This window comes from Rhizobium sp. L43 (assembly GCF_002531725.1).
Lineage (GTDB): Bacteria > Pseudomonadota > Alphaproteobacteria > Rhizobiales > Rhizobiaceae > Rhizobium.
The window spans coordinates 1-57,003 of the sequence record NZ_NWSQ01000020.1 but is presented as its reverse complement, the minus strand read 5'-3'; the positions used below and the strand labels follow the sequence as shown (position 1 = coordinate 57,003).

Below are 57,003 nucleotides of genomic sequence, written 5' to 3'. Positions count from 1 at the left end.
TCGCCTGTCATTTCCCGATGCGCGACAATTATTTCGCCTGGCAGGCCTTCGGCCGCCGCTACGGCACCGAAGAGGAAGGCCCGCTGCCGACCTATCTGAAGTCGGAGCACTATGAAGTGATCCGCGCCAATGTCGACCGCGTCAACGTCCATCACGCAAGCTTCACCGAGTTGCTCGCCCGCGAGCCGGCTGCCTCGCGCGACCGCTACATCCTGCTCGACGCGCAGGACTGGATGACGGACGAGCAGCTGAACGATGTCTGGCGGGAAATCACCCGCACGGCGCGCGAAGGCGCCCGCGTGATCTTCCGCACCGCCGCCGAAAAGAGCATCATCGAAGGCCGCCTGTCTCCTTCGATCCGCGACCAGTGGGATTACTTCGAGGAGAAGTCATGTGAACTGACGGCGCTCGATCGCTCGGCGATCTACGGCGGCTTCCACATTTACGGGAAGAAGGCGTGAGCAAGGTCGGCGCCGAGACGGCAGGAAAGAGCGACGAACATGCCAGCCTGATGGATGGCATGTACCGCTACCAACGTCACATCTACGACCTGACCCGCAAATATTACCTTCTAGGCCGCGACAGCACGATCCGCAATCTCGACGTGCCCGAAGGCGGCACCCTGCTCGAAGTCGGCTGCGGCACCGGCCGCAACATGGCTTTCGCCCACCGGCATTTCCCGGCCGCCAAGCTGTTCGGTCTCGACATTTCGCAGGAGATGCTGATTTCGGCGCGCAAGACCTTCGCCACCAAGGCGACGATCCCGGACTTCCGCGTCGCCGACGCCACGGCGTTCACGCCGCGCGAATTCGGCGTCAGCGGCTTCGACCGCATCCTGATTTCCTACGCCCTGTCGATGATCCCGGACTGGGAGCGGGCCGTCGATGCATCGATCGCCGCACTCAATCCCGGCGGCCAGCTGCACATCGTCGATTTCGGCCAGCAGGAAGGACTGCCTGGCTGGTTCCGGCGCATGCTGCAGTCCTGGCTTGCGAAATTCCACGTCACCCCGCGCCCCGATCTGCGCGAGGTTCTGGAGGCGCAAGCCCATGAAAACAACGCGAGATTGTTGTTCGATACCGTCGGCGGCGGTTATGCCTGGCGGGCGGCCATTATCAGCAAGCGCTCATAATTCGCTTGAAACTAACCGATTTTTTACATTGATATGGTGAAAAGAGGGTTATCCTCTGCTGACTCGTCATTTCCGAAGGTCAAGCTGTGGGGCAAAAAGATCATTCGAGTTACGACGGGACGCCCATGCGCCGGCTTTTGTTTTGCGTTTTGCCCCTGGCCATCATGCTGGCCGGCTGCACCTCCTCCGGTCATGACTATCTCGAAACGGCATCGATCAAGCCGAAAACACGCTTCAAGGACACCGATCCGCAGGATTTCGGCCCCAAGCATCCGCAGCAGAACCAGGTCCACGGCATCGACATCTCCAAGTGGCAGGGCGATATCGACTGGGCCGCGGTCAAGAATTCCGGTGTCGCCTTCGCCTTCATCAAGGCGACCGAGGGCAAGGACCGGGTCGATCCGCGCTTCGACGAATACTGGCGCGAAGCCCGCGCCGCCGGCATCCCGCACGCCCCCTATCACTTTTATTATTTCTGCTCTTCGGCCGATCAGCAGGCGGACTGGTTCATCAGCAACGTGCCGAAGGAGGCCATGCGCCTGCCGCCGGTGCTCGACGTCGAATGGAACGCCGAATCGAAGACCTGCCGCTATCGTCCCGATCCGGCAACGGTGCGCGCCGAAATGCAGCGTTTCATGGACCGGCTGGAGGCCTATTACGGCAAGCGCCCGATCATCTACACGTCGGTCGACTTCCATCGCGACAATCTCGCCGGCTACTTCCAGGATTATCATTTCTGGGTCCGTTCGGTAGCAAAACACCCCGAAGTGACCTATTCCGACCGCCGCTGGGCCTTCTGGCAATATACCTCGACCGGCGTCATTCCCGGCATCAGCGGTCCCACGGATATCAATGTCTTTGCCGGCAGCGCAAAGAACTGGAACAACTGGGTCGCCGCCGTTTCCAAGGATAGAAATTCTTAGTAACGTCTTTCAATGTTTCTTGCTTCCGTCACATTCCTCTGTGAAAGCGACGGTTATCTGTTTGATATAAGGACCGCATCCATGCACCGCTCGCTCGCAAGCCGCTCTGCACTCGCCCTTCTGTTTGCCCTCGCGCTGGCCGGCGGCGCAGCCGCCCAGCAGGCGCCGGACACAGCCCCGGCGGCGCCTTGCGGCGGCGATCTTTCCGCCTTCCTCGCAGGCGTCAAGAAAGATGCGATTGCAGCCGGCGCCAGTGCGGCAGCCGCCGACGAGGCCTTCGCCGGCGCCGAGATCGACCCCAAGGTGCTGAGCCGGGATCGCGCCCAGGGCGTCTTCAAGCAGACCTTCCTCGAATTCTCCCAGCGCACCGTCAGCCAGGCCCGCCTCGACATCGGCCGCCAGAAGATGAAGCAATATGCCGACGTCTTCGCCCGCGCCGAGCAGGAATTCGGCGTTCCATCAGGCGTCATCACCGCCTTCTGGGCGATGGAAACCGATTTCGGCGCCGTTCAGGGCGATTTCAACACCCGCAATGCTCTGGTCACGCTGTCGCATGACTGCCGCCGCCCGGAACTCTTCCGCCCGCAGCTGATCGCTCTCGTCGAAATGGTTCAGCACGGCGACCTCGACCCCGCCACCAACACCGGCGCCTGGGCCGGCGAAATCGGCCAGGTGCAGATGCTGCCGCGCGACATCGTCGCTTATGGCATGGACGGCGATGGCGACGGCCATGTCCGCCTGAAGCAGAGCGGCCCGGACGCCATCCTGACGGCAGCGAAATTCATCCAGCATCTCGGCTTCGAGCGCGGTCAGCCCTGGCTGCAGGAAGTGACCCTGCCCGATAACCTGCCCTGGGAGAAATCCGGCCTCGGCGGTACGATGAAGGCCGGCGAATGGTTCGCGCTCGGCGTCAAGCCGCGCGACGGCAATACCGCCTTCGGCGACCTCGAAGGCGACCTGGTCCTGCCGCAAGGCCGCATGGGACCGGCCTTCATCGCTTATCCCAATTTCAAGATCTACCTCGAATGGAACAAGTCGTTCATCTACACGACATCGGCCGCCTATTTCGGGACGCGCCTTTCCGGCGCCCCCACCTATCTCAAGGGCGAGCCGGAACAAGGGCTTGTCAGCGACCAGATGAAGGCGCTGCAGACCAAGCTGCAGTCGCTTGGCCATGATGTCGGCGAGATCGACGGCATCCTCGGCTCCGGCACACGCGTCGCGATCCAGAAGGAACAACAGCGCCTCGGCATTCCGGCCGACGGCTGGGCGACGCCTGCCCTTCTCAACGCCCTCTGATCCCTGCCGACACCTCGCCGCTGCCCGCTTCGCAAGAAACGGGTGGCGCTGACTAGCCGCCTGCCCTCAACATAGGGATCAAGAGCCGACGCCGGTTTCGACAAGACGATACGGCGAGCATGCGGCTTGCGGTGGAGGGAAGGGCGTGGACAGCAGAATGAATGCCTGGACCTGGGGCCTGCTGGTCCTGCTCGGCCTGATCTGGGGCGGCTCCTTCTTCTTTGCCCGTATCGCCGTCCAGCACGTGCCGCCGCTGACCCTCGTCTTTTTCAGGCTGCTGCTCGCAGCGCTGGCGCTGCATATCTATATCGCCGGTCGTTTCGACTTCTATTCGATCCTCAGGGCCCGCTGGCGCGAATTCCTCATCCTCGGCCTCATCAACAATGCCCTGCCGCATGCGCTGATTTTCTTCGGCCAAACCCGCATCGGCGCTGGCCTTGCGGCAATCCTGAATGCGACGACGCCGATCTGGACCGTGCTCATCGCCAATTATTTCACCTCCGACGAGAAGCTGTCCTCAGCAAAGATCGGCGGCTGCCTTGTTGGTCTGGCCGGAACGATCGTGCTGATCGGACCTGGGATCTCGGCCGGTGGCGAGGCGCCGCTCTGGGCGCTGCTTCTGCCGGTGCTTGCCGCCATTTCTTATGGTTTCGTTGCCACTTACGGCAAACGTTTCAAAAATGTTCCCGCCCCGGTCACTGCTGCCGGCCAGCTGACCGCTTCCTCGCTGATTGCGCTGCCGCTGTCGCTGCTGTCAGATCGCCCCTGGACGCTTCCCGCACCGCCGCTCGATGTCGTGCTTGCCATTCTGGCGCTGGCACTGCTGTCGACCGCCTTCGGCTACATCCTCTATTTCCGCATCATGGCGGCCGCCGGCGCCACCAACGCCTCGCTCGTCACCCTGCTGGTGCCGCCGAGCGCCATCCTTCTCGGCGCGCTTTTCCTCGGCGAAAGGCTCGCACTCGGCGAATTGATCGGTATGGCGCTGATCGGTTTCGGCCTGGTCATTCTTGACGGCCGTATCTATCGTCTGTTGATCCGCACCGCCTGAAGGCCAGTTGCGGATTCCCTATAATTTCAACCGGTTGCGGGCTCGCCATGTTTGGGCGCATAGGTAAATGCGCAGTCGCCGGATTTAACGGCATGTTAAAATCTGTGAACAAAAATTTGCGGAATATAATCGTTTTATTTCAAAAGCTTGCCGAAACCCCGTTAGGCTTATCCACCGCACTCTTCTGCAGCGCAGCATCGAATCTTCTTCCCAACCGACATATTTCAGACATATTATTGGCCGGTTAACGCGAGGAGACAGACATGGGACTCACGCAATCCTTGAATGTTCTGTTGGTCAGTGCAGCGTTTGCTTTCGTCTTGTCCATGCTCTTCATCTGAGCCGGGCGACACGAAGACGGAATGACTGGTAGTACCTGAACTCCCCTGATCAATCCGCCAATGAAAAAGCGCATGTCCCGCCCGACATGCGCTTTTCACTTTTCAACTCTGCAAGGATCAGGCAGCGGCGCCCGCACTTTTTGCCGCCCGGCGGGAGAGGCCGAGATTGTCGAGGACGGCGGAAACCAGCGGCGCGCGGTTCATCGTATAAAGATGGAACTCGTTAAGGCCGCGCCGGACGAGATCCTCGATCTGCTCGGCGGCAACGTCGGCCGCGACCTTCGCCCGCTCCTCGGGCTTGTCGTCGAAGCCGGCGAAGCGCTCATCCAGGAAGGCCGGGATGATGGTGCCGCAGGCGCCTGCGAAACGCTTCAGTTGCGTCAGATTCTGGATCGGCATGATGCCGGGCACAATCGGGATCGAGATGCCGGCAGAGCGCACCCGCTCCAGGTAACGCTCGAAATTGTCGTTGTCGAAGAAGAACTGCGTCAACGCCCGGTCGGCGCCATTGTCGGCCTTGCGCTTCAGCATCTCGATATCGGCAGCCGTATCACGGCTTTCCGGGTGTTTTTCCGGATAGGCGGAAACCGAGATCTCAAAATTTCCGATCTCCTTGAGGCCGGCCACCAGCTCCGCCGCATTGGCGTAGCCGCCAGGGTGCGGCTGATAGGGGGCGCCGGCGCCGCCGGGCGCATCGCCGCGCAGCGCCACGAAATGCGTCACGCCGACCTTGCGGAAGGTCTCGATCATCTGATGCGTCTCGTCCTTCGTCGCGCCGACGCAGGTCAGGTGCGAGGCGGTGGCAAGCGGCGTCTGCGACAGGAAACGTGTAACGGCGGTGAGCGTCGGCGCCTTGGTGGTGCCACCGGCGCCATAGGTCACCGACACGAAATCCGGATCCCAGTCCTGCAGCTTGCTGACGGTATCCCAGAGCTGCCCTTCCATCTCCTCCGATTTCGGCGGGAAGAATTCGAAGGAAATCCCGATGTTGCGGCCGCGTACCTCGTTATTCAAAGCCATGTCATACTCTCCCGGCAAATGTAGGTTCGGCGCCTTCGCTTGTCTGCGAAGCCATGAGGCGCCTCGGATCGCGTGCGAGCCAGACGGTGACCGTCAACCCCTGCCCGCTTGGCTGACCCGGATGAAGATCAACGACCTGCTCGACGTCGAGCCCGGCCCTGTGCAGCCAGTCGGATATCGCCTGGTGCGAAAAACCGAGACGGACATGCGCATGCTCGTCGCGGAGATATTCGAGCGTGTGCGGCGCAAGGTCGATGACCACGAGCCGGCCGCCCGGCCGCAGCATGCGCGCCGCTTCCGCGATCGCAATCTCCGGCTGGTCGAAGAAATGCAGCACCTGATGGATCGTCACCAGGTCGAAATCCTGGCCCTCGAACGGTAGGTTCAGGATATCGGCGTGGCGCACGGTGGCCTTGGTGATGCGGGATTTGTCGAGATTGGCGCGCGCCACGCTCAGCATGTCGCGGCTGGCATCGACACCGATCGCCCGCCGATAGAGCCCGGACAGCAGCTCGAGGATACGGCCGGTGCCGGTGCCGAGATCGAGCAGCGAATCGATAGGCTGGCTGCCGAGCAGCCGGATGACCGCGGCGTCGACTTCCTCATCGGCCGCGTGCAGGCGGCGAAGCTCGTCCCATTCGGCCGCGTTGCGGCTGAAATAGGCCTGCGCCCGCTCGGCCCGCTGGCGCTTGACCGCCGACAGCCGCTCGCCGTCGCGAAGAATGGTCGGATCGTTCTCGGAGACATGCTTCAGCAATGCCCGCACCAGCATGGCCGCCTTGCCGTCCTGCTTGAGGCGGAAATAGGCCCAGGCCCCCTCCTGATAGCGTTCGATCAACTCGGCCTCGCCAAGCAGCTTCAGGTGGCGGGAGATGCGGGGCTGGGATTGGCCGAGAATTTCGGTAAGATCGGTCACCGTCAGGTCGCCGCCGTCGAGAAGAGCCAGAAGACGCAGGCGCGTGGGCTCGCCGGCCGCCTTCAAGACGTCCACCAGCGCATCCAGTCCAAGCTTCAAGGGTTCGCTCATCTTCGATCCAATCAAGATATAAAGATATCTTTATGTGATTTGGATTGCGGTGACAAGCGGCAATTCGCACTTCCGCGAAATTGCCTGCTCAAATTGCGACAGCGCAGACGTGAAAAAGCCCCGGCCGAACCGGGGCTTTTTCAACGCGACAGTAGATGCGATCAGCGTGTCAGGCGTTTGTGCGCCTGGCTGCCCGGGTTGAGGGCATCAGGGCCAAGGCGGCGGACCTTGTCCTGTTCATAATCCTCGAAGTTGCCTTCGAACCATTCCACATGGCCCTCGCCTTCGAAAGCGAGAATGTGCGTCGCCAGACGGTCGAGGAACATGCGATCGTGGCTGATGATGATGGCGCAGCCGGCAAACGCTTCCAGCGCGCTTTCCAGCGCACCCAGCGTTTCCGTATCGAGGTCGTTGGTCGGTTCGTCGAGCAGCAGAACGTTGCCGCCGGCCTTCAGCATCTTGGCAAGGTGAACGCGGTTGCGCTGGCCGCCCGAGAGATTGCCGACCTTCTGCTGCTGATCGCCGCCCTTGAAGTTGAAGGCACCGCAATAGGCCCTGGAGTTCATATCGAACTTGCCGAGCTTGATGACCTCAGCGCCGCCTGAGATTTCCTCCCAGACGGTCTTGCTGCCGTCAAGAGCGTCGCGGCTCTGGTCGACATAACCGAGATGGACCGTCTCACCGATGCGGACGGATCCCGCGTCCGGCTTTTCCTGGCCGGTGATCATGCGGAACAGCGTCGTCTTGCCGGCGCCGTTCGGGCCGATGATGCCGACGATGCCGCCCGGCGGCAGCTTGATCGACAGGTCGTTGATCAGCGTGCGGCCCTCGAAGCCCTTGGTGATGCCTTCCATCTCGATGACCACCTGCCCCAGGCGCTCGCTGACCGGGATGATGATCTGCGCGTCGCCGGGACGCTGCTTCTCGGCGGCCTCCACCAGCTGCTCGTAGGACTTGATACGCGCCTTGGATTTTGCCTGGCGGGCCTTTGGGCTGGAAGCGATCCATTCCTGTTCGCGGCTGATCGCCTTCTGGCGACCTGCCTCTTCCCGGTTTTCCTGCTGCATGCGCTTGGCCTTGGCGAGCAAGTAAGCCGAGTAGTTGCCTTCGTAAGGAATGCCACGGCCGCGGTCGAGTTCGAGGATCCATCCGGTGACGTTGTCGAGGAAATAGCGATCGTGGGTGATCATCATCACGGCGCCCGGATAGTCGCGCAGATGCTTTTCGAGCCAGGCAATCGTCTCGGCGTCCAGATGGTTGGTCGGTTCATCGAGCAGCAGCAGGTCCGGCTGCGACAGCAGCAAGCGGCAGAGCGCGATCCGGCGGCGCTCACCGCCGGACAGGCTGGTGACATCGGCGTCGCGCGGCGGGCAGCGCAAGGCTTCCATCGCCATCTCGACCTGGCTTTCCAGATCCCAGAGGTTCTGGCTGTCGATGATGTCCTGGAGCTTCGCTCCCTCTTCCGCCGTCTCGTCGGAATAGTTCATCATCAATTCATTGTAGCGCTCGAGCACGGCCGTCTTCGAGGCAACGCCTTCCATGACGTTCTCGAACACCGTCTTGTTGGGATCGAGGTGCGGCTCCTGCTCGAGGTAGCCGACCGTCGCTCCTTCGGCGAGCCAGGCTTCGCCGGTATATTCCTTGTCTTGTCCGGCAATGATGCGCAGCACGGTGGATTTACCGGCGCCATTCGGTCCGAGGATACCGATCTTGGCATCGGGGTAGAAGGAGAGGTGGATATTCTCCAGGATCTTCTTGTTGCCATAGGCCTTGTTGAGGCCGGACATATGATAGATGAACTGACGTGCCATGCTGCGCTGCTCCGGGCGGGAAACTTCGATCGTGCCGCTATGTAGGCGAAACAGCGCCAGCGGGCAACGCCGAAACCCGGTTTACTCAGGATTTCCGGTCAAAAGCCCGCAGCGTCGACGACGCCCTCGTCGCAGCCGAAGGAGGTTTTTCCCGCCCCCTGGATCAGATCGGCAAGGCCGGCACTTTTCGCCGACGCCGCCCCGGCGGCCTCCGAAAGCCCGATTGTCAACCCGCTGACCATCTTGACATTACCGGCCCGCCGGCAGCTCATCTTGACGCGGTCGCCGGCACCCGGCCCGAAGCTCTTGTCGAAAGCCGCCTTGATCGCCTCGGCTTTAACAGGCTTGCCGATATTGGCAGCAAAGAGATCGCGCACGGCCGAGGTGTTGAGGGCGCCCAGAAGATGCACGCCGACGCCGAAATAGTCTTCGGCGCTCATTTTCGTGCAGGTGCCGTGCTTTGTCCATTCATGCCGTTCCAGGCCGGATTGCGTGCCGGGCATGGCTTTTGCGAGCGCCGCCTTCGTCTCGGCCGAAAGCGTGACCTCCGGCAATGTGTTCCAGTTGCCGTCCTTGTCGGCGGCCTTCTGCTCGGCGCTCACGCCGCAATAATCCTGCCGCATCGGCCAGAGCCCGTGCAGCGAAAAATTCGTCGCATCGGGGCGCTCGCCGGTCTGGCTGGCGCATTCGGCCTTCTTCTGGTTCGTCTGGCAAAAGGCCGGCTGCCAGCTTGCCGCAAGAATAAAACGGGTGCGCCCGCCGGCCTCCTGCGCCACGGCGGCGCCGGCAAGAACCATCGATACGGCGAACGTCAAGGTACGCAACTGCATGCTGCTCATTTCAACCCCCAAAAAAAGAACAATACAGGAACAAATAAGCACGAAGATCGAAAGCCCGCAACCCTGAATCGCAACAGCAATGCAATTTGTTATCGGATAACCCCGGAACCAATATTTGCTTTTAGGCGGTGATCTGGTCTGTTGCGGCAAGGAGGACCCACATGTTTTCTGAAACGCAGAGGCTCGCCGTGCCCGGGGCGTCGCTCGCCTATCACCATGCCGAGGCCACAGGCGCGGCACGAGGCATCCTGTTGATATCGCACGGTCTTGCCGAACATTCGAAACGCTATCGCGCCTTTGCCGAGACGATGGCGGGGCGCGGCTATCACGTCTATGCCCATGATCACCGCGGGCACGGCGAGACCAGGGCAGCCGACGCGCCGATCGGCCGTTTCGCCCGGCGCGATGGCGTCGAAAAAGTGATCGGTGACGTCCTTGCCATGCGCGGCCATGCCGCCGCCCGCCATCCCGGCCTGCCGGTGATCCTCTTCGGCCATTCGATGGGCGGCCTGATCGCCCTCAATGCATCCGTCACGGCGCCGGCCGATTTCGATGCCGTCGCCGTCTGGAATTCGAATTTCGCCGTCGGCCTTGCCGGCCGCGCCGCCCAGGCAATCCTGCTTGCCGAGCGCATGCTGAAGGGCTCCGACGTGCCGAGCGGTCTGTTGCCGAAGCTGACCTTCGGTGCCTGGGGAAAATCGATCCCGGGCCGCCGCACCGAGTTCGACTGGCTGTCGCGCCTTCCCGGTGAAGTCGACAAATATGTCGCCGATCCGCTCTGCGGCTTCGATGCTTCGGTGTCGCTCTGGCTCGATCTCTTCGAACTGACGTTTCGCGCGCCGCAGAAATCCCATCTCGACCGGCTACCGCGTAATATGCCGATCCACCTGGTCGGCGGCGCAGAAGATCCGGCCACAGAGCGTGGAAAAGCCATCCTCTGGCTGTCAAACCATTTGAAAGCCCAAGGCTTCTCTTGTATCAGCACGCAGATATATCAGGACATGCGGCACGAAACGCTGAACGAGATCGGCGCCGACGCGGCGATCGCAGCCTTCGCGGACTGGTGCGACCAGGCTGCCGCAAGATCCTGAGCCAGAGAGATCCCATCATGAGCAGCACCTCCGCCCGCCCCGCTTCGTCCACCTCCGAGGTGACGACGGGGCTTGCGCTGATGTTTCTTTCGGTGATGTTCTCGCCGCTCATCGATATTTTCGCCAAGCTTGCCGTCGTCACCGTCCCTTCCGCCGAGGTTGCCGCCGGCCGCTTCATCGTGCAGGCGCTCTGCATGCTGCCGATCGTGATATGGCGGCGCAGCTTTACCGATTTCTCCTGGCGCCAGAGCCTGTTCCATGCGATCCGCGGCGCCATCATCACCATCTCGATGATCGCTTTCGTCACCACGCTGAAATACATGGCGGTTGCCGACGCGATTGCGATCTTCTTCATCGAGCCGATCATGGTGACGATCCTCGGCGGCATTTTCCTCAAGGAGACCATCGGCTGGCGGCGTTATACCGCCTGCGGCGTTGGCTTCTTCGGGGCGATGCTGATCATCCAGCCGAGTTTCGAGGAGGTCGGCTACATCGCGCTCCTGCCCGTCGTCAGCGCGCTCTGCATTGCGATCTTCGTGCTGATGACCCGCGTTCTCTCGCATAGGGAAGACCCCTGGTCGATGCAGTTCCAGATGGGCATCTGGGGTCTGCTCTTCTGTGCCATCCTGCTTTTTATCGGCGACGGCAGCGGCTCCGATCTCTTCGACCCCGTCATGCCCGTGGGGAGCGCCTGGTTCTACGTCGCCGGCGTCGGCGCCATGGCCGCGATCGCGGGCATCTTCGGCGTCTATGCCTTTCGCGCCGCACCCGCCTCGACGCTGGCGCCGCTGCAATATTTCGAGATCGTCTCGGCGACGATCTTCGCCTGGCTTGTTTTCGGCGACTTTCCGGATGCGCTCAAATGGCTCGGCATCACGATCATCGTGGCGTCGGGTTTCTACATCCTCTGGCGCGAGCGCCGCTTTGCTTCAAAGCCTGTATCCGATACATCTGAGGTGACGCTGGCGCCGTAGACATTGCCGGGAGGAACATGACAGAGACCGCGACGAAAAAGCCGCCGCTTGCCGGTATCCGGGTGATCGAGCTTGCCCGCGTGCTCGCCGGTCCCTGGGCGGGACAGATGCTCGCCGATCTCGGCGCCGACGTCATCAAGGTCGAAAATCCCGACGGCGGCGACGATACCCGCCAATGGGGGCCGCCCTTCGTCGAAGGTGCCGATGGCGAAAATCTCTCGGCCGCCTATTATCACGCCGCCAATCGCGGCAAACGCTCCATTACCGCCGACCTGAAGAGCCCCGAAGGCCAGGATCTCGTCCGCCGCCTTGTTGCGTCAGCCGATGTGGTGATCGAGAACTTCAAGCTCGGCGGCCTCGTCAAATACGGGCTCGATTACGACAGCCTGCGCAAGCTGAACCCGAAGCTCGTCTATTGCTCGATCACCGGCTTCGGCCAGACCGGCCCCTATGCCGGCCTCGCCGGCTATGATTACATCGTCCAGGGCATGTCCGGCTTCATGTCGATCACCGGCGAGCCGGACGGCCAGCCGATGAAGGCAGGCGTCGCGATCGCCGATATCTTCACCGGCATCTATGCCGTCTCGGCGATCGAAGCCGCGCTGATCCACGCGCTCAAGTCAGGCGAAGGCCAGCTCGTCGACATGGCGCTGCTCGACGTGCAATCGGCCGTGCTCGCCAATCAGAACATGAATTACCTCGTCTCCGGCGCCGCACCGACCCGTCTCGGCAACGCCCACCCGAATATATCTCCCTATGAGGTCGTGCCGGTGGCGGACGGTTATCTCATTCTTGCGGTCGGAAACGACGGCCAGTTCCGCCGCCTCTGCATCATCCTCGGTCTGGAGACGGTCGCAGGCGATGAGCGTTTCGCCACCAACAAGGCCCGCGTCGCCAATCGCGGCGAAGTCCGCCGCCTCATCTCCACCGAAACGCTGAAGTGGCAGAAGGCGGATCTCTTGAAGGCCTGCGAAGAAAACGCGGTTCCATCAGGGCCGATCAATACGATCGAGGAGATGTTCGCCGATCCGCAGATTGAGGCCCGCGGCCTGCAGATCGACCTTGCGGATGCCGCCGGCACCGTCATCCCCGGAGTCAGGACGCCGGTGGTGCTCTCGGAGACGCCGCTGCGTTACAGCAGGCCGAGCCCGCGTCTCGGCGAGCACAGGCAAGAAATTCTGGCGGAACTCGCCGAGCGCGAGAGGAAGGCGTCGTCATGAAGAAGGCATTGTCATGAAGAAAACCGGCGGAGAACTGATCGTCGAGGCGTTGAAGGCGAATGGCGTCAAGCGTCTTTCCTGCGTGCCCGGCGAGAGTTTCCTCGCCGTTCTCGACGCGTTGCGCGACAGCGATATCGACGTCCTCGTCTGCCGCCAGGAGGGCGGGGCGGCGATGATGGCGGATTGCTGGGGCAGACTGACCGGCGAACCCGGCATCTGCATGGTCACCCGCGGCCCCGGCGCCACCAATGCTTCCGCCGGCCTGCATATATCAAAGCAGGATTCGATCCCGATGATCCTGTTCATCGGCCAAGTGCAGCGCGAAGCACGCGAGCGCGAGGCGTTCCAGGAGGTCGAATTCCGCCGCGCCTTTACCGAATTCGCCAAATGGGTGGGCGAGATCGACGATGCCGCCCGCATTCCCGAGTTCGTCACCCGCGCCTTTGCGATCGCAACCTCCGGCCGCCCCGGCCCCGTGGTGCTGACCCTGCCGGAAGACATGCTGCGCGACGAAGTCGAGGCGCCCCGCGCCAAGCGCTATGTCGGCGTGGAAGCCCACCCCGGCCGCAGCCAGATCGACGATTTCTATCTGCGCCTCCTCAAAGCCGAGCGGCCGATGGTGATCCTCGGCGGCACGCGCTGGGATGCCGATGCCGTCGCCGATTTTGCAGTTTTCGCCGAACGTTTCAAATTGCCGGTCGGCTGCTCGTTCCGCCGGCAGATGCTGTTCGATCATCTGCATCCCTGTTATGCCGGCGATGTCGGCATCGGCATCAATCCGGCGCTGGCAAAGGAGATCAAGGAGAGCGACCTGCTGATCCTGCTCGGCGCCCGCATGTCGGAAATGCCCTCCTCGTCCTATACGCTGATTGATATCCCCTACCCCCAGCAATCGCTGGTCCACGTCTATCCCGATGCGTCCGAACTCGGCCGTATCTACCGCCCGGATCTTGCGATCTGCGCCGCAGCCGCCGATTTCGTTGAAGCGCTCGCCGATCTGGAAGCGCCGGCCGAGCCGCATTGGGCGGAGCGCACGGAACGCATGCACCAGGCCTATCTCACCTGGTCGAAGCCGCCTTCGACAGGTCCGGGCACCGTCCATATGGGGCCGATCATGGAGTGGCTGGAGGCCAATACCGGGCAGGACGCGATCTTCACCAACGGCGCCGGCAACTATGCCACCTGGGTACACCGCTTCCATCGCTTCCGCCGCTTCAACACCCAGGCGGCCCCCACCTCCGGCTCGATGGGTTACGGGCTGCCGGCCGCCGTCGCCGCCAAGCGGCTGTTTCCCGAGCGCGAGGTCATCTGCTTTGCCGGCGACGGCTGTTTCCTGATGCACGGCCAGGAATTCGCCACCGCCATCCGCTACGGCCTGCCGATCATCGCGGTGGTCGTCAACAACGGCATCTACGGCACCATCCGCATGCACCAGGAGCGTGAATATCCCGGCCGCGTCAGCAGCACCGATCTGACCAACCCCGATTTCGCCGCCCTTGCCCGCGCCTATGGCGGCCATGGCGAAACGGTGGAAAGGACGGAAGAATTCGCCCCGGCCTTCGAGCGGGCGCGCGCCAGCGGCAAGCCCGCAATCATCGAAGTCAAACTCGATCCGGAAGCGATCACGCCGACACGCACGCTGTCCGAAATCGCGCAAACAAAAAGCCGGTGAGTTCGTGAATTGAACTCACCGGCTTCAACCAATTTAAAACGTTTTTAGTCGATCGCGGCGGTGACGATGAACTCGACCTTGTATTTCGGCGCTGCGAGCTTGGCTTCGCTGGTGGCGCGCGCCGGCGGATTGGCCGGATCGATCCAGGCTTCCCAGGCGGCGTTCATTTCGGCGAAATAGGCGATGTCGGAGAGATAGACGATCGTCTGCAGGATCTTCGACTTGTTGCTGCCAGATGCAGCCAGCAGGCGGTCGACTTCGGCAAGTGCAGACTTGCACTGATCGGTAACACTTTCGCCCTCGCCGACCTGGCCTGCGAGATAGACCGTGTTGCCGTGAATGACGGCGCCGCTCATGCGCGCGCCGACGTCGATACGCTTAATGCTCATCATAGTCTCCTGAGTGAATGGAAGGGGATGGCGCTGCGACGCAGCGCCGGAAATCGGCAGCCGGAACGGAGCCTAGCTGCGGATATGGTGGGTCTTCTGATAGATCGCCGTCGAGCGGGCGCCGGAGCGGCAATAGCCGAGCATCGGCCGCGGGAATTCGTCGAGCGCATCGACCATGCCCTGCACCGCTTCCTCGGTCACGCCCATCGGTCCGACAGGCACATGGGCGATCTCGAGGCCGATCTCCCTAGCGCGCGCCTCGATGACGGAGAACGACGTCTGATCGGGGCTTTCGTGGTCGGGACGGTGGCAGACGATCGATTTGAACCCGAGCGCCTTGATCTCGTCGAGTTCCTCCAGCGTGATCTGGCCCGAAACCGAATATTCATCGTCGATCTGGCGAATATCCATCGTCTTGTCTCCTCAAAAATCGTGGGCTGAAGGTCTACGACGGAGGTCTGCCAGCGTCAACAACACTTCGCTCACAGGAAGGTAAAGCTCAGCGCATAGCTGCGGCTCTCGCCGGGCGCCAGCAGATTGAACTCGCCGGCGGCCTGAAGCTCGTCACGCAACACCCAGCGATGCGAAACCGGCTCGATGCCGATGATATGGGCCGGCGCCTTCTGGTTCCGCCACACCTGCAGATAGGGCAGCGTGTCGGCGCGGAAGCGCACGCTGAGCGTCCTGCCGCCGATCGCGGCGATGGGCCCGAGGCGGATTTCCGCGAAGCCCTCGTCCGTTGCCGGGGCCGCCAAGCAGAAGATGCCGCCCGGTTCTTCGCCGAATGTCCAGGGGAAACCGCCATTCTCCAGCATCCGGCCTTCGAGCCGCGTGCCCTCGTCCAGCCATTTGCCGCCGGTGTTGATGTGATACATCAGGAAAGTCGGCACCGTCTGGTCGCTGGTATTGACCACCCGATCCTCGAGCCGCACCTCGCCGGTCGCCCCGTCGATGCGCCACAGCCGCTCGATGCGCTGGGGCAGTCCCTCGACGGTCACGATGTCGATATCGGCGCGGCATTCGGCATTGCCGTTTTCATATTTCGTCCACAGCACCTTGGCCGCATGGCCGGAGGCCGATCCGTGCAGCGGATAGACCTGGCCGTCGGCCCGGCCGGCGATCGGCTGGCGGTGGCGGATATGATCCGGCCCGCACGTGAAGAGGAAGCCTTCGAGCGAATGATCGATTCGCGGATCGCCGTCGTCGGGAATGGCGCGCTTCGGCGCAATATCGATGCCTTCGATGATGCATCCGCCGATATCCAGCACCGATGTTTCATCGAGCATCAGGCGCGGCCCGCTTGCGGCGGCAAATTCGATCATCGCAATCTCCTCAAGAGTTTATATCAGCCGTAGCGTTAGGTTTCGCACCGCCTTTCGTCAATTAGCGCCGCCGCCATCTGGTGTTTTTGCCGTAAGTGTGGAGTTTGCGGAACCGACACAGAGACGCAAACGTTTATGAGTAAAAGGAAATCTTAGTGATTTTCATATTTTGTTCAGCACGCTTTCATAAATTCCACACTAGCGTCAAAATTCGCAGGTGTGTGTCTGCCAGTCACTGTTCGAGGTTTTCAGACGTGAATCGCTTTTTGAAGTCGGCATTTTCGCTTGCGGCCGTGCTGGCGGCCATTGCGGCTGCAGCGCCGGAGGCAGGCGCGCAGCAGTTCCGCGACCGCCGCCAGAGCGATGTCGTGCTGGTGACGCCGAACGGCGAAATCCTCGACTATGTCCCGCGCGGCTATATCTACGCCCGCGACCGCAGCGGCAACCGCGTGCTGATCGACGACTACGGCAACGTCGTCGCCACCGAGATGCGCGCCCGCGGCTACTATCCGCCGCGGCCCGGCCCGCGCGATGTCTATGCCGACCAGAACGGCAACGATCCCTATTATGCCGACGACAACACCTATGGCGACACCCGTTACTCCGAGCGCGGTGCGGTCACCGGCGGCATTCCGCGCGATGCGGCGATCGAACGCCAGCCGCTCGGCGACCAGCCCTATCCCGAAGACAACAGCATCGGCAATCCGCAGCCGAACGACGACTACGCCTCGATCGAGCCCGACCAGCAGATCCCGCCTGCCGACGCGCCGAAGGCAGCACCCGACGAACCCGTCATCACGCTGAAGAACAAGTCGAAGCCCGAGATCGTCGCACTGCAGGTGTTCCTCGACCGCGCCGGCATCTCTCCCGGCGTCATCGACGGCCATATGGGCTCAAACGTCACCAAGGGCATCTATGCCTATGACCAGATGACCGGGTCGAAGCTCGATCCCAACGACACCGATGCCATTCTGGAAGAGCTGCGCATGAACGGCGGCCTGCCCGTCGTCAGCTACACGATCACGCCGGCCGATGCCGCCGGTCCCTTCGTCGCCCAGATCCCGGAAGATTATTCGCAGAAGGCGCTGCTGCCGTCGCTTGCCTATACCTCGACCACCGAAATGCTGGCCGAGCGCTTCCACATGGACGAGGCCTTCCTCAAGGAGATGAACGCCGGCGCCGATTTCAGCGTGCCCGGCACCGTCATCAAGGTCGTTAATCCCGGCGAGCCGAAAAGCGGTGAAGTCGCCCGCATCATCGCCGACAAGGGCCGCAAGCAGGTCTTCGCCTATGACGGCGCCGGCAACCTCCTCGCCGCCTATCCGGCATCGATCGGCTCCACCGACACTCCCTCTCCGTCGGGCCTGGTCAATGTCGAGCGTGTCGCCCTCAATCCCGGTTATACCTATAATCCGAAGATCAATTTCCAGCAGGGCGCCAACGACAAGATCCTCAACATTCCGCCCGGCCCGAACGGCCCCGTCGGCACCGTCTGGATGGCGCTTTCGAAGCCGACCTACGGCATCCACGGCACGCCCGAGCCCTCGAAGATCGGCCGCACCCAGAGCCACGGCTGCATCCGCCTGACCAATTGGGACGCAACCGAGCTTGCCAAGATGGTCAAGCCTGGCGTGACGGTCGAGTTCGTCGACTGACCGCAGAACGGGATTGACCTTGGCGCGGCCAGGCTATTGCTTCCGCTTTTTGACACAACAATCTAGCCGCGGCCGCGACGGCAGTTCAAATTTGCTCTCCCGTTTCAAAGTTTGGAACCTGAAAGCGCGCCAAAAGCTATAAAATCTGTAGATTTCATCTACTGACATTTAGGAGGTCGTATGAAATCGTTTGTTCGCTTGGCTTTGAGCGTGTTCGCGGGTTTGGTCGCAGTCGGCACGGCACAGGCTGCCGATGTCTCGGAAATTCGCGTGGACTGGGCAACCTACAACCCGGTCAGCCTCATTCTGAAGGATGAAAGCATCCTGGAAAAGGAATTCGAAAAGGACGGGATCAAGATAACCTGGGTCCAGTCCGCGGGCTCCAACAAAGCCCTGGAATTCCTGAATGCCGGCTCCCTCGACTTTGGCTCGACGGCAGGTGCGGCGGCACTGATCGGCCGCGTCAACGGCAATCCGATCAAATCCATCTACGTCTATTCGCGTCCGGAATGGACCGCGCTCGTCACCCGTAGGGATACCGGCATTGCCAAGGTCGAGGACCTCAAGGGCAAGTCCATCGCCGTGACGCGCGGCACCGATCCGCATATTTTCCTGGTACGCGCGCTTGCCGATGCCGGCCTCACCGAAAAGGATGTTTCGCTTGTTCTGCTGCAGCATGCGGACGGCCGCCTTGCGCTGAAGCGCGGTGACGTCGATGCCTGGGCGGGCCTCGATCCCATCATGGCCTCCGCCGAGATCGAAGATGGCGATGTTCTCTTTTATCGCAAGCCGGAGAACAACAGCTGGGGCGTTCTCAACGTGCGCGAGGAGTTTGCCGCCGCGCATCCCGACATCGTCAAACGCGTGCTTGCCTCCTACGAGAAGGCCCGCACTGAGGCTCTGAAAGATCCGGCCAAGCTCAAAGCCGCCCTCGTTGCCGCCACCAAACTGCCCGATACCGTGATTGAGCGCCAACTGGAGCGCACGAACCTCGGCTATTCCGTGATCGGCGATGCCCAGCGCGAGACGATCGAAGCCGCAGGCCTTGCTCTGCAAAAGGCGGATGTCATCAAGGCGGATGTCGATGTCAAAAAGGTCGTCTCCACGCTGATCGATCCCAGCTTCGCCTCCGCCGCTCTCGGCCAATGACGCGATAGGAAACACATTCCCATGTCGTTGGTCGACATCGCGCTATCATGGCGCAATACCGAAACGGAAAGGGAGATCCGGCAGCGCCGGGTCTCGCCTTTCGATCACCCGATCGTCGGGATCGTGTTTCCACTCGCATTGTTTGCCGCCTGGGAGATCCTCGTCCGCACGGGGATCGTCGGCGGCCGCTTGATGCCTCCGCCCTCGAAGATTCTCTATACGGTCTATGCACTGGCCGCATCCGGCGATCTGGCTACCCATGTCGGTGCGACACTGCGCAGAGTGGCGATCGGTTTTGCCTTCGGGTCCCTGGCGGGAACTGTGCTCGGGGCGCTGACCGGCTCCTCCAAATTGCTCGCACGGCTGCTCGATCCGAGCCTGCAGGCCCTCAGAGCCATTCCGTCTATTGCCTGGGTGCCGCTGTTCATCCTGTGGTTCGGCATTTTCGAAGCCTCCAAAGTCGCCTTGATTGGCGTCGGCGTCTTCTTTCCAGTCTATCTCGGGGTCTATGGCGCCGTCGTCGGCGTCGACAGGCGCATCGTCGAGGTCGGCCGCGTCTTCCGGCTTTCCGGGTTCGAGCTCATTCGACTGATCCTGCTGCCGGCAGTTCTACCCGACTATATCCTTGCCCTGCGCGCCGGCTTGGGTCTCGGTTGGATGTTCGTCGTCGCGGCGGAATTCATGGGCGCGTCGGAGGGCCTGGGATATCTCCTGGTGGACGGGCAGCAGCTCGGGAAACCGGATCAGATCCTCGCCGCCATCTTGATCTTTGCCATTGTCGGCAAGGCGACCGACAGCCTGCTTCTGATTGCAACCGCGCCGTTTCTGCGCTGGCGCGACAACCATGCGAGCGGGATCTGATGCTCGATATCCGTTCTCTATCGAAGATCTATCCCAACGGAACGCATGCGCTGCAGGATTTTTCCCTGAGCGTCGGAAAGGGCGAGCTGATCGCAGTCATTGGAGGGTCGGGCTGCGGCAAGAGCACTCTTCTGAGGCTGTTGTCGGGCCTGGAAGCACCCACCCAGGGCGAAATCAGCCTGGAGGGACGGCGGCTGACGGAGCCGGATGCCCTCGTGAACCTCGTCTTCCAGGAGCCTCGGCTCTTTCCCTGGTTGACGGTCGCCGAGAATATCGGTTTCGGCCTGCGTCATCTGGCAAGCGGCGAACGCGACAAGCAGGTATCGGCAGCCCTGGAGAAGATCGGCCTTGCCGGCTACGAGAAGCGCTGGATCAAGGAACTATCCGGCGGGCAGGCGCAACGCGTGGCCTTGGCGCGCGCTCTCGTGACGAAACCATCAGTGCTTTTATTGGACGAGCCCTTCTCGGCCCTCGATGCGATGACGCGTGTCGAACTCCAGGATCATCTGATCGATCTATGGCGCGTGAATACCACGACGATGCTGCTGGTCACGCACGACATCGAAGAGGCCGCGTTTATGGCAGACCGCGTCGTCGTGATGCGCCCCTGGCCGGGACGCATTCTGGAAGTGGTCGATATAGGCCTGCCGCGGCAACGCAATCGCATGTCGGACGAATTGGCCGGAGTCAAAAGGCGCCTTTCCGACCTTCTGGCTCATTCTCTCAATGATGGCCGCCGCACGGCAAGCGCCTAAAGACGCGTCGCGGGCGAACCGGACGCATTCGTCTAAGGATGCCGGATCTGTCAGGCCGCCGTCGCCATCCGCGCCGATGCGGTCAGCCTGACAGGCAGCTTGCGCATCATTTCCTCGGCAAAACAGGTGGCGTTTTCACGCGCCTTGTCGAGATTGCTGACACGCGTCGGGTCGATCGTGTGCAGCGTGCCGCCACAGTCGAAGATGTCGCGAAAGGCGGAGCGTTCGATGATGGCCGTGTCCAGCACCGGCACGTGCCGCTCGCTGAGCAGCGACTTGACGACTTGCAGCGCCCGCGTCGTCACCATCGAGTTGACGCGGGTCAGCACCACCGAATGACCGATCTTGATGCCCGCCTTCTCGTCGAGATACTGCAGCAGTTCGAGCACCTGCGCACCGCCGCGCGCATCCATCGCACAGCCCTGGATCGGGATCAGCACGTGGTCGGAAAGACCGACGGCGGTGGCGAGCAGCGGATTGCGGGCGCCCGGCAGGTCGACGATGAAATAGTCGGTATTGTGCTTGTTCTCGCTGATATGCTGCGGCAGCGAAGCGGTGGTCACGAAATCGATCACCGAAACATTAGGCACATGACCCGATATTTCGTGCCAGCGCGAAATCCAGTGCTGTGGATCGGCATCGAGAATGGTGACGCGATAGCCCTTGCGAGCAAGCTCGGTTGCGAGCAGGAGGACAGCGGTCGTCTTGCCGGCGCCGCCCTTGGTGTTTGCGAATGTAATGACAGGCATGTTCGGTCCTCGGAAGGAGATGGTGCGAGCCGGAATCGCTCTTTTACGCACCCTCGGAGCATCGTGCGGTTAATCCATCCTTTCTAATCATGGTTAACAAATTCGAAACACGCGCGGCGAAATTGCAGCCGGTATTTTTCACATCCCTAAAATTGGGGATACGGACGGAACGAAAAAGCCTGGAAAACCGAGGTCTTCCAGGCCAATTTGCAGGTCCGCTCTTATGCCGTCAGAAGCAATCCCTGAAAAGCGCCTTGGTATTTTCGAGCGTCAGTGCCACCGGATTGCCGCCTGCACTCGGATCCTCGATCGCCATGGCCGACAATTCGTCGATGCGATCGTCCGCGATTCCCATTGCCGACAGCGTTTCCGGCACCCCGAGTTCGGAACGAAGCTTCAGCACATAGTCGTAGAAGCCGTCGAAACCGCCTGAGATGCCGAGATAGGCGGCAGCGCGGCCGATCTTCTCCTCGATTGCCTTGCGGTTGAAGCGCAGTACCGCCGGCATGACAACGGCATTGGTCATGCCGTGATGGGTGTTGTAGACGGCGCCGATCGGATGCGACAGCGCATGGATGGCGCCGAGTCCCTTCTGGAAAGCGACCGCACCCATGGCGGCAGCCGCCATCATGTTGGCGCGGGCTTCGAGATCGGTGCCTTCCCTATATGCGCGCGGCAGGAATTCCTTGACGAGCCGCATGCCTTCCAGCGCGATGCCGGCCGACATCGGGTGATAGAAGGGCGAGGAATAGGCTTCGAGGCAATGGGCGAAGGCATCCATGCCGGTGCCGGCGGTGATGATCTTCGGCATGCCGACCGTCAGTTCCGGGTCGGAGATGACGACGCCGGGCAGGAACTTCGGATGGAAGATGATCTTCTTCACATGGGTTTCGGAATTGGTGATGACGCTGGCGCGCCCCACTTCCGAACCGGTGCCCGCCGTCGTCGGCACCGCGACGATCGGGGCGATGCCCTCGAGGCTCGCGCGCGTCCACCAGTCGCCGATATCTTCGAAATCCCAGACCGGCCGCGTCTGGCCAGCCATGAAGGCGACGCACTTGCCGAGATCGAGACCGGAACCGCCGCCGAAGGCGACGACGCCGTCATGGCCGCTATCCTTGAAGGCCTTGACGCCGGCATCGAGGTTCTTCTCGTTCGGGTTCGGATCGACGTCGGCAAAGATCGCCCGGCCGAGACCGGCATCTTCGAGGATATCGAGTGCGTTCTTGGTGATCGCCATCGAGGCAAGGCCGCGGTCGGTGACGAGCAGCGGCTTCTTGATGCCGAGGCTCTTGCAGGCGTCGGCCAGTTCCTTGATGCGGCCCCGGCCGAGCTTGACCGATGTCGGATAGCTCCAGTTTGCGGTAATGTTGCTGCTGCTCATGCTGTGACTTTCTTCAGATGGAAGGATTTCGGACGCGTCAGATTCTGGAAGCCGATGATCGAGAGCGAGCCGCCGCGGCCGGTCTCCTTGACGCCGGTCCAGCAGAGCGCCGGATCGAGATAATCAGCGCGGTTCATGAAAACGGTGCCGGTTTCGATGTCGCGGCCAAGCCGCGCCGCCCGCTCGACATCCTTGGTCCAGAGCGAGGCGGTGAGCCCGTACTGGCTGTCGTTCATCAAAGCGAGTGCCTCCTCGTCGCTCTTCACCTTCATGATGCCGACCGCCGGGCCAAAAGTCTCTTCGCGCATGAAGGCCATGGAATGGTCGACATTGACGAGAACCTGCGGTGCGAGATAGGCGCCGCCGTCATCCTGAGGGAAAAGCTTGGGATCGACAAGCGCCTTGGCGCCCTTGGAAACCGCGTCGGCGATCTGCTCGCGCACCACCTTGGCGAAGCGCTTGTGCGCCATCGGCCCGAGCGACGTCTCGGGATCGAGCGGATTGCCGAGCTTGTAGTTCGACACCCAGGCGACCGATTTTTCGACGAAGGCGTCGTAGAGCGATTCATGCACATAGATGCGCTCGATGCCGCAGCAGCATTGGCCGGAATTGTAGGTCGCGCCGTCCATCAGCGTATCGACGGCCGCCTCGAGATCGGCGTCCTCCATGACGTAACCCGGATCCTTGCCGCCAAGTTCGAGGCCGAGGCCGGTGAAGGTGCCGGCGGCCGCCCGTTCCATCGACCGTCCACCCTCGACCGATCCGGTGAAGTTGACGAAGTTGAAGCTGCCGGCGGCAATCAGCGCCGAGGTCGTCTCATGATCGAGGAAGACGTTCTGGAAGACGTCCTCGGGAACGCCGGCCTCGATGAAGGCCTGCACCAGCCGCTCGCCGACCAGCAACGTCTGCGAGGCATGTTTCAGCACCACCGTATTGCCGGCCATCAGCGCCGGCGCGATCGTGTTGATCGCCGTCATATAGGGATAGTTCCAGGGTGCGACGACGAAGACGACGCCATGCGCCTCGCGCTCGATGCGGCGCTCGAAACGCTCACTCTCCTCGACGACAACAGGCGCCAGCGCATCCGCCGCGATCGAGGCGACATAGTTGGAACGCTCGTTGAAGCCCTTGTATTCGCCGCCATACTTGATCGGCCGTCCCATCTGCCAGGCCAGCTCCGGCACGACGGTGTCGGACATCTCGTTCAGCCGCGCAGCACCCTTCAGCACCAACTGCACGCGCTCTTCGAGCGGCCGTTTCGCCCAGGCCTTCTGCACCTTGCGGGCACGCGCCACCACGTCTTTGGCGGCATCGAGCGAAAGTGCCGGACGCTCGGCATAGACCGAACCGTCAACCGGTGAAATGCATTGGATCATTGCCATGATCGATTCCTGTCCTCGTATTATTCAAAATGTGGTGGGCGACAGCCCCTCATCCGCCTGCCGGCACCTTCTCCCCGTAAACGGGGCGAAGGGGATATGCCGCAACCTCTCGGTTCCCCGCAACGTCTCGGATGGCAAGTCCCCGCTCCCCGTTCTTACGGGGGAGAGGGTTAGTGGGAGGGGCAAACCCTGAAATGCCTATTAAGCTCTTTCGAAACCGCGCGCCACTTCCCAGTCGGTGATACGGCGGTCGTATTCCTCCTGCTCCCATTCGGCAGCACGGGTGTAATGATCGATCACATCGTCGCCGAAGGCTTTGCGCAGCATTGCCGATTCCGTCATTTCGGTCGTCGCCGCGCGCAACGTGCGCGGGATTTCGCGAATGTCCTTGCCGCCATAGGCGTCGCCGACGAAGGGGGCTTCGAGTTCGAGCTTGTTCTCGATCCCGTCGATGCCGGCCGCAAGCAGCGCGGCGAAGGCGAGATAAGGATTGAGATCGGAGCCGCCGACGCGGCATTCGATCCGGATTCCCTTGGTCTCCTCGCCGCAGAGGCGATAGCCGGCGGTACGGTTGTCCTTGCTCCAGATCGCCTTGGTCGGCGCGAAGGTGCCGGCCATGAAGCGCTTGTAGGAATTGATGTAAGGCGCCAGGAAATAGGTGATCTCGCTTGCATGGGCGAGAAGCCCGGCGATGTAATTGTGCATCAGCGGTGACATGCCGTATTTCCCGGTATGGTCAAAGAATAGCGGTTTTTCCTCCAGGCTCCAGAGCGACTGGTGGATATGCGAGGAACTGCCAGCGGCATTGTAGTTCCACTTGGCGAGGAAGGTGATGGCCTTGCCCTTCGACCAGGCGATTTCCTTGCAGCCGTTCTTGATGATCGCATGCCGGTCGGCCATGGCGAGCGCATCGGCGTAGCGCACATTGATCTCCTCCTGGCCGGCCGAAGCCTCACCCTTGGAGTTCTCGACCGGGATGCCGGCGCCCTGCAGCCCGGTGCGGATCGCCCGCATCACCTCTTCCTCCTTGGTGGTCTGGAAGATGTGGTAGTCCTCGTTGTAGGCGCTGGCGAGCTTGAGGTTGCGGTAGCCGGACGCCTGTGCCGCCTCGTAGGTCTGGTCGAACAGGAAGAATTCCAGTTCGGAGGCCATATAGGCCTTCATGCCCATATCTTCGAGGCGCTTCACCTGCTTCTTCAGGATCGCGCGCGGCGAATGGGCGACCTCCTCATGCGTATGATGGTCGAGCACGTCGCAGAGCACCAGCGCCGTGCCGTCGAGCCAGGGAATCCGGCGCAGCGTCGCCAGATCCGGCTTCATGGTGTAGTCGCCGTAGCCCTTTTCCCAGCTCGTCGCCTTGTAACCGGAGACGGTCTCCATCTCCACATCGGTCGCTTGCAGGTAGTTGCAGCTGTGCGTTTCCTTCCAGGCGCTCTCGACGAAATATTCCGCCTGGAAGCGCTTGCCCATCAGCCGGCCCTGCATGTCCACCTGGCAGGCCAGAACCGTATCGATGCGCCCTTCGGCAACATCCTTCCTGAGATCGTCGATTGTGTAGCTGCTCATGATTGATCCGCCTGAATTGGGATTGAGAGATCGGGACAACGAAATCGCATGCGCTCGGCCGGATGATGGCCTGATGCCTTTTCGTTGAACCGGTGACGGGGCCGCAGGATGCGGCCCCGCCATTTGAGAGGGAAGCCTCGATGCTTACTTTTCGCCGCTTTCGCCGACGGCTGCTTCGGCTGCCGCGATCTCGGCCTGGCGCTTTGCCACATCGGCGCCGATCGGCGGACCCTTGAAGCGCCGGCTTTCGAAACCGAACCAGACGATCGCGGTCAGCAGGAGGAAGCCAACAGTAACGTAGAGCGCGGCACCGTTCGGCGGCTGGATGCCGAGAATGAAGATCAGGATCATTGCGATCACAGTCAGCACGGCAAAGAGCTTGAAGACGCCTTCGCCGAGGTTCCACGGACCCATCTTGTCCCACTTCGATGTGCCCCAGGCGAAGAGGCCCAGCGTGATCGGGATCGCGAAGGAGAAGAACAGGAAGATGACCGTGCACGAGACGACGATCGTGTAAACCGGCGTATCACCGACTTTCATGAAGTCGAGTGAGGTGAACCAAACGAAAAGCACCGACAGGATGGAGCCGGTCCAGATCGCAGCCACCGGCGTGCGATACTGCGGACTGACCTTCGACAGTGCCTTCGATGCCGGAAGACCGCCGTCACGCGAGAAGGCGAAGATCATGCGCGAGACCGAGGTGACGGTCGCAAGACCGCAGAGCCACTGGCTGACCAGGATGGCGAGATAGAGAATGTCCTTGACGATCGGGTTGACCTGGCTGTCCATCGCCCAGAAGAACACATTCCAGCCCTGCTTTGCCGCATCGTCCATGTTCGGCAGCATGAGGACGAAGGCGCACAGCATGATATAACCGAAAAGTGCTGACCAGAGCACCGAAGCGACCATGCCGCGCGGCACCGACTCGGCGGCCTTGACGGTTTCTTCCGACGTATGCGCCGAGGCGTCATAGCCGGTGATAGTGTAGATCGGCAGCAGCAGGCCGACGAGGAAGACCCAGGCGCCCGAGGTGGACGGCCAGACATTGCCGCCGGCTTCGCCGGAATAGTTGGCGAAGGTGAAGAGACGGCCGATCTCGTAGGAGGGCGCTGCAATCAGGCAGACGGCCGCCAGTGCGATCGAGGTCGCGAAGATGAGATAACCCGAAAAGTCGGTCAGCTTCGCCGTCAGCCCGATACCCATGTGGTTCACGAGCGCCTGCGCACCGGTGATGATGACGAGGAAGATGATACGCACCGTTGTGGTATCCGTCAGCCCGAGATAGCTGGTGCCGAACGAACCCATGAAGAAATAATAGGTGCCGACATTGATGGCGCCGAGCACGGTGACGAGACCGAGCAGGTTGAACCAGGCGGTCAGCCAGCCGGTAAAGCGGTTACCGAGGATCGAGCCCCAGTGATAAAGCCCGCCGGCCGTCGGATAGGCCGAGCTGATCTGCGCCATGGCGACGGCAAAGACGAGCGAGATGAAGCATCCCACAGGCCAGCCGATGCCGATGGCCGCTCCGCCGGCACCCGAGGTCGCCTGCGCCAGCGAATTGATGCCGCCGGAGAGGATGCAGATGATGGAGAATGAGACGGCGAAGTTCGAGAACGAACTCATGCGTCGTTCGAGTTCCTGGGCATAGCCCATCGAATGCAGGATATGCACATCCTGCTTTTTGTCCAGATCGGTATAGTCCGACATGACTTCCCCCTGTTCACGATCGGCCGCGGGATTGCGTGCCGGTTCAGTACCAATTGTCCGCGGCGTTTTCGCCATTCGGACGTTCGCAGTAGACTGCTCCCTCGGGTCTTCTTTTTATTCAGGCGTCCAGGCTTTGCTGGAGCAACCCTTTCAGATAATCGGCCATAACCCCTTGGCCGATATCGTCTGCGATGAGGTCGTTGCGGACCTCGATCATCACATTGCGCAAGCCGTTCGAAAGCCCGTGCAGGATCAGCGTATGGGTGACGCCATCCTCAGGCCCGTAAGGCTCGTTGCGTTCCGTCCTGTAAAGCGGCGCCTCGGCCGCGACCGCCAGCATGCGGTCGGCGAGCCGGCTGTCCTCATCGTGCAATATGCCGAGTTCGACGGCGCGTTCGCGGCCGTGATAGACCGGCGTGAAGCTGTGCATCGTCACGATGATGCTGTCCTGCCCCCTCGCTCGGCGATCGCGGATCAGCCCGCGAATGGCATCGTGGAAAGGCACGTAGAGAGCGTCGGTGCGCGCAAGCCGTTCTTCCCCAGTCAGATCCTGGTTACCGGGAATGGCGTAAATCTCGCTCGTCTCCGGCATCGCGCCGGGTGAATTGGGCGGCCGATTGCAGTCGTAGATAAGCCGGGAGAACCGCTGGTAGACGAGCGTCGCGTCGAGCGCTTGCGATATGCTGCGGGCAACCGCGAGCGCCCCCGGATCCCAGGCAATGTGGCTCGACAGTGCTTCGCTGGGCAGACCGAGATCGCCGAAATGCGCGGGCAGCGCGTTCGAAGCGTGCTCGCAGACGATCAACACCGGGCTCCGGCCGTCGACACGCTCGATCCCGACGCAGTCGCCGTCCGCTTCGCTGAGGATTTTCGGCCGGGCCAGCACCAAAGGCGCCACTCCTTATCCCTTAATAAAATATTTATAAGAAAAGAATTCTTCAGGTTTTGGTCGGTGTCAAGCGTCGACTGAAAATTTCTTTTCATGACAGTGGTTGACATGGATTATGACAGCGTTGTTAACTTTGAGTGGGAAAGTGGCGCCAGACCATCCCGGGGAGCATACTTACGTGACAGTTGCGTCGAAGACGGTTTCGGACGTCATACACTCGCATTTGGGGGTGCTGACTCGCGCCGAGAAGCAGCTGGCCGAAAGCCTTCTCGACAATTACCCGGTTTCCGGCCTCGGCAGCATCACCACGATCGCCGAGAATGCCGGTGTCTCGACGCCGACCGTCGTGCGCATGGTGCAGAAGCTCGGTTTCAAAGGCTATCCGGACTTTCAGGCGCATCTGCACCTGGAGGTCGAGGCGACGATCTCGAACCCGATCGCCAAGCATGATCGCTGGGCGCAGAACGCGCCGGGCACCCATATTCTCAACCGTTTCGCCGATGCCATCATGGGCAATCTGCGCCAGACGCTGACCGATCTCGATACCGCGACCTTCGACAACGTCGCCGCGCTGCTGTCGGATCGCAAACGCGGCCTCTATTTTGCCGGCGGCCGCATCACCGGCGCGCTTGCCGAATATTTCTTCACCCATATGCAGGTGATCCGGCCGGCAACGGCGCTGCTGTCGTCGAACTCCAGCAGCTGGCCGCAATATGTCCTCAACATGAACGCCGGCGACATCCTGATCATCTTCGACATCCGCCGCTACGAGCAGGAAATGGTCAGCCTTGCCACCGCCGCCCGCAAACGCGGCGCCGAAATCGTCGTCTTTACCGACCAGTGGGGCTCGCCCGCCGCCAAGCTCGCCAGGCATGCCTTCCGTGTCCGGATCGAAGCACCATCGGCCTGGGATTCCGCCGTCGTCACTCTGTTCATCGTCGAAGCACTGATCGAGGCCGTTCAGAACTCGACCTGGGACGAGACGAAGGAGCGCATGAAGACGCTGGAAGGCCTGTTCGAGCAGACCAAGCTTTTCCGTAAACCGGGTTAGGGAGGACAAGACTAAACAAAAAGAAAAACAATGACGGATTTTCACGGAAACAGACTGCGCTGTCGCAAATAGAACGCTTGTCGCAAACGCCTGATATTCAGGGTGAAATGAACGTCATCCAATCGTCATACAAGCTTCATGTAAGCTGATTAACAGCATCGCCAGACACTGAAAACCCGAAGGAGAACAACAGTGATCTCTAACATTTCTCGACTGCTGTCGCTTTCTACTGCGATGATCGTGGCTTCGACCGCGATTGCCGCTGCTGAGCCGAGCGCTGAACTTATCGCCGCCGCCAAGAAGGAAGGCACCCTGACGACGATCGCTCTTCCGCACGACTGGTGCGGCTATGGCGACGTCATTGCCGGCTTCAAGGCCAAGTATGGCCTCGAGGTCAACGAACTGAACCCGGACGCCGGTTCGGGCGACGAAGTCGAAGCCATCAAGGCCAACAAGGGCAACACCGGTCCGCAGGCTCCTGACGTCATCGACGTCGGCCTCTCCTTCGGCCCGTCCGCCAAGAAGGACGGCCTGATCCAGCCTTACAAGGTATCGACCTGGGATTCGATCCCGGACACCGCAAAGGATGCCGACGGCTTCTGGTACGGCGATTATTACGGCGTCCTCTCGTTCCTCGTGAACAAGGACCTCGTCAAGGAATCGCCGGCCGACTGGCCCGATCTGAAGAAGAGCGACTACGCAAACACCGTCGCCCTTGCCGGCGATCCGCGGACCGCCAACCAGGCAGTCCAGGGCGTTTACGCCGCTGGTCTTTCCGCATCCGGCGGTAACGCCGCCAAGGCAGGCGAAGAAGGCCTGAAGTTCTTTGCCGAACTGAACAAGAGCGGCAATTTCGTACCTGTTGTCGGTAAGGCTGCTCCGTTCGCTCAGGGCTCCACCCCGATCATCGTTGCCTGGGACTACAACGCCCTCTCCTGGGGCCAGAGCCTGAAGGGCAATCCTCCGTTCGAAGTGGTTGTTCCGAAGACCGGCGTCGTTGCCGGCGTCTACGTCCAGGCCATCTCCGCCTTCGCTCCCCACCCGAACGCTGCCAAGCTCTGGATGGAATACCTCTATTCAGACGAAGGTCAGCTCGGCTGGCTGAAGGGCTATTGCCACCCGATCCGATTCAACGATCTTGCCAAGAACAACAAGATCCCGAAGGATCTGCTCGACAAGCTGCCGCCGGCAGCAGCCTATGAAAAGGCTGTCTTCCCGACGCTCGAAGAGCAGGCCGCCGGCAAGGAAGCCATCACCAAGAACTGGGATTCCGTCGTCGGCGCCGCCGTCAAGTAATCTCCGATCCAGCCTCCCCGCCCGCCAAGGCGGGGAGGTTTTCTCACTCCGACGCCCCAGGATGAGCTTTTCCATGAGCACCGTGTCAACGCCTATGGTGAGCAGCGCCCCCTTGATCAACCGAGACCGTGTGATCGACTGGCTGGGCATTGCACCCTTCATCATTTTTTCCCTGCTGTTCCTGATCATCCCCACGCTTTATCTTGTGGCGGGCGCATTCCTGACGCCCGAGGGCGACCTCACGCTGAAGAATATCGGCGATCTCTTTACCCCATCGATCATCAGCGCTTACTGGATCAGTATCCGCGTCTCGGTCGCCTCCGCCCTCGGCGGCGCGCTGATCGGCTTCTTTCTCGCCTGGGCCGTCGTGCTCGGCGGTCTGCCCTCCTCCGTGCGCTCGACGCTGCTAACCTTTTCCGGCGTCGCCTCGAATTTCGCCGGCGTGCCGCTCGCCTTCGCCTTTCTCGCGACGCTCGGCCGCACCGGCCTCGTGACGTTCCTCCTGCGTGAATGGTTCGGCTTCAATCTCTACGGCACCGGTTTCAACCTGCTGTCCTTCTTCGGCCTCACCATCACCTACATGTATTTCCAGATCCCGCTGATGGTGCTGATCCTGACACCCGCTCTCGACGGCATGAAGAAGGAATGGCGCGAAGCCTCGCAGATATTAGGCGCAACCAACCGTCAATACTGGACAATGGTCGCAATGCCGATCCTCTGGCCGAGCTTGCTCGGCACGACGCTGCTGCTCTTCGCCAACGCCTTCGGCGCCATCGCCACCGCCTTTGCGCTGACGGGCAGCTCCCTGAACATCGTGCCGATCCTGCTTTACGCGCAGATCCGCGGCGACGTCCTGCACAATGCCAACCTTGGTTACGCCATCGCGCTCGGTATGATCGTTATTACAGGCGTCTCCAACGTCCTTTACCTCATGCTGCGCATGCGCGCCGAACGGTGGCAGAAATGAAAGCTCAACGTCTCGGAGCCTGGATTGCCGTCATTCTGGGTGCATCCTATTTCGTCATTCCGCTGATCGGCACGATCGAGTTTTCGCTACGCATGCGCCGCGGAGAATACAGCTTCGATGCCTATGAATCGGTCTTCTCGGACATTCAATTCCGCGAGACCTTCGGCTATTCCATGCTGATGGCGTTGCTGACGATCGTCTTCGGCATGCTGCTCGTCGTGCCGACGGCCTATTGGGTGCGGCTGCGCCTGCCGCAGATGCGCCCCGTCGTCGAATTCATCACGCTGCTGCCGCTCGTCATTCCGGCGATCGTCATCGTCTTCGGTTACCTCAGGATGTACAACTCGTCGTCCTATCTGCCGCTGACGGGTTCGACGACCGGCACCAACATCCTGCTGGTCTTCTCCTATATCACGCTGTCCCTGCCCTACATGTACCGCGCCGTCGATACCGCCATGCGCGCCATCGACGTCCGCACCCTGACGGAGGCGGCCGAGAGCCTCGGCGCCCGCTGGACGACCATCATGTTCAAGTGCATTTTCCCGAACGTCATGAGCGGCGTGCTCTCGGGCGCGTTCATCACGCTCGCGATTGTCATGGGCGAATTCACCTTCGCCGCACTGCTCAATCGCCCGGCCTTCGGCCCGTATCTGCAGCTCGTCGGTGCCAACAAGGCCTATGAGCCGTCGGCGCTCGCCGTCATCGCCTTCTCAATCACCTGGCTCAGCATGGGCCTGCTCAACCTCGTTTCCCGCGTCGGCAAAGCCCGCCCGGCAAAGGCTTAAGGTAACTGGTTCATGTCCTTTCTCACACTGACCAACATTCAGAAATCCTTCGGCCCGGTTCAGGTCGTCAAGAACTTCAACATGAACATCGAGAAGGGTGAGTTCGTCTCCTTCCTCGGACCGTCTGGCTGCGGCAAGACGACCGTCCTGCGCATGATCGCCGGTTTCGAAACTCCGACCGGCGGCACACTGACCATCAACGGCAAGGATCAGAGCGCTCTGAAGCCGAACCAGCGCAATATCGGCATGGTCTTCCAGGCCTATGCGCTGTTCCCCAACATGACCGTGCACGATAATGTCGCCTTCGGCCTCAAGGTCGCCGGCGCGCCGAAGCCCGAGATCGATGCCCGCGTCAAGGAAATGCTCGGTCTGATCAAGCTCGATCACTTGGCCGACCGCTTCCCCTACCAGCTGTCGGGCGGCCAGCAGCAGCGTGTTGCGCTTGCCCGCGCGCTGGCCGTCAAGCCGCAGGTGCTGCTGCTCGACGAGCCGCTCTCCGCACTCGACGCCAAGATCCGCGTGTCGCTGCGCGAGGAAATCCGCCAGATCCAACAGCAACTCGGCATCACCACGGTTTTCGTCACCCACGACCAGGAAGAGGCGCTGTCGATCTCCGACCGCATCGTTGTCATGAATGCTGGCAAGGCCGACCAGATCGGCTCGCCCTTCGAAATTTACAACACGCCGGCGACGCGTTTCGTCGCCTCCTTCGTCGGCACGCTGAACCTCATTGAGGCAAAGGTCGTCGACCCCGACACGAACCGCATCCAGATCGGCGACCAGGCTATCACGCTGAAGCAGTCGGTCGCAGCCCACAAGGCCGGCGAAACCATTTCGCTGGCGCTGCGCCCGGAAGCAGGCTCGCTCTCCGATAGCGCCAGAAGCGATACTGCGCTGACCGGTCAGGTCGTCTCGGCTCACTTCCTGGGTTCGGTCATCCGCACCCGCATGAATGTCGGCGGCAACGTCATCTCCTTCGACATGTTCAACAGCCCTGGCGTGACCCCGCCGCAGGCCGGCGAAACGGTAACGCTGCGCTTCATGGCAGCTGACCTGCTGATCATCCGCGACTGAGTTCGCCAATGCCGCTTACGCAAAAGGCGCCGCGAAACGGCGCCTTTTTCATTTCAGGCTGGCCGAACCATCAGCAAACGTGGTGCAGCCATCACCACAATGCACTTGAACTCTGCTAGCCCGGTGCCAGAAGGTGAGAAACCAAATGAGCCGGGCAAGCCTTGCCCAGCATTTTACGCGATGGGATATTTCAATGATTACCTGCCACCTGCGCTATGTGATCGATCCGTACAAGCTTGCCGAATTCGAGGAATATGCCCGGCTCTGGATTCCGATCGTCAACAGGATGGGCGGCACCCATCACGGTTATTTCCTGCCGTCCGAAGGCGCCAACAACGTTGCCGTTGCCTTGTTTTCGTTCCCGAGCCTTACCGCCTACGAGGACTATCGCACACGCATGGCAAGCGATCCGGAATGTCAGGCCGCTTTCGAACTCGACAAACGCAACCGCAGTATCGTCAGCTATGAACGCAGCTTCATGCGGCCCGTGCTCGGCTGATCGAACCGCGCACGACGGGAGATGAAAAAGCCCCGCCAGACTGGCTGGCAGGGCTTTTTCGTTCTGTCATGCGCTTAGCGGATCGCCTGGTCGTCTACATCGAAACGATGCACGTGCGCCTGGTCTGGGGTCGCATAGACGATCTCGTCCGGCTCATACTGGTGCTCGCCGAAAAGACGCGCCGTCAGCAGGCCGCATTGGTCGGATTCCAGATAGATGATCGTGTCGGCGCCTAGATGCTCGACATGCACGACCTTTGCAGCCCAAGTCCCCTGTTCGCGCGACAGCGTCAGGTGTTCGGGACGTACGCCGATCGTCTTGGCGCTGTGGTCGCCGACCTTCTCGGCCGCGATGAAATTCATCTGCGGCGAGCCGATGAAGCCGGCAACGAAGACATTGGCCGGTCGTTTGTAGAGTTCCATCGGCGAACCGATCTGCTCGATCGCGCCGGCATTCAGCACCACGATCTTGTCGGCAAGCGTCATCGCCTCGACTTGGTCGTGGGTGACGTAGATCATCGTCGCCTTCAGGCTGCGGTGCAGCCGGGCGATTTCGAGGCGGGTCTGGACGCGCAGCGCCGCATCGAGGTTGGACAGCGGCTCGTCGAACAGGAAGAGTTCCGGTTCACGCACGATGGCGCGGCCGATTGCGACGCGCTGGCGCTGGCCGCCGGAAAGCTCGGCCGGCCGCCGCGCCAGATAGGGCTCCAGCGACAGCATGCCGGATGCCTTGCCGACACGCTTGTCGATCTCGTCCTTGGCGGTACCGGCCTGCTTGAGGCCAAGCCCCATATTGTCCTTGACCGTCAGATGCGGATAGAGCGCATAGGACTGGAACACCATGGCGATGCCGCGCTTGGCCGGGGGCGTCAGCGTCTCGTCGCGGCCGTTGATGATGACGGCGCCTGAGGTCACGTCCTCGAGGCCTGCAATGCTGCGCAGCAGCGTCGATTTTCCGCAGCCCGACGGCCCGACGAAGATGACGAATTCGCCGTCCTCGACCTCGAGGTCGATGCCTTTCAGCACCTCATGCGTGCCATAAGTCTTGCGGATGGATTTGAGTTGAAGTGATCCCACTGGCTTTTCCTTACAATCTGACCGGCTGGCCGGTGCGCACGCTCTCGTCGGCGGCAAGGCAGATGCGCAGCGACGCCACCGCATCCGCCATATGGCGATCGAGGTTCAGATCCTCGCGGATCGCCCTCAGCATGAAGGCCTGTTCCAGGTCGCAGAGCGCCTGATGACCGGGCTCGCCCGTCATCCTCACGTCCTGGTCGGGCCGGATGAATTTGCCGTCCGGGCCGGTCTCGGCCGTGTGCAGACGGATCACCGACGTCTTGGTGTGGGTGTCGATGTCGTCGGACTTGGCGTTCGGATCCATGACGATCGACACCGCGCCCTTCGGCGACATCACATCCTTCACGAAGAAAGCAGTTTCCGAGATCATCGGCCCCCAGCCGGCCTCGTACCAGCCGACCGAACCGTCCTCGAACAGCACCTGCAAATGACCGTAATTATACATGTCGGCGGCGATCTCGTCGGACATGCGCAGCCCCATGCCGCGCACCTCGACAGCCCTCGCGTCGGTGATCTGGCACATGACGTCGACATAATGCACGCCGCAATCGACGATCGGCGAGGTCGTGCGCATCAGCGACTTGTGCGTCGCCCAGGTCGGGCCGCTGGACTGCTGGTTGAGGTTCATGCGGAAAACGTAAGGCGGGCCGAGCTTGCGCGCCTCTTCGATCAGCTTCATCCAGGAAGGGTGATGGCGAAGGATATAGCCGATCACCAGCTTGCGCCCCGCCTTCTCAGCCGCCGCCACGACACGCTCGGCATCGGCGACCGTGGTCGCCAGCGGCTTCTCCACGAAGACGTCGCAGCCGGCCTCGAAGGCGGCGACGGCATAATCCGCATGGCTGTCGGAATAGGTGTTGATCGAGCAGAGGTCCGGCTTCAGCTCGGCGAGCGCCGTCATGAAGTCGGGATGAACAGTATAGGCCTGCAGCTCGGGCTCGAGCTGCGGCGTTGAGCGGTTGACGAGACCGACGATCTCGAAGCCTGGATTGTTGTGATAGGCGAGCGCATGGCTGCGGCCCATATTGCCGAGGCCGGCAACGAGGACGCGGATCGGTTTTACGGTCACTTGACGGCTCCTGACGTGATGCCGCGGATCAGTTGCCGCGAGAAGATGACGTAAAGGACGAGGATCGGCAGGATCGCCAGCGACAGCGCCGCCAGCACCGCATTCCAGTTGGTGACGAACTGGCCGATGAAGATCTGCGAGCCGAGCGTGACCGTCTTGGTGGCCTCGGAAGGCGCCAGGATCAGCGGGAACCAGAGATCGTTCCAGATCGGGATCATGGTGAAGACGGCGACCGTCGCCATGGCCGGGCGCACCAGCGGCAGCACCAGGCGGAAGAAGATCGCATATTCGGAAAGCCCGTCGATGCGGCCGGCATTCTTGAGGTCGTCCGAAACCGTGCGCATGAATTCCGACAGGATGAAGATCGCCAACGGTATGCCCTGCGCGGTGTAGACGAGGACAAGCGCCGTCAGCGTATTGACGAGGCCTGCCGCCACCATGCCCTGCAGGATCGCCACCGTGCCGAGGCGGATCGGGATCATGATGCCGATCGCCATATAGAGGCCGAGCAGCGTATTGCCGCGGAAGCGATATTCCGAAAGCGCGAAGGCCGCCATGGCGCCGAAGAGCAGCACCAGCAGGATCGAGACGATCGTGACGACGAAGCTGTTCTGGAAATAGGTGGCGAAATCGCCCTGCCCCAACACCGTCTGGTAGCCGACGAGGCTGAAAGTCGACGGCGTCGGGATCATCAGCGGCTCGCGGAAGATCGCGGCGCGATCCTTGAACGAGTTGACGATGGTCAGAAACACCGGAAACAGCGCGACCAGCGTATAGGCGCCGAGCGCCAGATGCACGAGGCCGGTGCGGATGGGAGATGTGCGTGCCTTGGACATGCGCGCTCCTCAGAACTGGTAGCGACGCATGCGCCGCTGGATGACGAAGAGATATAGCGAGACGCCGGCGAGGATGATGAGGAACATCACCGTGGCGATCGTCGCGCCCATCGAGCGGTCGCCGAGCTGCAGCTGGAAACCGAAGAAGGTGCGGTAGAGCAGCGTGCCGAGAATGTCGGTCGACATGTCAGGCCCGGCAAGCGCCCCCTGCACGGTGTAGATCAGGTCGAAGGCGTTGAAATTGCCGACGAAGGTCAGGATCGAGATGATACCGATCGCCGGCAGGATGAGCGGCAGCTTGATCTTCCAGAATTGCGCCCAGCCGGTGATGCCGTCGCATTCGGCCGCCTCGATCACTTCCTCCGGGATGCTAAGAAGGGCCGCATAGATCAGCATCATCGGAATGCCGATATATTGCCAGTTGGAGATCAGCGACACTGCGATCAGCGCCGGGCCGGACTGGCCGAGCCAGGGCGCGAACAGGAATTTCAAGCCGATGAGATCGAGCATCCACGGGGCGACACCCCAGATCGGCGAAAGGATCAGCTTCCAGATGAAACCGACGATGACGAAGGACAAGAGCGTCGGCAGGAACATCGCCGTGCGGTAGAAGGCGACGCCCCTCAGCTTCGGCACCGAAAGCAGGGCGGCCAGCGCCACGCCGATCGGGTTCTGCACGCACATATGGATGACGAAGAAGATCAGGTTGTTGACGAGCGCATTCCAGAAATCATGCGCCCAGCGCGGATCGCCGAACAGCACTTTGAAATTCGCCAGTCCGACAAAGGCAGGCTGCCCGTCGACCGTATTGTAGAGCGAAAGCCGGAGCGTTTCGATGAGCGGCAGCACCATGACGGCGGAATAGACGATCAGGGCCGGCAGCATAAAGACGAAAATATGCCAGCGCACCGGGCGCTTGATCGGGACGATATCGGCCGCGTTGTCGGTTTGGCTCATGGCTTTTGCCTGTTCTTGTCGACTGGCTGCAACGGCAGCACAGGTGGAAAACGTTGCGCCTCACCCTAACTCTCTGCCACCTGGGAAGAGAGGGAACACGCCCTGCTGAGATGCCATGTCGGGCTGGGAGGTCGCTGCGAGTCTCCTTCTCCCCGCAAGCAGGGAGAAGGTGGCCGGCAGGCCGGATGAGGGGCAGCAAACGCCGCCCCTGATCACATCACTTGGCCGGCTTGTACCAGCTGTCGAGGCCCTTCTGCAGCTTCTCCGCAGCAACCGCCGGCGTATCCGTGCCGTTGATGACGTTGGCCGATTCGACCCAGGTCTCGTTTTCGAGGTTCGGCGTGCCCCGCGACAGGATCTGATAGGTCGAGCGCATGGTCGACTTGTACGGGCCGCGCCAGGAGACGAATTCCTGAGCGAGCGGATCGGACATCTTGACCGGGGTGGAGTTCAGGCTGAAGAAGCCCGGCAGCGAGTTCGCATAGATGTCGGCGAACTCAGGCGAAGCAACCCAGCTGAGGAACTTCTTGGCTTCCTCGGCATGTGTGCTCTTCGCGTTCAAGGCGACGCCGATATCCGGATGGTCGGAGATGTAGCCGGTGTCACCGGCCTTCGGAACCGGCGGCGGGAAGGCGCCCATCTTGAACTGCGCCTGGCTGTTGAACAGCGAGATTTCCCACGAACCGGCCGGGTAGATGGCGGCACGGCCGAGCGTGAAGAGATTCTGGCTGTCCGAATAGGTCTGGGCTTCGAAACCGTCGCCGAGATAGGGCTTCCACTTGGCAAGCTCTTCATAGGGCTTGACCCATTCGGCGTCGGTCAGCTTCTGCTTGCCTTCGATCAAGGCCTTACGGCCTTCCTCACCCTTCCAGTAGTTCGGGCCGATATTCTGGTAGCCCATGGTGGCGGCCTCCCAGAGATCCTTGGTGCCCATGGCGAGCGGGATGTAGGTGCCGTCGGCCTTGATCTTGTCGAGCGCTGCGTAGAACTCGTCCTGCGTCTTCGGCACGGAGATACCGAGCTTATCGAAGGCATCCTTGTTGTAGATGAAGCCGTGGATGACCGATGCCATCGGCACGCAGAAGGTCGACTTGCCGTCGTCGGTCGCCCAGGCGGCCTTGGCGACCGGAGAGAAGTTCTCCATGCCCGGCAGACTGGTGATGTCGACAAGCTGTTTCTTGTTGAAGAGTTCGAGCGAGGTGAACGGACGGCAGGTGATGATGTCGCCTGCGGAACCGGCATCGAGCTTGGCGTTCAGCGAAGCATTGTATTCGGTCGGCGCGGTCGGCGAGAAGACGATCTTGATGCCCGGGTTCTTGGCTTCGAACGCCGGAATGATCTTTTCCTGCCAGATCTGCAGGTCATCGTTACGCCAGCTTTCGAGCGTCAGCGTGACGTCGGCGGCATGGACGAGACCTGCCGGCGTCAGCAGGCTGGAGGCAAGCAGCAAGCTTTTCAGAGCAGTGTTTTTCATTTCCCTCTCCTGTTGTCAGGCGCCGAAGGCGCCGTTTTTCGATCTGAAACAAGCAATTGGCGTGTCTGAGGAAACACCCCAATGCCCCTTGGAGGACCGCCAGCGACTGCCGGCCCCGAAAGCTCGATGGACGCAAAGGCGGATCGCCTGCGGCCGGACTTGCGCGCCTTCCCGGTGGCCTGCACCGGGCGTGGCGAAATGACGAGGGAAAGCCGATGGATGCCTGAACTCAACCACTGGCCACATGGGCCGGCAGGTGTTCTTGCAATCATCCTCGAAGCGGTTCCGGCTTGGCTCTGCTGCCGGTTTTCGTGGGCTTCGAAACGCTGTTCCCTTTGATCGAATTAAGGCCAAAAAAATACCAATTGTCCAGCCGAATTTAACTTTTTCGCTGTCAAAAATTCATTAAAAAATTTTAATCAACAAAATCAATATGATAAAAAGATGGAATTTCCCCATCATTCCCACTTGGTAAATGGTATTTTTTTGGTATTGTATTCAAAACGAGTGGGAACGGCGTATTCGGAGGTCCGATGACGGAGCTTGCAATCGGCATAGATGGCGGCGGAACGAGCTGCCGGGCCGCGGTGGCGGATCGAAACGGCAATATCATCGGCCGTGGCAAATCGGGCCCGGCCAACATCCTGTCCGATCTCGAAAACTCTCTTCTCAATATCGTCGAATCCGCCCGGCAGGCGCTGCGCGATGCCGGAATTGCCGCTGAAACCATCTCCTCTGCTGTATCAGTCGTCGGTGTCGCCGGCGCCAATGTCACGGATTACGGCCAGCGAATCGAAAAGACCCTGCCCTTTGCCGAGGGCCGCGTCGTCACCGATGCGCTGATCGCCCTGCAGGGCGCGCTCGGCGATGCTGATGGCATCGTCGGCGCCTTCGGCACCGGCTCGGTCTATAATGCCCGCAGGGATGGCCGGTTGATCGGCATCGGCGGCTGGGGCTTCGTCGTCGGCGATCAGGCAAGCGGCGCCCGCCTCGGCCGCGACCTGATGGAGCAATCGCTGCTCGTCCATGACGGCGTGCGCCCGGCATCGCCGATCACCGAAGCAATCATGGGCGAATACGGCAACGATCCTGAAAACATCGTCGAATTCGCGCATTCGGCAAGACCGACGGATTTCGCCCGTTACGCGCCTGTTGTCTTCGAACATGCCGCCAAGGGCGATGCCGTTGCGGCCGGCATCGTCACCGACGCGGCAACGGCGATCGGCAAAAGCCTTGAAGCGCTGCTCTGGCCCGAATGCCCGTCGATCTGCCTGCTCGGTGGCCTTGCGGGAGCCTATGAGCCGTGGCTTTCCGAACGCTACAGGTCACGGCTCGCCAAGCCGAAGGGGGATGCCCTGCAGGGTGCGGTGGAACTTGCGGTCAAGCTTCTGAACGATCAGCAGAGAGGTGCGGCATGACCGACGATCTCGCCACAATCCTGTCCCTGGAACGCCTGCAGGCGGCCGGCACCGGCCCGCTCTATGTCAAGCTGCGCCGGACGCTCGAAGAGGCCGTCCGCACCGGCACGCTCGGCCATGGCGATGCGCTGCCGCCGGAGCGCGACATCGCCGAACTTGCCGCCGTCAGCCGGGTGACCGTGCGCAAGGCGATCGACGAACTTGTCGCCGACGGCCTGCTGGTGCGCCGCCACGGCTCGGGCACCTTCGTCGCCAAGCCGGTCTCCAAGGTCGAGCAGCGCCTGTCGCAGCTGACCTCCTTCACCGAAGACATGGCGCGCCGCGGCATGTCCTCGCGCTCCGAATGGCTGCATAAGGGCGTCCACACCCCCTCGCCCGACGAGATGATGATCCTCGGCCTCGCCGCCGACGTGAAGGTTTCGCGCCTCTCCCGCTTGCGCATCGCCGACGACCAGCCCCTGGCGATCGAAAATGCCAGCGTCTCCGGCGAATTCCTCCCCGATCCCTCCGCCGTCACCAATTCGCTCTATGCCGAACTCGAACGCCGCCAGGTCCGCCCGGTGCGCGCCGTGCAGCGCATTTCGGCGACCAATATGAAGGAAGCCGACGCCCAGCTTCTCGGCGTCCCCGTCGGTGCGGCCGGCCTGTCGATCGAGCGCATCTCCTATCTCGGCTCCGGCCGCGCCGTAGAATTCACCCGCTCACTCTATCGCGGTGACGCCTATGATTTCGTCGCGGAGCTAACGATCGCGGTGACGTGAACCGCAAAGCCGATACCATCGGCTCCAAAGAATAATCTTCTTGATTTTCAAAAGCATGGAGCCGGAAAGTGAATCACTTTCCGGCTCCATCGTTTCTTGAATCACTTTACCAGCGGAAGACGCCAAACGGCTGGTTACGCCGCATCCTCGATCTCGGTTTCGGCCTTGCGCGGCACGTAGTTCAGCACCGGCCCGAGCCAGCGCTCGACTTCGGAAACCTCCATGCCCTTGCGCTTGGCATAGTCCTCCACCTGATCGCGCTCCACCTTGGCGACGCCGAAATAATAGGAGTCGGGATGACCGATATAGAGGCCGGATACGGATGAGCCGGGCCACATCGCATAGCTCTCGGTCAGCTTCACGCCGGCCGCCTTTTCGGCGTCAAGCAGCTTGAAGAGCGTTGCCTTTTCCGTGTGGTCGGGCTGGGCGGGATAACCGGGCGCCGGGCGGATGCCGGCATAGGCTTCGGTGATGAGATCCTCGTTGCTGAGCGTCTCGTCCTTGGCATAACCCCAATATTCGCGACGCACCTGCTCATGCATGCGCTCGGCAAAGGCTTCGGCGAAGCGGTCGGCCAGCGCCTTGACCAGGATCGAGGAATAATCGTCGTTGGCGCGTTCGAAACGCTCGGCGATGGCGATTTCCTCGATGCCGGCCGTGACCACGAAGCCGCCGACATAATCCTCGACACCGCTTGTGACAGGCGCGACGAAATCGGAGAGCGCCACGTTCGGTCGCCCGTCCCGCTTCGAAAGCTGCTGGCGCAGCGTGTAGAAGGTCTCGAGTTCCTGTTTGCGGCTTTCGTCGGTGAACAGGCGGATATCGTCGCCGACGGCACCGGCCGGCCAGAAGCCGATGACAGCGCGCGGGCGGAACCATTTTTCGTCGATGATCTTCTTGAGCATGGCCTGCGCATCGGCCCAGAGCGCGCGCGCCGCCTCGCCCTGCTTCTCGTCCTCGAGAATGGCGGGGTAACGACCGCGCAACTCCCAGGTCTGGAAGAACGGCGTCCAGTCGATGTATCTGGCAAGCTCGGCCAGATCGTAATCCTCGAACACCCGCGTGCCGAAGAATTGCGGCTTTGTCGGCCGGTAGGCAGACCAATCGACCTTATGTGCATTCTCGCGGGCTCGCGGCAACGGCAGGCGCACCTTCTCGGCTTCGCTGCGCGCATGAGCGGCCGCCACCTTGGCATATTCGGCTCTTATATCGTCGACATAGCTCTGCCGCGTCTCCGGCGACAGCAGTGCCGAGACGACGCCGACGGCGCGGCTCGCATCGGTCACATAGATCGTCTGTCCCTTGTTATAGCCCGGATGGATCTTCACGGCCGTATGCACGCGGCTGGTCGTCGCCCCGCCGATCAACAGCGGGATCGCGAAGCCCTGGCGTTCCATCTCGGCGGCAACATGCACCATCTCGTCGAGCGACGGCGTGATCAGGCCCGAAAGGCCGATGACATCGACTTTTTCGGCAATCGCCGTTTCGAGGATCTTCGTCGCCGGCACCATGACGCCGAGGTCGACGATCTCGTAATTGTTACAGGCCAGCACGACGCCGACGATATTCTTGCCGATATCGTGCACGTCGCCCTTGACCGTCGCCATCAGGATCTTGCCGGCCGACCGGCGCTCTTCGCCGCCGTTGAGGCGCTTTTCCTCTTCCATGTAAGGCAGCAGTACGGCAACCGCCTGCTTCATGACGCGGGCCGACTTGACCACCTGCGGCAGGAACATCTTGCCCGAGCCGAACAGATCGCCGACGACGTTCATGCCGGCCATCAGCGGCCCTTCGATGACGTGCAGCGGCCGAGCGGCCTGCTGGCGTGCTTCCTCGGTATCGGCCTCGATATATTCGGTGATGCCGTTGACCAGCGCATGTTCGAGACGCTTCTCGACGCTCCATTCGCGCCAGGAGAGATCCTGAACCCGGCCCTCCCTGGCGCCGGCGCCCCGGAAACGCTCGGCCACTTCCAGCAGCCGCTCGGTGCCGTCGGGACGGCGGTTCAGCACCACGTCCTCGCAGGCCTCGCGCAGCTCGGGGTCGATGTTGTCGTAGACGGCGAGCTGGCCGGCATTGACGATGCCCATGTCCATACCCGCCTGGATGGCGTGGTAGAGGAACACGGCATGCATCGCCTCGCGCACCGGCTCGTTGCCGCGGAACGAGAAGGACAGGTTGGAGACACCGCCCGAGATATGCACCAGCGGCATGCGCTGACGGATCGTCCGCGTCGCCTCGATGAAGTCGACGCCGTAATTATTGTGCTCCTCGATGCCGGTCGCGACCGCGAAGATGTTCGGATCGAAGATGATGTCCTCGGGTGGGAAGCCGATCTTTTCGGTCAGCAGCTTGTAGGCGCGCGTGCAGATTTCCACCTTGCGCTCATAGCTGTCCGCCTGCCCCGTCTCGTCGAAGGCCATGACGACGACGGCAGCACCGTAATTGTGCAACAGCCGCGCCTGGGCGAGGAAATTCTCCTCGCCTTCCTTCAGCGAGATCGAGTTGACGATCGGCTTACCCTGGACGCGCTTCAGGCCGGATTCGATGATCGAGAATTTCGACGAGTCGATCATCACGGGCACGCGGGCGATGTCGGGCTCGGCGGCGATCAGGTTGAGGAACTCGACCATCGCCTTTTCGGAATCGATCAGGCCCTCGTCCATGTTGATGTCGATCACCTGCGCGCCATTCTCGACCTGGTCGCGGGCGACATCGAGCGCTGCCGTGTAATCGGCATTGGTAATCAGCTTGCGGAACTTCGCCGAACCGGTGACGTTCGTACGCTCGCCGACATTGACGAAGGGAATGTCCTTGGTCAGCTCGAAGGGTTCGAGGCCAGACAGCGACATGAAGGGGCGATGCTCGGGGATCGGCCGCGGCTTGTACTTGGCGACTGTCTCGGCGATCGCCCTGATATGTTCGGGCGTCGAGCCGCAGCAGCCGCCGACGATATTGACCAGGCCTTCGCGGGCGAAGCTGTCGATCTGCGCCGCCATCAGCTCCGGCGTTTCGTCATACTGGCCGAATTCGTTCGGCAGGCCGGCATTCGGATAGGCGCAGATGAAGGTGTCGGCGACGCCTGACAGTTCCTGCAGATGCGGGCGCATCGCATTGGCGCCGAGCGCGCAGTTGAGCCCGATCGTGAACGGGTTGGCATGGCGCACCGAGTTCCAGAAGGCCGACGGCGTCTGGCCGGACAGCGTGCGGCCGGAAAGATCGGTGATCGTGCCGGAGATCATCACCGGCAGCCGCACACCCTTGGCCGCGAAGCGCTCCTCGCAGGCGAAGATCGCCGCCTTGGCGTTCAGCGTGTCGAAGATCGTCTCGATGAGGATGATGTCGGCGCCACCATCGATCAGCCCGTCGATCTGCTCGCCATAGGCGTCGCGCAGGTCGTCGAAGGTGACGGCGCGGAAACCGGGATTGTTGACGTCGGGCGAAATCGAAGCAGTGCGGTTGGTCGGTCCGATGGCGCCGGCGACGAAGCGGCGGCGGCCGTCCTCGCGTTCGGCGCGCTGTGCCGCCCGGCGCACGATCTCGGCACCTTCCTTGTTCAGGTGGTAGACCGCACCTTCCATCTCGTAATCGGCCTGCGCGATGCGGGTCGAGGAGAAGGTGTTGGTCTCGAGAATATCGGCGCCAGCCTTGGCGTATTTGTAATGGATCTCTTCGATCGCATCCGGCTGGGTCAGGATCAGAAGGTCGTTATTGCCCTTCTGGTGGCAGGCGCAGCCGATGAAGCGCGTGCCGCGGAACTGGTCCTCGTCGTACCCCAAACCCTGGATCTGCGTGCCCATGGCGCCGTCGAGGACAAGGATGCGCTCGCTCGCGGCTTGTTTCAAAGCTGCGAAAACTTCGCTGCCGTCACGCTTGCCCGTTTCCGGACCAAAGAGGGTGTCAAACACGGGAGGGCTCCTTGACGTCATAAGACCAGACTTCCAAATCACATAAAGATATCTTTATGTCAATATATGGCTGGTGATTTCGTGCTTTGCAAACCTTCGCCGATGACAGGCTTGCCCGACCTCTATATAGGCGTTTGCGACGCTTGTGCACGAAATCGGAGGAGCATCATGGCACCCGCAACCGGCAACGCCGTGCTTGGAAACTGGACGACCCGCGCCTATCATCGCGGCTGGCTGCTCAACCAGGCGAACGGCCTCTTCGATTTCTTCCAGCACAATTCGGTCAACCCCAAGGGCGGCTTCTACGATCTCGACGATGAAGGCCGGCCGCTCGACGCCGAAGGCCAGGTGCGCGGCATCCATATTGCGGCGCGCGCGGTGCATTGCTTCTCGATCGGCGCCCTGCTCGGCCGTCCGGGTGCTGCCGACCTCGTCGACCACGGCATGGACTATCTCTGGAACCATCATCGCGACCTAGAGAACGGCGGCTATTTCTGGTCGCTCAACAATGACGGTCCGGTCGATAGCAACAAGCAGGGTTACGGCCATGCCTTCGTGCTGCTGGCCGCCTCCTCGGCAAAGACGATCGGCCATCCGCTGGCCGACGGCATGCTCGACGATATCACCGAGATCCTGAACACCAGGTTCTGGGAAGCCAGGCACGGCGCGATTGCCGAGGAATTCACGGCCGACTGGCAGCCGCTCGATGGCGGCACCTATCGCGGTCAGAATTCCAATATGCACCTGACCGAAGCGCTGATGGCGGCCTTCGAAGCCACCGGCGACAAGCAATATCTGACCAAGGCCGAAAGCATCGCCGATCTCGTCATCCGCCGCGCGGCCGGCTCGGTCGACTGGCGCGTCGCCGAGCATTTCGACGCCGAATGGACCCTCGACAAGACTTATTATCATCCGAACGAAATGTTCCGCCCGGCCGGCACCACGCCCGGCCACTGGCTGGAATGGGCCCGCCTCATCCTGCAGCTCTGGGCGCTCGGCGGCAAACGCATCGAATGGATGCCGGATGCGGCGAAGGCGCTGTTTGCCCAATCCATGGCGCTCGGCTGGGACAACGACAAGGGCGGCTTCTTCTATACGCTCGACTGGGACGACAAGCCCGCCAAGCGCAACAAGCTATGGTGGCCGGCCTGCGAAGGCGCGGCTGCCGCGCATTTCCTCAACGAGCACCTGCCGAGCGATTTCCACGAGGAGAGCTACCGCAAGATCTGGAACGTGATCGAGCGCGCCTTCATCGACCACAGGAACGGCGGCTGGCACGAGGAACTGACGGAAGACCTCGTCCCCTCGCACTCGCTCTTCCCCGGCAAGGGCGACATCTACCATGCCCTGCAGGCCTGCCTCATCCCGCTCTTCCCGGCCACCGGCAGCCTGACGAAGGGCATCGCCGAGGCCGGCGGCAAGCTCTGAGGTTCAGTAGCCCGGCGCCGGCAGTTCGGCGCTCGGGTTGCGCTGGAACCATTCGACATCCTCGTTGACGCGGTCGAGATCGTCCTGCACGTCGCGCTGATCGCGGCGGATGTCGTGCATGTCGTCTTCCAGATCCTCGATTCGCCGGCGCAGTTCCGAGCGGTCGCCGTCCTTGGCATCCTTCAGCTTGTCGGAAAGCTCGTCGATCTCGATCTCCTTGGAGCTATAGTCGTTCTGCATCGAGGTCAGGCGCTCCTGCAGCCCGTGCTGCTTGCTGCCGAGGTTGAATCCGCGCAGGAAGCCCGGCGCGGTTTCCGGCGGGCAGACATTGGCGTAGCCGCTGCCCGCCTGACCGCGCGCCAGCCCGCTGAGCGGCGTGCAGTAGCGCACCAGGCCGGTCTGGTACCCCTGAAACCAGATCGTCTGGTCGGGCACGATCTTGACCCGCTCGCAGGATTTCGCATGGGCGGCGAAACGCTGTTGCGGCTCATAACCCGCCGCCCCGTCGCTCTCGCCGATCACCCGCCAGTCGGCGGCGACGCATTCCTCCTTGGACAGCGTATTGCAGGAGGCAAGAAAAAGGCCGAAGCCGACAGTGGCGGCAAGCGCAAAGAACAGGCGGATCATGGCGTCCCGGGTAAAATGAGGAGTGCAATGACCGCAGCTTAGCCGCAGGACAAGCCCGCGTCACCGGAGCGGCGACGCGATTTTGCAATTTTCATGGCTTTTTTCTGTCTAAATTACGGCGGAAGCGGCCGTATCAAAGCGATCGCATCAAAGCGGCGGGGCGAGCCGCAGCGTATCCAGATCCTTCGCCAGCATCAGCGCCAAGGCCTCGACGGCGAGATTGTGATCGTCGCGCTGCGGCAGGCCGGAGACGGTGACGGCGCCGATGCAGCCGGTGCCCTTGACGTTGATCGGAAAACTGCCGCCATGCGGCGCATAGTCGGCGCCATCAAGCCCGTTATCCTCAACCGTCTTGCCATCCTTCTGCAGCTTCAGGCCGGAAGCATAACTGCTGCGGAAATAACGCAGCACCATGTTGCGCTTGCGGCGGACCCAGTTGACGTTGTCGGGCGTCACACCGGGCAATGCCGCGTAAAAGACCGGCATCGAATGCAGGGTGACATCGATCGCGATGCCGAGGCCGCGCTCGGTGGCGAGTTCCTGCAGGAGCTTGCCGAGCTGCCATGCCGTCGTCAGGTCGAAAGCGTCGAAGCTCAGCGCCTTCTCCTGCTCCGCGATCCGGCTGAGATCGTTCTCGATTGTCATGGCTAAGCGCTCCTCTGCCGCGATGATCCGTGCAGACCATTCGCGCCGGAGCCAAAAAAGTAAAGCAAAAACTTGGGCCTATGGCCTATCCCTGATGTCAGAGCTTCGGCGTGAGCATTTCGAAACGGTCGCGGATGGTGGCGCAGGTATCGCCGCCGAGCCTGGCAATCGCATCGACCGCGGCCGGGTCGACACGCAGCCTTTCCGGATCGACAATCCCGTCGCGGTAATGCGCATAGACGATCTCGCCCATGATGATCTGCCGCGAGCGCCCGAGTTCCAGCGTCACATGCCGCCGGCATTCGAAGGCGGCCGGCGCCTCGGCGATGAAGGGTGAGGCCACCTTCTCGCCCGGCATCGCTGTCAGCCCCGCTTCCTTCAGCTCGTCGACGCCGCGCGGATACTTGGCGCCGCAGACATGCATCGCCTCGGCGATGGCGAAGGAGACGATATTGACGGTGAACACCTCGGTCATGCGGATATTGTGGCCGGTGTCCTTGAACGACATGTCGGCATTGTTCTCGACCCCGATCGCCAGTATCGGCGGATCAGCCGAAAGGCAGTTGAAGAAGCTGAAGGGCGCGGCATTGATCCGGCCGTGCTCATCGACCGTCGTCACCAAAGCGATCGGCCGCGGAATGATCGTGCCGATCATCAGCTTGTAACGCTCGCGCTCCGAAAGCTGCGTAAAATCGAAGGAAATGGCCATGGGTCAGCCGAGCTTCCCAGCCGGCGAGAAGGCGCTCATCGCTCCGGTAAAAGGTTTCGGCAGCGGCGAGGCATAGGAGCCGCGCTTGCTAGTGGAAAGTCCGAGCGACACCAGCGCCTCGGCCTGTTTGACGGCGGCCGCAACGCCGTCGACAACAGGCACACCGTAGATATCCTGCAATTCCCTGGCGAGATCGGTCATGCCGGCGCAGCCGAGCACGATCGCCTCGGCGCCGTCTTCCGAAAGCGCCCGTTCGATCTCGGCCCGGAGCTTGCCGATTGCGCCCGAGGCCGCATCTTCCAGCTCCAGCACCGGGATATCGGAAGCGCGCACCTTGGCGCGCTCGCCCATGCCATAGTGACGCACCAGATTGTCGATCAGCACCCGCGACCGCTCGAGCGTCGTCACCACGGTGAAGCGCTGCGCCAGGAAGCCCGCCGTGACCACGGCGGATTCGCAAAGCCCGAGGATCGGCACATCGGCAAAGCTCCGTGCCGCTTCGAGCCCGGTATCGTCGAAACAGGCGATGACAGCCGCGTCGTAATCCGCTTGCCGCTCTTTGAGTTCGGCGAGCAGACCGGGGATCGCCAGCGCGCCGTCGTAATGGCCCTCGATGGAGACCGGCCCCATGCGCGAGGTGGCGGCGATGATGTTAGTGCCGGAGGCTGCCACCGCACGCGCCGCAGTCGCGGCCTTCTCGGTCATGGAGGCCGTTGTGTTCGGATTGACGATGAGAATGCGCATATCAGTTGATCTTTGCCTGCCGCCGGCTGAGCATCGTCATGATGCCGAGGGCGATGAGAATAATGGTGAAGGAAAACAGCGTCGTCACCGTGCCGAGCGCATAGAGCACCGGCGTCGTGACATTGGTCGTCATGCCGTATATTTCGAGCGGCAGCGTGTTGTAGCTGCCCGATGTCATTAGCGTGCGGGCGAATTCATCATAGGAAAGCGTGAAACCGAACAGGCCGACGCCGATCAGGCTCGGCGCGATCATTGGCAGCACGACATGGCGGAATGTCTGCCAGGAACTGGCGCCGAGGTCGCGTGCTGCCTCTTCATAGGCCGGCGAAAAACGGTTGAAGACGGCAAACATGATCAGCACGCCGAAGGGCAGCGTCCAGGTGAGATGCGCGCCGAAAGCCGAGGAATACCATGCGGGCTTCAGCCCTCCCTCCTGGAAGACGACGCCGATGCCGAGCGAGATGATGATCGACGGCACGACGAGGCTTGCGACCGTGGCGTAGAACAGCGCCGTCGAACCGCGGAAGCGGCGGCGGAAAGCAAGGCCGGCGAGCAGCGAGACGACGACCGTCACCACCATCACCATTAGCCCGAGGGTGAAGGAGCGCCGGAAGGAGGCGCCGAAATCGCCGACCGCCTGCTTCTCGAACAGGTTGAAGAACCAATGGGTGGAAACCCCGTTCATCGGAAAAGTCAGGCCGCCGTCCGGCCCCTGGAAGGAGAGGATCAGGATCGCCGAGAGCGGGCCGTAGAGGAACAGCACGAAGAGGATGAAGAAGATCGCCAGCAGATAGAATTCGAGGCCGCGTTTTTCGTGGTTCATCTCAAAGCTCCTTGCGGATATCGACGACACGCAGAATGGCGGCGACCATCAGCAGCACGACGGCGAGCAGCACCACGGCGTTTGCGGCCGCCGCCGGATATTGCAGCAGCGACATCTGGTTCTTCATCATCAGCGCCACCGAGGCGCTCTGGCCGCCGGACATCACCTGCACCGTCGAAAAGTCGGCCATGACAAGCGTCACCACGAAGATCGTGCCGATCGCCATGCCGGGTTTGGCGAGCGGAATAACGACGTTCCACAGCACCTGCCAGCCCGACGCGCCGGCATCGCGCGCCGCCTCGAACAGCGACCGGTCGATGCGCATCAGCGTATTGAAGATCGGCGTCACCATGAACAGCGTGTAGAGATGCACCATGGCAAGCACGACGGCGAAATCGGAATAGAGCAGCCATTCGATCGGCTGCGGGATCACGCCCATCTTGATCAGCGTCGAGTTGACGAGACCGTTGCGCCCGAGCACCGGGATCCACGAGATCATCCGGATGATGTTCGAGGTCATGAACGGCACGGTGCAGACGAGGAAGAGGATCATCTGCGCCGAGGTCTTGCGAATATGGAAGGCCAGGAAATAGGCGACCCAGAAACCGATGACGAGCGTCAGCGACCAGACGATGGCGGTGAATTTCAGCGTGTTGAGATAGGTCTTCCACGTCACCCATGAACCGAGCGTGTCGGTATAGTTCATGGTGAGGAAATCGGGATAGAGGCCGGCGAAATCGTAATCCCAGAAGCTGACGATACCGATCATGGCGATCGGCAGCAGGAAGAAGAAGCCGAGGATGACGAGCAGCGGGGTTGCCTGGAGATAGGAGATGGCCGAGGGGGAGAGCCTCAGCCCACGCCCGCCGCGCGCGCCCTGGCCGTGCTCCTCCGTTTCCGCTGCGATGGTCGCCATATCCGCTTCTCCGTTCTGATTACTTCAAGTGGAAGGAAGGCGCGTGCCGCCCCCTCATCCGCCTGCCGGCACCTTCTCCCCGCTGGGGAGAAGAGATTCGCGGCAACGTCTCGGCCGCCGCAAACCTTGCCCTTTTGTTACCTGCCGAGCGGCAAGCTCCCCCTTCTCCCCAGCGGGGAGAAGATGCCCGAAGGGCAGATGAGGGGGCGGAGCGAAGCGACGTCTTAAGCGTTAGCGAAAGACAGTGGCTGCCGCCCTCTCAGCGGAGATCAGGCCGCGATGAACTCGTTCCAGCGGCGGACCATGTAGCGGTCTTCGTCCATGACGGAGTTCCAGCAGGCGACCGCGCCCATGCGGGCTTCGAAAGAACCGCCGTCGCGCACCGCACCGGCCTTTTCCATGACCTTGCCTTCAGGAGACAGGATGTCGCCGGTCGCAGCCTTGCCTTCGATCCAGTAGCCCCATTCGTCTGCCGTCATGAAGTTCTTGGCCGTGTCCATGCAGGCGGAATAATAGCCTTGGCGGTTGAGGTAGCCGCCGACCCAGCCCGACGTGTACCAGTTGATATATTCATAAGCCGCATCGAGCTCGGCGCCCTTGAGATGCGAGGCAAGGCCGAGACCGCCGCCCCAGGCGCGGTAGCCTTCCTTGAGCGGCTGGAAGGTGCAGGCGATGCCCTTGGAGCGAACGGCGGCGACGGCCGGCGACCACATCGATTGGATGACGACTTCGCCCGACGCCATCAGGTTGACGCTTTCGTCGAAGGACTTCCAGAAGGCGCGGAACTGGCCGTCGCCCTTGGTCTTGATCAGGAACTCGATCGTCTTGTCGATCTCTTCCTTCGTCATGTTGCCCTTGTCGGCATATTTGATCTTGCCGGCGGCTTCCATGATCATCGCCGCATCCATGATGCCGATCGACGGGATGTTGAGGATGGCGGTCTTGCCCTTGAAGGCCGGATCGAGAATATCGGCCCAGCTGGTGATCGGACGGCCGGTGAGATCAGGACGGATGCCGAGCGTGTCGGCATTGTAGATGGTGGGAACCATCGTCATCCACTGCGTCGGCTCCTTGGCGAACTTCTTGGAGCCCTGCGCTTCGACGAAGCCGACCGTGTGCGGCGCCGTGCCCTGGGCAATGACGCTGTCTGCCTTCAGCTTGCCGTTGATGAACAGCGGCACGATCTTGTCGTAATATTTCAGCTTCTTGACGTCCATCGGCTGCAGCGCGCCTGTTGGAAACACCTTCTTGGCGATCCAGTATTCGATATCGGCAATATCGTAGCTGTCGGGCTGGGTGACGGCGCGCTGGGCGGCGGCGTCGGAATCGGTCGCCGTCATCTCCAGCGTGATGCCGAGATCGGCTTTGCACTTCTCGGCGATGGCATTGATGTTGGAAACACCGGTGCCGAACTGGCGAAGCGTGATGTTGGTCTTCGCCCAGATGGTGGGAAAGCCGGTGATCGCGCCGGAGCCGGCGATGGCGCCGACGGCGGCGGCACCCGTCTTCAGCAGCGTGCGGCGGGAAAGACCCTTCTCCGCCTTGGTCGATGTTGTCTCAGTCGTCATGTCAGTTCCCCTTTTCTTGGTATGGAAGGCTCATGGTTCTTGATGGTGATGGTCTATGCGGAAGGTCGGCCGAGGAGCACGGCATCCTCGGGCGCCCAGCTGAGCGAAACCGTGTCGCCGACGGCAACCGGCCGGGCGAAATAGTCGCCGTCGTCTGATATGACGGTGAAGTCGTCGCTGCCGGCGCCGAGAACGGTGATCTTCACCGAAGAGCCGCGATATTCGATGTTGGAAACGATGCCATCGAAGCCGAGCGTCCATTCGGTCGCCACCTGCAGCCGCACCCGGTCGGTGCGGATGCCGATATCGACGGGCTCGCCGACCTCCCTGCCCGTCCCGCGGACGGAAAAGCTCTGCCCCTCCGGCACGGTCATGACGAGCACGCCGTTCTCGCTCGAGGTCACCCGGCCGGACAGCACGTTGTGATCGCCCATGAAGCGCGCGACGAAAGCGGTTGCCGGCTTCTCGAAAACCTCGCGCGGGGCTGCCGCCTGCTCGATCCGGCCATCATTCATGATGACGATGATATCGGCGAGCGCCATCGCCTCTTCCTGGCTGTGGGTGACATGCACGAAGGTGATGCCGAGCGTCTTCTGCAGTTTCTTGAGTTCGGCGCGCATGCGGATCTTCAGGAACGGATCGAGCGCCGACAGCGGCTCGTCGAGCAGCAGCGCCTCCGGATCGGTAATCAAAGCGCGCGCCAGCGCCACGCGCTGCTGCTGGCCGCCGGAAAGCTGGGCCGGACGCCTGTTGGCATAGGCCTCCATCTGCATCAGCCTCAGCATTTCGAGCGCCTTGGTCCGCCGCTCCGCCTTGTCGACGCCCTTCATCTTCAGGCTGAAGGCGACGTTGTCGATCAGGTCGAGATGGGGGAACAGCGCATAGGACTGGAACATCATCGCCGTGCCGCGCCTGGCCGGCGGAAAATCGGTGACGACAACATTGCCGAGCCGGATATCGCCCGAGGAAATGCTCTCATGGCCGGCGATCATGCGCAGCGTCGAGGTCTTGCCGCAGCCCGACGGGCCGAGGAAGCAGCAATAGGAGCCCGCCGGAATCTTCAGGCTGATCGCCTGGACCGCGGTCGTCGCCCCATAGACCTTCGAAACGGATACTATATCGATCTCTGCCGCTTTCGACATCATGCCTTCCCCTGTTCGGGCAAGACGATGCATCTGCCGTGCCAACTCCGTGGCAGAGCCACAATCCCCTATGAATCAAGGATTTCCACGACGCGAGATGCGAGCGGGCAAATTATAGGCGCAACGATGTCTGCACATGATTTAGGCTATTGTCTGCAATTAGTGCAAATGATCGTATACAATTCGATCGGCGCTTCGAGCACAAATTCTGTTTAACTTTTACGGGGAAGCCGGATATGGTTTGACGATCACCAGGAAATCGATTTTCATGAAATCCGCTGCCAAGGCCACGCAGGCCGAAGACTCCACTGACACCAGCGCACAACTGATCCGTGATTCCATTCGCGAGGCAATCGTCGAGCGCAGGCTTTCGCCGGGCACCAAACTTTCGGAAAACGATGTCGGCAATCTCTTCAACGTCAGCCGCACGCTAGCCCGCGCCGCACTGCAGGCGCTCTCCTATGAAGGCCTCGTCAGCGTCGAGAAGAACCGCGGCGCTTTCGTCGCCTATCCATCGCCGGATGAGGCCCGCCAGATCTTTGCCGCCCGCCGCCTGGTCGAACCCGGCATATTGCGCGAGGCGGCGGCACGAATGACACCCGGTGACATCAGCCAGCTGAAACAGCTTCTGCTGGAGGAAGGCCGCCTGATGAGCGAGCGCGGCCAGACGGCACGCCGCGCCGAGATCAAGGCATCAGGCGATTTCCATCTGCGGCTGGCGGAAATCTCCGGCAATGCGATCATGCAGCGCTTCATGGAAGAACTCGTCGCCCGCTCGTCGCTCGTGATCGCGCTCTACGGCCAGTCCACAGTATCGAGCTGCGGCCATTCCGAACACGGCGACATCATTGCGGCGATCGAAAACGACGAACTCGACCGCGCCTGCCGGCTGATGCTGCATCACATCGCCCATATCGAGGCCGATCTCGACCTGCGCGAACGCAAGAGCCTCGGCCTCAAGGAAGCCTTCGAACTTTAAAGCTGAAAAGGGCGGGTGCCACTTTCGCTGCCCCGCCCTATCGATTCAAACGGACATCCCGAATTTACCAGGGCGTCTTCTTCGGCAGCATCTCGAAGGCTGCGAAGATCTCCTCCGCGCTCATCGGCTCACTGGAGCGCAGCTTCACCCTTCCGTCGCGCCCGACCAGGATCAGCCCGAACTCGCCGGACGGCGGCCCTTGCAGCCGCTCCCGGATATCATCGGCATCGAGGTCCCAGTCGTCGTCGAACAGCGCAAACGCGCCGCCGCCGGCGATGCTGAACACCTCGACGTCCTCCTCGATCAGGCGCATATGCGCCTTGCGCAGCCATTCGTCCTGAATGTCGGCGCGGTCGTCCTGGGCGTCGGCGAAGATGATCAGCACCCGCTTCCTGTCGCGGAACTGCTCGAGCGATTGCGGAAGCTCAGGCTCGCGCCTGGGCGTGCCGATGAGTTCATGAACGATGGATTTCAGCATGGCATTCATTCCTCGCCCGTCTCTGGCGGCGGGCTGTGCATGCCGGATTAAACGGCTGGGAATGAGCGAGGTTCCGCCGGCAAGCGGAAAAGGATCGCAGCCATGGCCGCGATCCTCACTGGTCAGTCGCGGCTCTGGTCTTCGGCCGCGTGGGCCGAAACAGCGACGAGATCGGCGGTGCCGTTGGCAAGAAGGCGCTTGCGCACCAGCACGCGCATGACGCGCGCCGCCGTCGAGAAGGTCATCTGGTCGAGCGGGCCTTCGCCCTCCCACGGCTTGGTCAGCCGTTCGGTGACGGCGCCGACGATATTCATCGGCACGATGTCGGTGCACGTACGCATGGCTTCGAAAACGAAGCTGATGGGGATGACCCGTCCTTCGTGAGTGACGATCGGCTCGGTCAATTCGCTGTCCCATTCCTCGAAGGCGTAGAGCGCTTCGCGAAACAGCTGCTGGAGGTTAAACGGCGCGTGGCCGTCATGAAGTGGCGGCAGGGCATTCATCATGTCTGTCTCCTCTTGATGGGTTGAAGCCAAAGTCCTCCGGTATCGGTCGCGCCAACGCGGGGAACGAGCGATTTGCTGCCCCTGCGAACCGATTAACACTATTGATTCTATAGAGTAACGCGCCGGGGTAAAGCCCATTTATTGGCCATCGTGGAAGCCAATTCCATAACGCCCTGATATTCTTACATGTTTTAGTCGAAATTTTCTCAGCGCTCGCCGTTCTGGAAAATCTATGCCGCCAGATCCAAATACCCTGCAACGGCACGATCAGGCGAAAAAACCCTGGAAATTCACGGAACTTTTGCCGCTGTAATTTGTTTTGTTCTCACATTTCGCAAAACAGTCTGGGGTAATCACCAATGACGCAAATCCGTGAACCGGAGCGCCGAAGCAGAATTCTGCGCGGCCGCCCCTACAGCCTTGATGAATTCGCCTCCAAATATGGTCTGGGCGGGGAACAGGCGGAGAGCCTCTTCACCCGGTTCGGGCCCTCTTCGATCGAGCTCGATCTGCTCATGGCGGCCAAGCGCCGTTCGCCGGTTTTGCAGGACAAAATTGCCGAATAACGCCTTTAGCGAATGGAACAGATAGATGAGCAGCCGACGTCACGAATGGATCAGCAAGAGAGCTTACGCGATCTGGGAAGAACAGGGCCGCCCGCACGGCCGTGATGATGATCACTGGCGCCAGGCCGTTGCCGAGCGCGATGACCTGGAGCGAACGCGGGCCTCTTCCGATGGGCGCGAGGTGCTGGTGAAGTTTCGCCCGAAGCCGCAACGGCCCGAAGTGCCGCGCGACGGCTGGATCAACCCCTCGACAAAGGTCGGCTGAGCTGCAGCGACGGCTCTTATAAAGCTGCGCCGCGACGTTTCGACTCCGTCTTCTCCCCAGCGGGGAGAAGGTGCCCGTAGGGCGGATGAGGGGGCCGGCGAAGCCGGTCTTTTACGGCGCTTGCCATTTTGGTTGGCAGGATAGATTACGAAGTGAAGGGTGTGCCGTGTGGCCCCCTTGCATCCGCCCTACGGGCACCTTCTCCCCGCTGGGCTATCAGATTCACAC

The 57,003-nt window shown here is 61.6% G+C and carries 54 protein-coding genes (1 of these 54 only partly in view); 25 read left to right on the top strand and 29 right to left on the bottom strand.

What is annotated here, in order from left to right:
- From CO667_RS24450 to CO667_RS24430, 5 genes are all read left to right on the top strand, one after another.
- Positions 1-461: the 3' portion of a DUF3419 family protein gene (locus tag CO667_RS24450; protein ID WP_097620879.1), read on the top strand. Its footprint begins 784 nt before the window's first position; the window shows 461 of its 1,245 coding nt (coding positions 785-1,245); its start codon lies off the left edge, out of view; the stop codon is at positions 459-461.
- A complete protein-coding gene (locus CO667_RS24445; protein WP_097620878.1) occupies positions 458-1,132 on the top strand; it encodes a class I SAM-dependent methyltransferase in 675 nt (224 codons plus the stop codon). The genes CO667_RS24450 and CO667_RS24445 overlap by 4 nt, the downstream gene beginning before the upstream one ends.
- Before the next feature lie 125 nt (positions 1,133-1,257).
- Entirely contained in the window at positions 1,258-2,055 is a 798-nt protein-coding gene (locus CO667_RS24440; protein WP_097620877.1) for a GH25 family lysozyme, read from the top strand.
- A gap of 81 nt (positions 2,056-2,136) precedes the next feature.
- Complete coding sequence (locus CO667_RS24435; RefSeq protein WP_097620933.1) at positions 2,137-3,354, top strand: lytic murein transglycosylase; 1,218 nt, start codon at positions 2,137-2,139, stop codon at positions 3,352-3,354.
- A 145-nt stretch (positions 3,355-3,499) separates the two neighbouring features.
- Complete coding sequence (locus CO667_RS24430) at positions 3,500-4,405, top strand: DMT family transporter (protein WP_097620876.1); 906 nt, start codon at positions 3,500-3,502, stop codon at positions 4,403-4,405.
- A 458-nt stretch (positions 4,406-4,863) separates the two neighbouring features.
- Here CO667_RS24430 and metF read toward each other — a convergent pair whose 3' ends face one another.
- From metF to CO667_RS24410, 4 genes are all read right to left on the bottom strand, one after another.
- Entirely contained in the window at positions 4,864-5,766 is a 903-nt protein-coding gene (gene metF, locus CO667_RS24425; protein WP_097620875.1) for a methylenetetrahydrofolate reductase [NAD(P)H], read from the bottom strand.
- A 1-nt stretch (position 5,767) separates the two neighbouring features.
- Positions 5,768-6,793, bottom strand: coding sequence for a metalloregulator ArsR/SmtB family transcription factor (locus CO667_RS24420; RefSeq protein ID WP_097620874.1), 1,026 nt, complete (start codon positions 6,791-6,793; stop codon positions 5,768-5,770).
- Positions 6,794-6,954: 161 nt separating this feature from the next.
- Positions 6,955-8,604, bottom strand: coding sequence for an energy-dependent translational throttle protein EttA (gene ettA / locus CO667_RS24415; protein WP_097620873.1), 1,650 nt, complete (start codon positions 8,602-8,604; stop codon positions 6,955-6,957).
- A 98-nt stretch (positions 8,605-8,702) separates the two neighbouring features.
- Complete coding sequence (locus CO667_RS24410) at positions 8,703-9,443, bottom strand: ribonuclease (RefSeq protein WP_097620872.1); 741 nt, start codon at positions 9,441-9,443, stop codon at positions 8,703-8,705.
- Between the two features lie 161 nt (positions 9,444-9,604).
- Between CO667_RS24410 and CO667_RS24405 the strand changes: the two genes are divergently transcribed.
- Genes CO667_RS24405 through CO667_RS24390 form a run of 4 tightly spaced genes read left to right on the top strand, consistent with a single transcriptional unit; the run spans position 9,605 to position 14,400 of the window.
- Positions 9,605-10,534: an alpha/beta hydrolase gene (locus tag CO667_RS24405; RefSeq protein ID WP_097620871.1), complete on the top strand. Its 930-nt coding sequence runs from the start codon at positions 9,605-9,607 to the stop codon at positions 10,532-10,534.
- A gap of 17 nt (positions 10,535-10,551) precedes the next feature.
- Positions 10,552-11,508 carry a DMT family transporter gene (locus tag CO667_RS24400; protein ID WP_097620870.1) on the top strand — a complete coding sequence of 319 codons (957 nt, stop codon included), beginning with the start codon at positions 10,552-10,554 and terminating at the stop codon, positions 11,506-11,508.
- Between the two features lie 17 nt (positions 11,509-11,525).
- A complete protein-coding gene (locus CO667_RS24395; protein WP_097620869.1) occupies positions 11,526-12,728 on the top strand; it encodes a CaiB/BaiF CoA-transferase family protein in 1,203 nt (400 codons plus the stop codon).
- A gap of 13 nt (positions 12,729-12,741) precedes the next feature.
- Entirely contained in the window at positions 12,742-14,400 is a 1,659-nt protein-coding gene (locus CO667_RS24390; RefSeq protein WP_097620868.1) for a thiamine pyrophosphate-binding protein, read from the top strand.
- 44 nt (positions 14,401-14,444) lie between these two features.
- On the opposite strand, the gene CO667_RS24385 is transcribed toward CO667_RS24390, so the two are convergent.
- From CO667_RS24385 to CO667_RS24375, 3 genes are all read right to left on the bottom strand, one after another.
- On the bottom strand, positions 14,445-14,789 hold the full coding sequence (locus tag CO667_RS24385) for a RidA family protein (protein ID WP_097620867.1): 345 nt from the start codon (positions 14,787-14,789) through the stop codon (positions 14,445-14,447).
- 72 nt (positions 14,790-14,861) lie between these two features.
- Positions 14,862-15,200, bottom strand: coding sequence for a TIGR01244 family sulfur transferase (locus tag CO667_RS24380; RefSeq protein ID WP_097620866.1), 339 nt, complete (start codon positions 15,198-15,200; stop codon positions 14,862-14,864).
- 71 nt (positions 15,201-15,271) lie between these two features.
- Positions 15,272-16,111 carry a DUF4432 family protein gene (locus CO667_RS24375; RefSeq protein WP_097620865.1) on the bottom strand — a complete coding sequence of 280 codons (840 nt, stop codon included), beginning with the start codon at positions 16,109-16,111 and terminating at the stop codon, positions 15,272-15,274.
- A gap of 254 nt (positions 16,112-16,365) precedes the next feature.
- On the opposite strand from CO667_RS24375, the gene CO667_RS24370 reads away from it, so the two are divergent.
- The 4 genes from CO667_RS24370 to CO667_RS24355 all read left to right on the top strand — a co-directional run bounded on the left by CO667_RS24370 (position 16,366) and on the right by CO667_RS24355 (position 20,531).
- Complete coding sequence (locus CO667_RS24370; RefSeq protein ID WP_097620864.1) at positions 16,366-17,766, top strand: L,D-transpeptidase; 1,401 nt, start codon at positions 16,366-16,368, stop codon at positions 17,764-17,766.
- Positions 17,767-17,946: 180 nt separating this feature from the next.
- On the top strand, positions 17,947-18,915 hold the full coding sequence (locus CO667_RS24365) for an aliphatic sulfonate ABC transporter substrate-binding protein (RefSeq protein ID WP_097620863.1): 969 nt from the start codon (positions 17,947-17,949) through the stop codon (positions 18,913-18,915).
- 21 nt (positions 18,916-18,936) lie between these two features.
- The gene (locus tag CO667_RS24360) at positions 18,937-19,776 is read left to right on the top strand and encodes an ABC transporter permease (protein ID WP_097620862.1); all 840 of its coding nucleotides are present in this window, start codon (positions 18,937-18,939) and stop codon (positions 19,774-19,776) included.
- A complete protein-coding gene (locus CO667_RS24355; protein WP_097620861.1) occupies positions 19,776-20,531 on the top strand; it encodes an ABC transporter ATP-binding protein in 756 nt (251 codons plus the stop codon). The genes CO667_RS24360 and CO667_RS24355 overlap by 1 nt, the downstream gene beginning before the upstream one ends.
- A gap of 50 nt (positions 20,532-20,581) precedes the next feature.
- Here the strand turns inward: CO667_RS24355 and CO667_RS24350 are convergent, their stop codons facing one another.
- From CO667_RS24350 to CO667_RS24325, 6 genes are all read right to left on the bottom strand, one after another.
- Positions 20,582-21,280: a ParA family protein gene (locus CO667_RS24350; RefSeq protein WP_097620860.1), complete on the bottom strand. Its 699-nt coding sequence runs from the start codon at positions 21,278-21,280 to the stop codon at positions 20,582-20,584.
- A gap of 229 nt (positions 21,281-21,509) precedes the next feature.
- On the bottom strand, positions 21,510-22,664 hold the full coding sequence (locus tag CO667_RS24345; RefSeq protein WP_097620859.1) for an iron-containing alcohol dehydrogenase: 1,155 nt from the start codon (positions 22,662-22,664) through the stop codon (positions 21,510-21,512).
- Positions 22,661-24,046 (bottom strand): aldehyde dehydrogenase family protein, encoded by a 1,386-nt coding sequence (locus tag CO667_RS24340; protein ID WP_097620858.1) that lies wholly within the window; start codon positions 24,044-24,046, stop codon positions 22,661-22,663. Before CO667_RS24340 ends, CO667_RS24345 begins: the two co-directional genes overlap by 4 nt.
- A gap of 201 nt (positions 24,047-24,247) precedes the next feature.
- Positions 24,248-25,612: a glutamine synthetase family protein gene (locus CO667_RS24335; protein WP_097620857.1), complete on the bottom strand. Its 1,365-nt coding sequence runs from the start codon at positions 25,610-25,612 to the stop codon at positions 24,248-24,250.
- A gap of 144 nt (positions 25,613-25,756) precedes the next feature.
- A complete protein-coding gene (locus CO667_RS24330; RefSeq protein WP_097620856.1) occupies positions 25,757-27,319 on the bottom strand; it encodes an amino acid permease in 1,563 nt (520 codons plus the stop codon).
- Between the two features lie 118 nt (positions 27,320-27,437).
- Positions 27,438-28,208: an N-formylglutamate amidohydrolase gene (locus CO667_RS24325; protein WP_097620855.1), complete on the bottom strand. Its 771-nt coding sequence runs from the start codon at positions 28,206-28,208 to the stop codon at positions 27,438-27,440.
- Positions 28,209-28,386: 178 nt separating this feature from the next.
- On the opposite strand from CO667_RS24325, the gene CO667_RS24320 reads away from it, so the two are divergent.
- From CO667_RS24320 to CO667_RS24295, 6 genes are all read left to right on the top strand, one after another.
- A complete protein-coding gene (locus CO667_RS24320; protein ID WP_097620854.1) occupies positions 28,387-29,259 on the top strand; it encodes a MurR/RpiR family transcriptional regulator in 873 nt (290 codons plus the stop codon).
- A 192-nt stretch (positions 29,260-29,451) separates the two neighbouring features.
- Positions 29,452-30,555, top strand: coding sequence for an ABC transporter substrate-binding protein (locus CO667_RS24315; RefSeq protein ID WP_097620853.1), 1,104 nt, complete (start codon positions 29,452-29,454; stop codon positions 30,553-30,555).
- Positions 30,556-30,628: 73 nt separating this feature from the next.
- Positions 30,629-31,522 (top strand): ABC transporter permease subunit, encoded by an 894-nt coding sequence (locus tag CO667_RS24310; RefSeq protein ID WP_097620932.1) that lies wholly within the window; start codon positions 30,629-30,631, stop codon positions 31,520-31,522.
- Positions 31,519-32,307, top strand: coding sequence for an ABC transporter permease (locus CO667_RS24305; RefSeq protein ID WP_097620852.1), 789 nt, complete (start codon positions 31,519-31,521; stop codon positions 32,305-32,307). The genes CO667_RS24310 and CO667_RS24305 overlap by 4 nt, the downstream gene beginning before the upstream one ends.
- Before the next feature lie 12 nt (positions 32,308-32,319).
- Complete coding sequence (locus CO667_RS24300; protein WP_097620851.1) at positions 32,320-33,381, top strand: ABC transporter ATP-binding protein; 1,062 nt, start codon at positions 32,320-32,322, stop codon at positions 33,379-33,381.
- A 193-nt stretch (positions 33,382-33,574) separates the two neighbouring features.
- The gene (locus CO667_RS24295) at positions 33,575-33,880 is read left to right on the top strand and encodes an NIPSNAP family protein (protein WP_097620850.1); all 306 of its coding nucleotides are present in this window, start codon (positions 33,575-33,577) and stop codon (positions 33,878-33,880) included.
- Positions 33,881-33,954: 74 nt separating this feature from the next.
- Here CO667_RS24295 and CO667_RS24290 read toward each other — a convergent pair whose 3' ends face one another.
- The 5 genes from CO667_RS24290 to CO667_RS24270 all read right to left on the bottom strand — a co-directional run bounded on the left by CO667_RS24290 (position 33,955) and on the right by CO667_RS24270 (position 39,292).
- Positions 33,955-34,956, bottom strand: coding sequence for an ABC transporter ATP-binding protein (locus CO667_RS24290; RefSeq protein WP_097620849.1), 1,002 nt, complete (start codon positions 34,954-34,956; stop codon positions 33,955-33,957).
- 10 nt (positions 34,957-34,966) lie between these two features.
- Complete coding sequence (locus CO667_RS24285) at positions 34,967-36,025, bottom strand: Gfo/Idh/MocA family oxidoreductase (protein ID WP_097620848.1); 1,059 nt, start codon at positions 36,023-36,025, stop codon at positions 34,967-34,969.
- Positions 36,022-36,861 (bottom strand): carbohydrate ABC transporter permease, encoded by an 840-nt coding sequence (locus tag CO667_RS24280; protein ID WP_097620847.1) that lies wholly within the window; start codon positions 36,859-36,861, stop codon positions 36,022-36,024. Before CO667_RS24280 ends, CO667_RS24285 begins: the two co-directional genes overlap by 4 nt.
- A 9-nt stretch (positions 36,862-36,870) precedes the next feature.
- Complete coding sequence (locus CO667_RS24275) at positions 36,871-37,818, bottom strand: sugar ABC transporter permease (RefSeq protein WP_097620846.1); 948 nt, start codon at positions 37,816-37,818, stop codon at positions 36,871-36,873.
- Positions 37,819-38,035: 217 nt separating this feature from the next.
- Positions 38,036-39,292: an ABC transporter substrate-binding protein gene (locus CO667_RS24270; RefSeq protein ID WP_018242912.1), complete on the bottom strand. Its 1,257-nt coding sequence runs from the start codon at positions 39,290-39,292 to the stop codon at positions 38,036-38,038.
- A 533-nt stretch (positions 39,293-39,825) separates the two neighbouring features.
- On the opposite strand from CO667_RS24270, the gene CO667_RS24265 reads away from it, so the two are divergent.
- Positions 39,826-40,710: an N-acetylglucosamine kinase gene (locus tag CO667_RS24265; protein WP_097620845.1), complete on the top strand. Its 885-nt coding sequence runs from the start codon at positions 39,826-39,828 to the stop codon at positions 40,708-40,710.
- On the top strand, positions 40,707-41,471 hold the full coding sequence (locus tag CO667_RS24260) for a GntR family transcriptional regulator (protein WP_097620844.1): 765 nt from the start codon (positions 40,707-40,709) through the stop codon (positions 41,469-41,471). Before CO667_RS24265 ends, CO667_RS24260 begins: the two co-directional genes overlap by 4 nt.
- A gap of 134 nt (positions 41,472-41,605) precedes the next feature.
- On the opposite strand, the gene metH is transcribed toward CO667_RS24260, so the two are convergent.
- Entirely contained in the window at positions 41,606-45,379 is a 3,774-nt protein-coding gene (metH, locus tag CO667_RS24255) for a methionine synthase (RefSeq protein ID WP_097620843.1), read from the bottom strand.
- 168 nt (positions 45,380-45,547) lie between these two features.
- Between metH and CO667_RS24250 the strand changes: the two genes are divergently transcribed.
- Complete coding sequence (locus CO667_RS24250; RefSeq protein WP_097620842.1) at positions 45,548-46,807, top strand: AGE family epimerase/isomerase; 1,260 nt, start codon at positions 45,548-45,550, stop codon at positions 46,805-46,807.
- 3 nt (positions 46,808-46,810) lie between these two features.
- On the opposite strand, the gene CO667_RS24245 is transcribed toward CO667_RS24250, so the two are convergent.
- From CO667_RS24245 to CO667_RS24210, 8 genes are all read right to left on the bottom strand, one after another.
- Complete coding sequence (locus CO667_RS24245) at positions 46,811-47,434, bottom strand: DUF2799 domain-containing protein (protein ID WP_097620841.1); 624 nt, start codon at positions 47,432-47,434, stop codon at positions 46,811-46,813.
- A gap of 147 nt (positions 47,435-47,581) precedes the next feature.
- Positions 47,582-48,079 (bottom strand): heme-degrading domain-containing protein, encoded by a 498-nt coding sequence (locus CO667_RS24240; RefSeq protein ID WP_028756352.1) that lies wholly within the window; start codon positions 48,077-48,079, stop codon positions 47,582-47,584.
- Positions 48,080-48,176: 97 nt separating this feature from the next.
- Positions 48,177-48,788: a flavin reductase family protein gene (locus tag CO667_RS24235; RefSeq protein ID WP_097620840.1), complete on the bottom strand. Its 612-nt coding sequence runs from the start codon at positions 48,786-48,788 to the stop codon at positions 48,177-48,179.
- Between the two features lie 3 nt (positions 48,789-48,791).
- Entirely contained in the window at positions 48,792-49,532 is a 741-nt protein-coding gene (locus CO667_RS24230) for an aspartate/glutamate racemase family protein (RefSeq protein WP_097620839.1), read from the bottom strand.
- A 1-nt stretch (position 49,533) separates the two neighbouring features.
- Positions 49,534-50,355, bottom strand: coding sequence for an ABC transporter permease (locus CO667_RS24225; protein WP_097620838.1), 822 nt, complete (start codon positions 50,353-50,355; stop codon positions 49,534-49,536).
- A gap of 1 nt (position 50,356) precedes the next feature.
- Positions 50,357-51,271, bottom strand: a complete 915-nt coding sequence (locus tag CO667_RS24220) for an ABC transporter permease (protein ID WP_097620837.1) — start codon at positions 51,269-51,271, stop codon at positions 50,357-50,359.
- A 269-nt stretch (positions 51,272-51,540) separates the two neighbouring features.
- Entirely contained in the window at positions 51,541-52,839 is a 1,299-nt protein-coding gene (locus tag CO667_RS24215) for a PotD/PotF family extracellular solute-binding protein (RefSeq protein WP_097620836.1), read from the bottom strand.
- 53 nt (positions 52,840-52,892) lie between these two features.
- Positions 52,893-53,981, bottom strand: coding sequence for an ABC transporter ATP-binding protein (locus CO667_RS24210; RefSeq protein WP_097620835.1), 1,089 nt, complete (start codon positions 53,979-53,981; stop codon positions 52,893-52,895).
- A 268-nt stretch (positions 53,982-54,249) separates the two neighbouring features.
- Here CO667_RS24210 and CO667_RS24205 point away from each other — a divergent pair, with 268 nt between their 5' ends.
- Positions 54,250-54,960, top strand: a complete 711-nt coding sequence (locus CO667_RS24205) for a GntR family transcriptional regulator (protein ID WP_097620931.1) — start codon at positions 54,250-54,252, stop codon at positions 54,958-54,960.
- Positions 54,961-55,024: 64 nt separating this feature from the next.
- On the opposite strand, the gene CO667_RS24200 is transcribed toward CO667_RS24205, so the two are convergent.
- Together CO667_RS24200 and CO667_RS24195 are read right to left on the bottom strand one after the other, a co-directional pair.
- A complete protein-coding gene (locus CO667_RS24200) occupies positions 55,025-55,438 on the bottom strand; it encodes a DUF4174 domain-containing protein (RefSeq protein ID WP_097620930.1) in 414 nt (137 codons plus the stop codon).
- 122 nt (positions 55,439-55,560) lie between these two features.
- Positions 55,561-55,944, bottom strand: a complete 384-nt coding sequence (locus tag CO667_RS24195) for a hypothetical protein (protein WP_097620834.1) — start codon at positions 55,942-55,944, stop codon at positions 55,561-55,563.
- Positions 55,945-56,303: 359 nt separating this feature from the next.
- Here CO667_RS24195 and CO667_RS24190 point away from each other — a divergent pair, with 359 nt between their 5' ends.
- A complete protein-coding gene (locus tag CO667_RS24190) occupies positions 56,304-56,510 on the top strand; it encodes a hypothetical protein (RefSeq protein ID WP_097620833.1) in 207 nt (68 codons plus the stop codon).
- Between the two features lie 25 nt (positions 56,511-56,535).
- Positions 56,536-56,775 (top strand): DUF2934 domain-containing protein, encoded by a 240-nt coding sequence (locus CO667_RS24185; protein WP_097620832.1) that lies wholly within the window; start codon positions 56,536-56,538, stop codon positions 56,773-56,775.
- Positions 56,776-57,003 lie beyond the last annotated feature (228 nt).

What these genes read in the sequence shown, in the direction of transcription:
- CO667_RS24440 (WP_097620877.1), top strand. Translation starts at nt 1,258, where the DNA reads ATGCGCCGGCTTTTGTTTTGCGTTTTGCCCCTGGCCATCATGCTGGCC.
- CO667_RS24435 (WP_097620933.1), top strand. Translation starts at nt 2,137, where the DNA reads ATGCACCGCTCGCTCGCAAGCCGCTCTGCACTCGCCCTTCTGTTTGCC.
- metF (WP_097620875.1), bottom strand. Translation starts at nt 5,766, where the DNA reads ATGGCTTTGAATAACGAGGTACGCGGCCGCAACATCGGGATTTCCTTC.
- CO667_RS24420 (WP_097620874.1), bottom strand. Translation starts at nt 6,793, where the DNA reads ATGAGCGAACCCTTGAAGCTTGGACTGGATGCGCTGGTGGACGTCTTG.
- ettA (WP_097620873.1), bottom strand. Translation starts at nt 8,604, where the DNA reads ATGGCACGTCAGTTCATCTATCATATGTCCGGCCTCAACAAGGCCTAT.
- CO667_RS24410 (WP_097620872.1), bottom strand. Translation starts at nt 9,443, where the DNA reads ATGAGCAGCATGCAGTTGCGTACCTTGACGTTCGCCGTATCGATGGTT.
- CO667_RS24405 (WP_097620871.1), top strand. Translation starts at nt 9,605, where the DNA reads ATGTTTTCTGAAACGCAGAGGCTCGCCGTGCCCGGGGCGTCGCTCGCC.
- CO667_RS24400 (WP_097620870.1), top strand. Translation starts at nt 10,552, where the DNA reads ATGAGCAGCACCTCCGCCCGCCCCGCTTCGTCCACCTCCGAGGTGACG.
- CO667_RS24395 (WP_097620869.1), top strand. Translation starts at nt 11,526, where the DNA reads ATGACAGAGACCGCGACGAAAAAGCCGCCGCTTGCCGGTATCCGGGTG.
- CO667_RS24390 (WP_097620868.1), top strand. Translation starts at nt 12,742, where the DNA reads ATGAAGAAAACCGGCGGAGAACTGATCGTCGAGGCGTTGAAGGCGAAT.
- CO667_RS24385 (WP_097620867.1), bottom strand. Translation starts at nt 14,789, where the DNA reads ATGAGCATTAAGCGTATCGACGTCGGCGCGCGCATGAGCGGCGCCGTC.
- CO667_RS24380 (WP_097620866.1), bottom strand. Translation starts at nt 15,200, where the DNA reads ATGGATATTCGCCAGATCGACGATGAATATTCGGTTTCGGGCCAGATC.
- CO667_RS24375 (WP_097620865.1), bottom strand. Translation starts at nt 16,111, where the DNA reads ATGATCGAATTTGCCGCCGCAAGCGGGCCGCGCCTGATGCTCGATGAA.
- CO667_RS24365 (WP_097620863.1), top strand. Translation starts at nt 17,947, where the DNA reads ATGAAATCGTTTGTTCGCTTGGCTTTGAGCGTGTTCGCGGGTTTGGTC.
- CO667_RS24360 (WP_097620862.1), top strand. Translation starts at nt 18,937, where the DNA reads ATGTCGTTGGTCGACATCGCGCTATCATGGCGCAATACCGAAACGGAA.
- CO667_RS24355 (WP_097620861.1), top strand. Translation starts at nt 19,776, where the DNA reads ATGCTCGATATCCGTTCTCTATCGAAGATCTATCCCAACGGAACGCAT.
- CO667_RS24350 (WP_097620860.1), bottom strand. Translation starts at nt 21,280, where the DNA reads ATGCCTGTCATTACATTCGCAAACACCAAGGGCGGCGCCGGCAAGACG.
- CO667_RS24345 (WP_097620859.1), bottom strand. Translation starts at nt 22,664, where the DNA reads ATGAGCAGCAGCAACATTACCGCAAACTGGAGCTATCCGACATCGGTC.
- CO667_RS24340 (WP_097620858.1), bottom strand. Translation starts at nt 24,046, where the DNA reads ATGGCAATGATCCAATGCATTTCACCGGTTGACGGTTCGGTCTATGCC.
- CO667_RS24335 (WP_097620857.1), bottom strand. Translation starts at nt 25,612, where the DNA reads ATGAGCAGCTACACAATCGACGATCTCAGGAAGGATGTTGCCGAAGGG.
- CO667_RS24330 (WP_097620856.1), bottom strand. Translation starts at nt 27,319, where the DNA reads ATGTCGGACTATACCGATCTGGACAAAAAGCAGGATGTGCATATCCTG.
- CO667_RS24310 (WP_097620932.1), top strand. Translation starts at nt 30,629, where the DNA reads ATGAGCACCGTGTCAACGCCTATGGTGAGCAGCGCCCCCTTGATCAAC.
- CO667_RS24305 (WP_097620852.1), top strand. Translation starts at nt 31,519, where the DNA reads ATGAAAGCTCAACGTCTCGGAGCCTGGATTGCCGTCATTCTGGGTGCA.
- CO667_RS24300 (WP_097620851.1), top strand. Translation starts at nt 32,320, where the DNA reads ATGTCCTTTCTCACACTGACCAACATTCAGAAATCCTTCGGCCCGGTT.
- CO667_RS24295 (WP_097620850.1), top strand. Translation starts at nt 33,575, where the DNA reads ATGATTACCTGCCACCTGCGCTATGTGATCGATCCGTACAAGCTTGCC.
- CO667_RS24280 (WP_097620847.1), bottom strand. Translation starts at nt 36,861, where the DNA reads ATGTCCAAGGCACGCACATCTCCCATCCGCACCGGCCTCGTGCATCTG.
- CO667_RS24275 (WP_097620846.1), bottom strand. Translation starts at nt 37,818, where the DNA reads ATGAGCCAAACCGACAACGCGGCCGATATCGTCCCGATCAAGCGCCCG.
- CO667_RS24270 (WP_018242912.1), bottom strand. Translation starts at nt 39,292, where the DNA reads ATGAAAAACACTGCTCTGAAAAGCTTGCTGCTTGCCTCCAGCCTGCTG.
- CO667_RS24265 (WP_097620845.1), top strand. Translation starts at nt 39,826, where the DNA reads ATGACGGAGCTTGCAATCGGCATAGATGGCGGCGGAACGAGCTGCCGG.
- CO667_RS24260 (WP_097620844.1), top strand. Translation starts at nt 40,707, where the DNA reads ATGACCGACGATCTCGCCACAATCCTGTCCCTGGAACGCCTGCAGGCG.
- CO667_RS24250 (WP_097620842.1), top strand. Translation starts at nt 45,548, where the DNA reads ATGGCACCCGCAACCGGCAACGCCGTGCTTGGAAACTGGACGACCCGC.
- CO667_RS24245 (WP_097620841.1), bottom strand. Translation starts at nt 47,434, where the DNA reads ATGATCCGCCTGTTCTTTGCGCTTGCCGCCACTGTCGGCTTCGGCCTT.
- CO667_RS24240 (WP_028756352.1), bottom strand. Translation starts at nt 48,079, where the DNA reads ATGACAATCGAGAACGATCTCAGCCGGATCGCGGAGCAGGAGAAGGCG.
- CO667_RS24235 (WP_097620840.1), bottom strand. Translation starts at nt 48,788, where the DNA reads ATGGCCATTTCCTTCGATTTTACGCAGCTTTCGGAGCGCGAGCGTTAC.
- CO667_RS24230 (WP_097620839.1), bottom strand. Translation starts at nt 49,532, where the DNA reads ATGCGCATTCTCATCGTCAATCCGAACACAACGGCCTCCATGACCGAG.
- CO667_RS24225 (WP_097620838.1), bottom strand. Translation starts at nt 50,355, where the DNA reads ATGAACCACGAAAAACGCGGCCTCGAATTCTATCTGCTGGCGATCTTC.
- CO667_RS24220 (WP_097620837.1), bottom strand. Translation starts at nt 51,271, where the DNA reads ATGGCGACCATCGCAGCGGAAACGGAGGAGCACGGCCAGGGCGCGCGC.
- CO667_RS24215 (WP_097620836.1), bottom strand. Translation starts at nt 52,839, where the DNA reads ATGACGACTGAGACAACATCGACCAAGGCGGAGAAGGGTCTTTCCCGC.
- CO667_RS24210 (WP_097620835.1), bottom strand. Translation starts at nt 53,981, where the DNA reads ATGTCGAAAGCGGCAGAGATCGATATAGTATCCGTTTCGAAGGTCTAT.
- CO667_RS24205 (WP_097620931.1), top strand. Translation starts at nt 54,250, where the DNA reads ATGAAATCCGCTGCCAAGGCCACGCAGGCCGAAGACTCCACTGACACC.
- CO667_RS24200 (WP_097620930.1), bottom strand. Translation starts at nt 55,438, where the DNA reads ATGCTGAAATCCATCGTTCATGAACTCATCGGCACGCCCAGGCGCGAG.
- CO667_RS24195 (WP_097620834.1), bottom strand. Translation starts at nt 55,944, where the DNA reads ATGATGAATGCCCTGCCGCCACTTCATGACGGCCACGCGCCGTTTAAC.
- CO667_RS24190 (WP_097620833.1), top strand. Translation starts at nt 56,304, where the DNA reads ATGACGCAAATCCGTGAACCGGAGCGCCGAAGCAGAATTCTGCGCGGC.
- CO667_RS24185 (WP_097620832.1), top strand. Translation starts at nt 56,536, where the DNA reads ATGAGCAGCCGACGTCACGAATGGATCAGCAAGAGAGCTTACGCGATC.